52 protein-coding genes and 1 other annotated feature (1 of these 53 cut by a window edge) are annotated in these 57671 nt (G+C 50.1%); of the genes, 29 read left to right on the top strand and 23 right to left on the bottom strand.

What is annotated here, in order from left to right:
• Positions 1–86: 86 nt before the first annotated feature.
• The 5 genes from ihfB to C9I99_RS14005 form a co-directional block, all read right to left on the bottom strand.
• The gene (ihfB, locus tag C9I99_RS14025; RefSeq protein ID WP_107349510.1) at positions 87–377 is read right to left on the bottom strand and encodes an integration host factor subunit beta; all 291 of its coding nucleotides are present in this window, start codon (positions 375–377) and stop codon (positions 87–89) included.
• Positions 378–449: 72 nt separating this feature from the next.
• A complete protein-coding gene (gene rpsA / locus C9I99_RS14020; protein ID WP_107349509.1) occupies positions 450–2120 on the bottom strand; it encodes a 30S ribosomal protein S1 in 1671 nt (556 codons plus the stop codon).
• 99 nt (positions 2121–2219) lie between these two features.
• Positions 2220–2903, bottom strand: coding sequence for a (d)CMP kinase (cmk, locus tag C9I99_RS14015; RefSeq protein WP_107349508.1), 684 nt, complete (start codon positions 2901–2903; stop codon positions 2220–2222).
• Positions 2904–3121: 218 nt separating this feature from the next.
• Positions 3122–4402: a 3-phosphoshikimate 1-carboxyvinyltransferase gene (gene aroA / locus C9I99_RS14010; RefSeq protein ID WP_107349507.1), complete on the bottom strand. Its 1281-nt coding sequence runs from the start codon at positions 4400–4402 to the stop codon at positions 3122–3124.
• Between the two features lie 156 nt (positions 4403–4558).
• The gene (locus tag C9I99_RS14005) at positions 4559–5827 is read right to left on the bottom strand and encodes a DUF5666 domain-containing protein (protein ID WP_107349506.1); all 1269 of its coding nucleotides are present in this window, start codon (positions 5825–5827) and stop codon (positions 4559–4561) included.
• A 106-nt stretch (positions 5828–5933) separates the two neighbouring features.
• Here C9I99_RS14005 and C9I99_RS14000 point away from each other — a divergent pair, with 106 nt between their 5' ends.
• Genes C9I99_RS14000 through C9I99_RS13990 form a run of 3 tightly spaced genes read left to right on the top strand, consistent with a single transcriptional unit; the run spans position 5934 to position 8389 of the window.
• Positions 5934–6602, top strand: coding sequence for a response regulator transcription factor (locus tag C9I99_RS14000; protein ID WP_107349505.1), 669 nt, complete (start codon positions 5934–5936; stop codon positions 6600–6602).
• Positions 6574–7848 carry a sensor histidine kinase gene (locus C9I99_RS13995; RefSeq protein ID WP_107349504.1) on the top strand — a complete coding sequence of 425 codons (1275 nt, stop codon included), beginning with the start codon at positions 6574–6576 and terminating at the stop codon, positions 7846–7848. Before C9I99_RS14000 ends, C9I99_RS13995 begins: the two co-directional genes overlap by 29 nt.
• A complete protein-coding gene (locus C9I99_RS13990; RefSeq protein WP_208113402.1) occupies positions 7838–8389 on the top strand; it encodes a lipocalin family protein in 552 nt (183 codons plus the stop codon). Before C9I99_RS13995 ends, C9I99_RS13990 begins: the two co-directional genes overlap by 11 nt.
• Positions 8390–8464: 75 nt before the next feature.
• Here C9I99_RS13990 and serC read toward each other — a convergent pair whose 3' ends face one another.
• Positions 8465–9547 carry a 3-phosphoserine/phosphohydroxythreonine transaminase gene (serC, locus tag C9I99_RS13985; protein ID WP_107349503.1) on the bottom strand — a complete coding sequence of 361 codons (1083 nt, stop codon included), beginning with the start codon at positions 9545–9547 and terminating at the stop codon, positions 8465–8467.
• A gap of 197 nt (positions 9548–9744) precedes the next feature.
• Positions 9745–12378, bottom strand: coding sequence for a DNA topoisomerase (ATP-hydrolyzing) subunit A (gyrA, locus tag C9I99_RS13980; protein ID WP_107349502.1), 2634 nt, complete (start codon positions 12376–12378; stop codon positions 9745–9747).
• A 483-nt stretch (positions 12379–12861) separates the two neighbouring features.
• Between gyrA and C9I99_RS27220 the strand changes: the two genes are divergently transcribed.
• Together C9I99_RS27220 and ubiG are read left to right on the top strand one after the other, a co-directional pair.
• Entirely contained in the window at positions 12862–13008 is a 147-nt protein-coding gene (locus C9I99_RS27220; protein WP_166645435.1) for a hypothetical protein, read from the top strand.
• A 302-nt stretch (positions 13009–13310) separates the two neighbouring features.
• Positions 13311–14018, top strand: a complete 708-nt coding sequence (ubiG, locus tag C9I99_RS13975; RefSeq protein WP_107349501.1) for a bifunctional 2-polyprenyl-6-hydroxyphenol methylase/3-demethylubiquinol 3-O-methyltransferase UbiG — start codon at positions 13311–13313, stop codon at positions 14016–14018.
• Between the two features lie 41 nt (positions 14019–14059).
• Here the strand turns inward: ubiG and C9I99_RS27560 are convergent, their stop codons facing one another.
• Positions 14060–14188, bottom strand: a complete 129-nt coding sequence (locus C9I99_RS27560; RefSeq protein WP_275937923.1) for a hypothetical protein — start codon at positions 14186–14188, stop codon at positions 14060–14062.
• A gap of 45 nt (positions 14189–14233) precedes the next feature.
• On the opposite strand from C9I99_RS27560, the gene C9I99_RS13970 reads away from it, so the two are divergent.
• The 4 genes from C9I99_RS13970 to yfaE all read left to right on the top strand — a co-directional run bounded on the left by C9I99_RS13970 (position 14234) and on the right by yfaE (position 19036).
• Positions 14234–14905, top strand: coding sequence for an HAD family hydrolase (locus C9I99_RS13970; RefSeq protein ID WP_107349500.1), 672 nt, complete (start codon positions 14234–14236; stop codon positions 14903–14905).
• 397 nt (positions 14906–15302) lie between these two features.
• On the top strand, positions 15303–17570 hold the full coding sequence (gene nrdA, locus C9I99_RS13965; protein WP_107349499.1) for a class 1a ribonucleoside-diphosphate reductase subunit alpha: 2268 nt from the start codon (positions 15303–15305) through the stop codon (positions 17568–17570).
• Positions 17571–17618: 48 nt separating this feature from the next.
• Positions 17619–18752 (top strand): class Ia ribonucleoside-diphosphate reductase subunit beta, encoded by a 1134-nt coding sequence (gene nrdB, locus C9I99_RS13960; protein ID WP_107349634.1) that lies wholly within the window; start codon positions 17619–17621, stop codon positions 18750–18752.
• The gene (gene yfaE / locus C9I99_RS13955; RefSeq protein ID WP_107349498.1) at positions 18749–19036 is read left to right on the top strand and encodes a class I ribonucleotide reductase maintenance protein YfaE; all 288 of its coding nucleotides are present in this window, start codon (positions 18749–18751) and stop codon (positions 19034–19036) included. The genes nrdB and yfaE overlap by 4 nt, the downstream gene beginning before the upstream one ends.
• 48 nt (positions 19037–19084) lie before the next feature.
• Here the strand turns inward: yfaE and C9I99_RS13950 are convergent, their stop codons facing one another.
• A complete protein-coding gene (locus C9I99_RS13950; RefSeq protein ID WP_107349497.1) occupies positions 19085–20308 on the bottom strand; it encodes a CinA family nicotinamide mononucleotide deamidase-related protein in 1224 nt (407 codons plus the stop codon).
• A 463-nt stretch (positions 20309–20771) separates the two neighbouring features.
• On the opposite strand from C9I99_RS13950, the gene C9I99_RS13945 reads away from it, so the two are divergent.
• The 3 genes from C9I99_RS13945 (at position 20772) to C9I99_RS13935 (ending at position 25324) form a co-directional block, all read left to right on the top strand.
• Entirely contained in the window at positions 20772–22007 is a 1236-nt protein-coding gene (locus C9I99_RS13945) for an aromatic amino acid transport family protein (RefSeq protein WP_107349496.1), read from the top strand.
• Between the two features lie 249 nt (positions 22008–22256).
• Positions 22257–23165, top strand: a complete 909-nt coding sequence (locus tag C9I99_RS13940; RefSeq protein WP_208113403.1) for a DUF3943 domain-containing protein — start codon at positions 22257–22259, stop codon at positions 23163–23165.
• 182 nt (positions 23166–23347) lie between these two features.
• Complete coding sequence (locus tag C9I99_RS13935; protein WP_107349495.1) at positions 23348–25324, top strand: putative bifunctional diguanylate cyclase/phosphodiesterase; 1977 nt, start codon at positions 23348–23350, stop codon at positions 25322–25324.
• Positions 25325–25451: 127 nt separating this feature from the next.
• Here the strand turns inward: C9I99_RS13935 and C9I99_RS13930 are convergent, their stop codons facing one another.
• Both C9I99_RS13930 and cysB read right to left on the bottom strand, forming a co-directional pair.
• Complete coding sequence (locus tag C9I99_RS13930; RefSeq protein ID WP_208113404.1) at positions 25452–26639, bottom strand: methyltransferase; 1188 nt, start codon at positions 26637–26639, stop codon at positions 25452–25454.
• A gap of 124 nt (positions 26640–26763) precedes the next feature.
• On the bottom strand, positions 26764–27738 hold the full coding sequence (gene cysB / locus C9I99_RS13925; RefSeq protein WP_107349493.1) for an HTH-type transcriptional regulator CysB: 975 nt from the start codon (positions 27736–27738) through the stop codon (positions 26764–26766).
• Between the two features lie 305 nt (positions 27739–28043).
• On the opposite strand from cysB, the gene C9I99_RS13920 reads away from it, so the two are divergent.
• Positions 28044–28805 carry a DNA repair protein gene (locus C9I99_RS13920; protein ID WP_107349492.1) on the top strand — a complete coding sequence of 254 codons (762 nt, stop codon included), beginning with the start codon at positions 28044–28046 and terminating at the stop codon, positions 28803–28805.
• A gap of 131 nt (positions 28806–28936) precedes the next feature.
• Complete coding sequence (gene miaE, locus C9I99_RS13915; protein WP_107349491.1) at positions 28937–29725, top strand: tRNA isopentenyl-2-thiomethyl-A-37 hydroxylase MiaE; 789 nt, start codon at positions 28937–28939, stop codon at positions 29723–29725.
• A 151-nt stretch (positions 29726–29876) separates the two neighbouring features.
• Here miaE and topA read toward each other — a convergent pair whose 3' ends face one another.
• A complete protein-coding gene (gene topA, locus C9I99_RS13910) occupies positions 29877–32519 on the bottom strand; it encodes a type I DNA topoisomerase (RefSeq protein ID WP_107349490.1) in 2643 nt (880 codons plus the stop codon).
• Positions 32520–33207: 688 nt separating this feature from the next.
• Here topA and C9I99_RS13905 point away from each other — a divergent pair.
• Positions 33208–33456: a YciN family protein gene (locus tag C9I99_RS13905; RefSeq protein ID WP_107349489.1), complete on the top strand. Its 249-nt coding sequence runs from the start codon at positions 33208–33210 to the stop codon at positions 33454–33456.
• Between the two features lie 90 nt (positions 33457–33546).
• Here the strand turns inward: C9I99_RS13905 and C9I99_RS13900 are convergent, their stop codons facing one another.
• Together C9I99_RS13900 and sohB are read right to left on the bottom strand one after the other, a co-directional pair.
• Positions 33547–33969: a DUF805 domain-containing protein gene (locus C9I99_RS13900; protein WP_107349488.1), complete on the bottom strand. Its 423-nt coding sequence runs from the start codon at positions 33967–33969 to the stop codon at positions 33547–33549.
• A gap of 26 nt (positions 33970–33995) precedes the next feature.
• Complete coding sequence (gene sohB / locus C9I99_RS13895) at positions 33996–35057, bottom strand: protease SohB (protein ID WP_107349487.1); 1062 nt, start codon at positions 35055–35057, stop codon at positions 33996–33998.
• Positions 35058–35200: 143 nt separating this feature from the next.
• On the opposite strand from sohB, the gene C9I99_RS13890 reads away from it, so the two are divergent.
• Positions 35201–35962, top strand: coding sequence for a YciK family oxidoreductase (locus C9I99_RS13890; protein ID WP_107349486.1), 762 nt, complete (start codon positions 35201–35203; stop codon positions 35960–35962).
• Positions 35963–36057: 95 nt separating this feature from the next.
• Here C9I99_RS13890 and rluB read toward each other — a convergent pair whose 3' ends face one another.
• The 3 genes from rluB to rnm all read right to left on the bottom strand — a co-directional run bounded on the left by rluB (position 36058) and on the right by rnm (position 38883).
• The gene (rluB, locus tag C9I99_RS13885) at positions 36058–37185 is read right to left on the bottom strand and encodes a 23S rRNA pseudouridine(2605) synthase RluB (protein WP_107349485.1); all 1128 of its coding nucleotides are present in this window, start codon (positions 37183–37185) and stop codon (positions 36058–36060) included.
• Between the two features lie 187 nt (positions 37186–37372).
• Positions 37373–37993, bottom strand: a complete 621-nt coding sequence (locus tag C9I99_RS13880) for an L-threonylcarbamoyladenylate synthase (RefSeq protein WP_107349484.1) — start codon at positions 37991–37993, stop codon at positions 37373–37375.
• A gap of 23 nt (positions 37994–38016) precedes the next feature.
• On the bottom strand, positions 38017–38883 hold the full coding sequence (gene rnm, locus C9I99_RS13875) for an RNase RNM (RefSeq protein WP_107349483.1): 867 nt from the start codon (positions 38881–38883) through the stop codon (positions 38017–38019).
• Positions 38884–38999: 116 nt separating this feature from the next.
• Positions 39000–39092, top strand: a sequence feature (Trp leader region).
• A gap of 69 nt (positions 39093–39161) precedes the next feature.
• Here rnm and C9I99_RS13870 point away from each other — a divergent pair.
• From C9I99_RS13870 to gspS2, 12 genes are all read left to right on the top strand, one after another.
• Positions 39162–40175, top strand: coding sequence for a bifunctional 3-deoxy-7-phosphoheptulonate synthase/chorismate mutase (locus C9I99_RS13870; RefSeq protein ID WP_107349482.1), 1014 nt, complete (start codon positions 39162–39164; stop codon positions 40173–40175).
• Positions 40172–41788 carry an anthranilate synthase component 1 gene (locus C9I99_RS13865; protein ID WP_107349481.1) on the top strand — a complete coding sequence of 539 codons (1617 nt, stop codon included), beginning with the start codon at positions 40172–40174 and terminating at the stop codon, positions 41786–41788. The genes C9I99_RS13870 and C9I99_RS13865 overlap by 4 nt, the downstream gene beginning before the upstream one ends.
• A gap of 10 nt (positions 41789–41798) precedes the next feature.
• Positions 41799–42401 carry an aminodeoxychorismate/anthranilate synthase component II gene (locus tag C9I99_RS13860; protein ID WP_107349480.1) on the top strand — a complete coding sequence of 201 codons (603 nt, stop codon included), beginning with the start codon at positions 41799–41801 and terminating at the stop codon, positions 42399–42401.
• A gap of 47 nt (positions 42402–42448) precedes the next feature.
• Entirely contained in the window at positions 42449–43459 is a 1011-nt protein-coding gene (gene trpD / locus C9I99_RS13855; protein WP_107349479.1) for an anthranilate phosphoribosyltransferase, read from the top strand.
• A gap of 2 nt (positions 43460–43461) precedes the next feature.
• On the top strand, positions 43462–44832 hold the full coding sequence (gene trpCF / locus C9I99_RS13850; protein WP_107349478.1) for a bifunctional indole-3-glycerol-phosphate synthase TrpC/phosphoribosylanthranilate isomerase TrpF: 1371 nt from the start codon (positions 43462–43464) through the stop codon (positions 44830–44832).
• Positions 44833–44844: 12 nt separating this feature from the next.
• Positions 44845–46035 carry a tryptophan synthase subunit beta gene (gene trpB / locus C9I99_RS13845; protein WP_107349477.1) on the top strand — a complete coding sequence of 397 codons (1191 nt, stop codon included), beginning with the start codon at positions 44845–44847 and terminating at the stop codon, positions 46033–46035.
• A complete protein-coding gene (trpA, locus tag C9I99_RS13840; RefSeq protein ID WP_107349476.1) occupies positions 46035–46844 on the top strand; it encodes a tryptophan synthase subunit alpha in 810 nt (269 codons plus the stop codon). Before trpB ends, trpA begins: the two co-directional genes overlap by 1 nt.
• A gap of 341 nt (positions 46845–47185) precedes the next feature.
• Complete coding sequence (locus tag C9I99_RS13835) at positions 47186–48460, top strand: dicarboxylate/amino acid:cation symporter (RefSeq protein ID WP_107349475.1); 1275 nt, start codon at positions 47186–47188, stop codon at positions 48458–48460.
• Positions 48461–48587: 127 nt separating this feature from the next.
• Complete coding sequence (locus tag C9I99_RS13830; RefSeq protein ID WP_107349474.1) at positions 48588–49127, top strand: septation protein A; 540 nt, start codon at positions 48588–48590, stop codon at positions 49125–49127.
• Positions 49128–49141: 14 nt separating this feature from the next.
• Positions 49142–49537 (top strand): acyl-CoA thioester hydrolase YciA, encoded by a 396-nt coding sequence (gene yciA, locus C9I99_RS13825; RefSeq protein ID WP_107349473.1) that lies wholly within the window; start codon positions 49142–49144, stop codon positions 49535–49537.
• 228 nt (positions 49538–49765) lie between these two features.
• Positions 49766–50065 carry a YciI family protein gene (locus tag C9I99_RS13820; protein ID WP_107349472.1) on the top strand — a complete coding sequence of 100 codons (300 nt, stop codon included), beginning with the start codon at positions 49766–49768 and terminating at the stop codon, positions 50063–50065.
• A gap of 24 nt (positions 50066–50089) precedes the next feature.
• Positions 50090–50479, top strand: coding sequence for a type II secretion system pilot lipoprotein GspS-beta (gspS2, locus tag C9I99_RS13815; RefSeq protein ID WP_107349471.1), 390 nt, complete (start codon positions 50090–50092; stop codon positions 50477–50479).
• A 127-nt stretch (positions 50480–50606) separates the two neighbouring features.
• Here gspS2 and C9I99_RS13810 read toward each other — a convergent pair whose 3' ends face one another.
• From C9I99_RS13810 to C9I99_RS13795, 4 genes are all read right to left on the bottom strand, one after another.
• On the bottom strand, positions 50607–51545 hold the full coding sequence (locus tag C9I99_RS13810; RefSeq protein ID WP_107349470.1) for a class I SAM-dependent methyltransferase: 939 nt from the start codon (positions 51543–51545) through the stop codon (positions 50607–50609).
• Between the two features lie 79 nt (positions 51546–51624).
• On the bottom strand, positions 51625–51834 hold the full coding sequence (locus C9I99_RS13805; RefSeq protein WP_107349469.1) for a hypothetical protein: 210 nt from the start codon (positions 51832–51834) through the stop codon (positions 51625–51627).
• Between the two features lie 223 nt (positions 51835–52057).
• A complete protein-coding gene (locus tag C9I99_RS13800; protein ID WP_107349468.1) occupies positions 52058–52744 on the bottom strand; it encodes a TIGR01621 family pseudouridine synthase in 687 nt (228 codons plus the stop codon).
• Positions 52745–52910: 166 nt separating this feature from the next.
• Entirely contained in the window at positions 52911–54344 is a 1434-nt protein-coding gene (locus tag C9I99_RS13795; RefSeq protein WP_107349467.1) for a sodium-dependent transporter, read from the bottom strand.
• 379 nt (positions 54345–54723) lie between these two features.
• Here C9I99_RS13795 and cls point away from each other — a divergent pair, with 379 nt between their 5' ends.
• Complete coding sequence (cls, locus tag C9I99_RS13790; RefSeq protein ID WP_107349466.1) at positions 54724–56181, top strand: cardiolipin synthase; 1458 nt, start codon at positions 54724–54726, stop codon at positions 56179–56181.
• Positions 56182–56245: 64 nt separating this feature from the next.
• Here cls and C9I99_RS13785 read toward each other — a convergent pair whose 3' ends face one another.
• Positions 56246–57091, bottom strand: a complete 846-nt coding sequence (locus tag C9I99_RS13785; RefSeq protein WP_107349465.1) for a nitrilase-related carbon-nitrogen hydrolase — start codon at positions 57089–57091, stop codon at positions 56246–56248.
• 75 nt (positions 57092–57166) lie between these two features.
• A protein-coding gene (locus C9I99_RS13780; protein ID WP_107349464.1) for a glycine betaine ABC transporter substrate-binding protein crosses the window boundary here: on the bottom strand, positions 57167–57671 show its 3' portion. Its footprint extends 383 nt past the window's final position; the window shows 505 of its 888 coding nt (coding positions 384–888); its start codon lies off the right edge, out of view; the stop codon is at positions 57167–57169.

Below are 57671 nucleotides of genomic sequence, written 5' to 3'. Positions count from 1 at the left end.
CAAGATTTTGCCTCGTCAGACCATGATCAATACGCATAAAAAAACGGCATACTTAACAGCATGCCGTTTTTTTGTTCTATACGTGGTTAACTAGCAATCGACAAGTTAACACGGTCACGTAATTCCTTACCTGGCTTGAAGTGAGGAACGTACTTGCCGTCCAGCTCAACTTTGTCGCCTGTTTTCGGATTGCGACCTACACGTGGAGCGCGGTAATGCAACGAGAAGCTACCAAAGCCACGGATTTCTATCCGGTCACCCTCGGCAAGTGTCGTAGCCATATGCTCAAGGATTTCCTTAATTGCATCTTCTACCTGTTTGGCAGAAAGATGTGTTTGTTGACTACATAGCCTTTCAATTAATTCAGACTTTGTCATAAACACTCCGTTTTTAGTATGTTTCTCAATAGTATAACCGCTTGGGAGGAAAAGTGATCCCCCCTCGCTCAATTATTCGCCTTTAGCCGCTTTGAAAGCGTCAGCCATTGCGCTACCGAAAGAAGCATCGTCTTGCTTGTTCAGGTTAGCCATAGCTTCTTGCTCTTCAGCAACGTCTTTAGCGCGTACAGATAGGTTGATTACGCGGTTCTTACGGTCAACGCCTGTGAATTTAGCTTCAACAGAATCGCCAACAGAAAGAACTAGAGTTGCGTCTTCAACACGGTCAACAGATGCTTCAGAAGCACGTAGGTAACCTTCAACACCTTCGATTAGCTCAACAGTTGCGCCTTTAGCATCAACTGCAGTAACTGTACCAGTTACTAGTGCGCCTTTCTTGTTAACAGCAACGTAGCCGTTGAACGGGTCTTCTTCGATCTGCTTAACACCTAGAGAGATACGCTCACGCTCAGCGTCAACCGCTAGAACTACAGCAGAGATCTCGTCGCCTTTCTTGAAGTCGCGAACTGCGTCTTCACCAGCAACATTCCAAGAAATGTCAGATAGGTGAACTAGACCGTCGATGCCGCCTTCAAGACCGATGAAGATACCGAAGTCAGTGATAGACTTGATCTTACCAGTTACGCGATCGCCCTTAGCTTGCATTTCTGCGAATGACTGCCATGGGTTAGCTTTACACTGCTTAAGACCTAGGCTGATACGACGACGTTCTTCGTCGATATCAAGAACCATAACTTCAACTTCGTCGCCCACGTTAACAACTTTAGATGGGTGGATGTTCTTGTTAGTCCAATCCATCTCAGAAACGTGTACAAGACCTTCAACGCCTTCTTCGATTTCAACGAAGCAGCCGTAATCAGTTAGGTTAGTTACGCGGCCAGAAAGCTTAGTGCCTTCTGGGTAACGCTTAGCGATAGCTACCCATGGATCTTCGCCTAGCTGCTTAAGACCTAGTGATACGCGAGTACGCTCACGGTCGAACTTAAGAACTTTAACGTTGATCTCGTCGCCAACATTAACGATTTCAGATGGGTGCTTAACGCGCTTCCAAGCCATGTCAGTGATGTGTAGAAGACCATCAACACCGCCAAGGTCAACGAATGCACCGTAGTCAGTAAGGTTCTTAACGATACCTTTAACTTCCATGCCTTCTTGTAGAGAAGCAAGAAGCTCATCACGCTCAACGCTGTTTTCAGATTCGATAACTGCGCGACGAGAAACAACTACGTTGTTACGCTTCTGGTCTAGCTTGATTACTTTGAACTCTAGCTCTTTGTTTTCTAGGTGAGCAGTGTCACGAACTGGACGTACGTCTACTAGAGAACCTGGTAGGAACGCACGGATGCCGTTAAGTTCAACTGTGAAGCCGCCTTTAACTTTACCGTTGATGATACCAACAACAGTTTCAGCGTCTTCATAAGCTTTCTCAAGAACGATCCAAGCTTCGTGGCGCTTAGCTTTCTCACGAGATAGCTTAGTCTCACCAAAGCCGTCTTCTACTGCATCTAGTGCAACGTCAACTTCAGCACCAACTTCGATTTCAAGTTCGCCAGCAGCGTTCTTGAATTCTTCAGCAGGGATAGAAGACTCAGACTTAAGGCCTGCGTCAACTAGTACGTAACCGTTTTCGATAGCTACAACAGTACCTTTAACGATCGCGCCTGGACGTGTTTCTAGTTCGTTTAGAGACTCTTCAAAAAGTAGAGCAAAAGATTCAGTCATTATTTAATCTTCAATGTGATTAACAACCATGGGTATCCTACCGCATGGGGTTGGTAGTAATGTCAGTTATCATCCGTGACACCGACGCCATCTGCCGAATTATTCGGCTGATAATTTCGTTTCAATATGGGCCAATGCCAGTTCAATGACTTGGTCGATAGACATCTCTGTAGAGTCTAGCACCAAAGCATCAGCCGCGGGACGTAACGGTGCGACCGCACGATTGCGATCTCGGTAGTCACGTTCCTGAATTTCTTTCAAAAGGTGGTCAAAGTTAACATCTAACCCTTTCTGTTGCAACTGCTTCATGCGACGACTCGCACGTTCTTCAGCACTGGCATCGAGAAAGAACTTGACTTCTGCCTGAGGGAACACAACGGTTCCCATATCACGACCATCCGCCACCAAACCCGGCGCCTCACTGAAGGCTCGCTGGCGACGAAGCAACGCTTCGCGAACGCGTGGCAGTGCGGCCACCTTAGAGGCTGCCATGCCGGTTTCTTCCTTACGAAGTTCACCCGACACGTCTTCCCCTTCAAGAATCACCTTTACCAACTCACCTTCAGCCACGAACTGTACATCCAAGTGGGCAGCCAATGGGACAAGTGCGTCTTCAGACTCAAGATCAACCCCGTGGTGCAGTGCCGCAAGGGCTAGCACGCGGTAGATGGCACCAGAGTCCAATAGCTTCCAGCCCAGTTTTTCTGCCAACAGCATACATAGCGTGCCTTTACCGGCACCGCTTGGTCCATCGACAGTGATCACTGGCGCATGAGTAGACATAGGTAATCTCCAAACTTGTTTAAATCTAAGCAGTAATACCCATCGACACGCATTCCGTACATATCGATACTTATTACCGCTCTCAAACGGGGGCATATTATACGAGAAAAAAGTTGTGATACCAATCAGTAATCGGGCTTAAAACCAAATCCCCTCCCGGAAAAACAAAAAACCCGCCAGCCAGCGGGTTTTCTTTAATATATTGACAGCTTAGACAATTAGCTGCTCAACATTGCCAATTTATCGAAGTAATCGGGGAAGGTTTTAGAGGTACACTTTGGATCGTTGATGGTCACCGGCGTATCGCTCAGGGCCACCAGCGAGAAGCACATCGCCATGCGGTGATCGTCGTAGGTATCGATCGCAGCATGCGTAAGCTGTGCAGGCGGGGTGATTGTAATAAAGTCCTCACCTTCGACAACATCAGCACCAACTTTTCGCAATTCGGTCGCCATGGCTGCCAAGCGGTCTGTTTCCTTCACGCGCCAGTTGTAGACATTACGGATTGATGTCGTACCGTCGGCAAACAAGGCCGCTGTAGCAATCGTCATTGCCGCATCAGGAATATGGTTAAAGTCCAGATCAACGGCTTTTAGTTCACCGCGGCGGGCAATCACATAGTCATCGCCCCACTCAATATCAGCCCCCATCGCGGCCAGTGCGTCGGCAAATTGAACATCCCCCTGAATACTCTTTTTGCCAATACCGGTCACTTTCACTTCACCGCCTTTAATCGCCGCTGCGGCAAGAAAATATGACGCTGACGAGGCATCGCCCTCAACCAAAAAATCACCCGGAGCCTGATAGGTCTGGCCGCCTTTTACCACAAACTCCTGGTAATCGCGGTTCTCCACCTCGACACCGAACTGGGCCATGATGTGCAAGGTAATATCGATGTAGGGTTTTGACACCAGGTCGCCTTTAATGCGGATCACCGTCTGTGCCGCAGCCAACGGTGCAGACATCAAAAAGGCGGTTAGAAACTGGCTAGAGATTGAACCATCGATGTCTACTTCACCCCCTCTAAGGCCCGTGCCTTTGATCTTGAGCGGTGGGTAATTGTCATTTTCGAGATAGGTGATATCAGCACCCGCGGTGCGCAGGGCATCAACCAAGTGGCCAATTGGACGCTCTTTCATCCGAGGCTCGCCGGTCAGAACAAACTCGCCCTCGCCAAGGCACAGTGCCGCTGCCAGCGGGCGCATCGCAGTACCGGCATTGCCCAAAAACAACTCCATGGCTTGAGCAGGCTTGAACGCACCACCTAGGCCAGTGACTTCACAAACGGTTTTGTCTTCAGACAGTTGATAGCTCACTCCCAGCTTGGTCAAGGCTGTTAGCATATGACGGATATCATCACTATCAAGGAGGTTAGTCAGTCGGGTCTTACCGCTTGCTAACGCTGCCAATAGCAAAGCTCGGTTCGAGACGCTCTTGGAACCAGGCAAATTCACGGTGCCATTAATTTTACTGATCGGCTGTAACGTTAAACTTTCCATCTGTTATTTCATCAATCCTGTTTGGTCGCAGTCATTGCAGATTAACCAATAATGCCTCAGTTCGCTAGTACTGAATTTACACGCCTTGTTTAGCCTTTATCGCGACCAATAAAAAAGCGCCCACAGGCGCTTTTTTCAGACTAATCAAGATGCAGCTTAATCATCACAGCGTGATAAATAGGTACCATTGAAGTCACAATCAAGGTCGACCCAACGTCCTTCGTACTTGATCAGCGAGCTATCTGTTGCCTCATAGCCCCAGATTGTCCCATTAATTACTGGGCCTTCTAGCTCGATGTCGTCATCAAAACGATCCTCGCGCTCGATTTCGATCGCCACGTAACGGCCGGTGCCGCTGGCATCTTTCAGGTAGCGCCCTTCGACTTCTACCCAGCTTGTATCAAGGTTATCGTGATTCAAGCCATCGTCGAATTCCGTCTGGCCATTGAGTTCAATTTCAATGTCATTGATGGTGAATACGCCGTCTTGGTATTTGGCTTCACCGACAGCCTGGAACTCTTTGCCCTTGATGCTATCACCACCGTCCTCGAATTCGATTTCTGTCGCCACCAAACGCCCTGAGCGCAGCACCATCTCGACCTCGACCCAGCGGCCCGAAGCCAAATCCTCGCGGCGGCCATCGTCAAACTCAGTATTGTTGTTCACCTCGATACGCAAACGGCCGTTGAGCTCGATTTGGGTCAGGCTGTTGTTGACCCAGGAAATCACACCTTCGATTTCGGTATCGTCGTAGTCATGATCATCTTCGACATCCACCTCAGTGGCAAGCAAGGTCTTGGTATCGGTATTATATGCACCATAGACTTCGACCCACGCGCCGTTGCCCAGCTCATCGCGATCATCCACATCGGCATTGCTGTAATCGACTGTCACCATGCCAACCTTGAAAGTGTGGGTATCGAGCTGTGATACCGGCCCTTCGATTTCAACAAAACCCAGTGCAGGTACTTTCTGCACCGCAACCACTTCCACCGAGCCATCAGCCAGTGGGTAGGTGGTCACCATTACCCAATCACCCACATTGATACCGGTCAAACCAGCAAAGGTCATGGTGATGCCGTTAACCGTAAATGTATCGCCGTTGATTGCGCTGACCATACCGGTCAGTGAAGGGTCCAGCTTCATTGTTTCGATCTGGTTGTTGTCGGCGTCGATCTGAACACGCATACCATTGACCAGCTGATCAAAAGGCAATTCCACCCCATCCCTGTACATCACCGGCGCACCGTCACTGCGCAGTGCATACCCGTTCACGTTCAGGGTCTTGCTGCTGTGCGAGATGTTGGCTACCTGACCGTCGAGACGGCCCGTTTTTGTGTCCGCGGCTGAGCCACCCGAACCAGAACTTCCACCACAGCCAACCATCGCCACTGCAACTAGAGAAGCTAGTGCCATTTTTTTCATAATTTTCCTATGATTAATTGTGCGTAATTGAAAACTGGCGGTATCTTATAGCCGACGCCGTGAAGCAATCGTGAAGAAATCCGAGTGAGAAAAAATAAGCTGCCGTATGAAAGTGTTGATAGTCGAAGATAACCATCATGTCGCTGAAACCCTGGCTGACTATCTTGAGCTAGAGGGCTATACCATAGATTGTGCCTACCATGGTCTAAGCGCAATCCAGTTGGTCAAGGATAATCACTATGATGTGATCATCATGGATATTATGATGCCCAAGGTTGACGGGATTTCTGCCGTGAAAAAAATGCGCGAAGAGATAATGTGCGATATCCCTATTCTATTTTTGTCCGCAAAAGACAGCCTTGAAGACAAGATTGCGGCCTTTCAGGCTGGGGGGGACGATTACCTTATCAAACCCTTTGCCATGGAGGAGCTCTGTCTCCGGCTCCAGGCGCTTGCCTGCCGGGGGGCGCGTAAAGATATCGGCTTACTCTGTTTTGCCGATATCACCATTAATCAAGCAACCGGTGAGGTTCTACGTGCCGACCGACCGATTAAGCTAAGCCGGATCCAACTCAAAATCCTGTCGCTTCTCATGAAAAGAGCGCCCGCTATCGTATCCCGACAAGAAGTCATCGACACGGTCTGGGGAGAGGATGCGCCAGGCAGCGATGCATTGCGTAGCCATGTTTATGGCCTTAGAAATGCCATCGATAAAGACTTTGTAGAAACACGACTAGAGACTATTCATGGCCAAGGATACCGACTCAAAGCCTAAATCCTATCCCAGCATTTACCGCAAGATCCGCTGGAGCTTCGGTATACCCACGTTGATCATGTTCACACTATTCTGGTCGATGATCTATTTGGCCGAGAATGAATTAGAGATCATCAGCCTCCACCACTGGCTGGATACCGAGGCCAGTCGCTACAGCCGAGATTATCAACGCTTTGGTGATCAAGCCCAGCTCCCTAACGAAAAGGAGTTTTATAGCTACTGGAGCAAAGAAGCCCCCCCCTCATGGTTGAGCAGTTATCAAGAGCCAGGATTTTATGAACACCTACTAGACAAAGAAGACAAGCACTTTATTGTTACTGAGCACCCATCCGGTGATGGGCTCTTCTATATCGTGTTCCAAGATGATGCGGATGATTATCTCGATGAGTACGAGGCTCGCCTGCACGTCATGACATTCAGCTTGGGAGGCTTAGTCTCCCTCGCCGTGCTGATCTACAGCTGGTATTTTGTCAAAAGTGTCTCACGCCCGCTGGAAACCATCGAGCACAAAATCCGTAACATGCCACCCAATCAACCCGACTTCATGGTCGAGACCGACTACAAGGAGACGCGAGAGATCGAGCAAGCACTGCACGAAAGCAAAGTTGACATCGCCCGCTATTTTCAACGCGAACATGACTTCAGCCGCTTCGCATCGCACGAGCTCCGTACTCCGATCATGGTCATTCAAGGCTCGGCTGAACTTCTCAGCAAAGTACCTGACCAGCCACCGGTGGCAATCAAGGCCATCAATCGCTTACAAAAAGCCAGCGAAGAAATGCGCGAGTTGACCGAAGCCTTTTTATTGCTGGGCAAGGAGAGCGTTGACCAGCACCATTTCGGGACCTATCAACTTGAACATAATCTCCGCCAGCAACTCGATATCATGTCCCCCATCTTTGCCAAGCAAGATGCCAGCTACGTTCTGGAGATAATGTCACCAAGCACCATCTCCGCTCCTGAAAGCTTCATCAATATCGTGATGAACAATTTGATCAAAAACGCTTTCAGCTACAGTATTGGAGATATAGAAATCCAACTCTTTGGCAATGAGCTCACTATCATTAACCGCCATGATGGCAATGAAACCTTCAATGCAGGCTACGGCTGCGGGCTGGTCATCGTTGAGCGCATATGCGAAAAAATGGGGTGGCAATTTGCCACAGAGGATAATAATACCCACTTTAAAACCACCGTTGTGTTTCGCCAGCTCGACAATTCAAGGAATGGAGAAAATGCTAATTAAATGGCAGTCCAGCAACCTTATTACATGGCTGTGTACCATGTTGAGCGCAACACTATTGGCGGGCTGTACCGGCATGCCGCAATCTGTCGAGCCAGTCTCCCCCTTCAATATCGATAGGTACCTTGGTACCTGGTACGAAATCGCTCGGCTCGATCACAGCTTCGAGCGTGGTCTGAGTGATGTCAGTGCGGTCTATAGCCGCAATGATGACGGCTCCATCACAGTGATCAACCGTGGCTATCACACAGAAAACCAGCAATGGCAGCAAGCTGAGGGACGGGCGGTCTTGGTTGATGAACCCGACGAAGCCCACCTGAAGGTCTCTTTCTTCGGACCGTTCTACAGCAGTTACGTGGTTTTTTATCTCGAACCGGACTATTCGGTTGCCCTCGTCAGCGGCTACAACACCGATTACTTATGGCTGCTCGCCAGAGAACCCATCATGGACAAGGCAAAAATCGCTCGCTATGTTGCCATTGCTGAGCAGGCAGGTTTCGCAACAAACAGGTTGCTATACCCTGCTCAGTCACAGCATCCGTAACGAGCATCCCCATTTCCCAGATGTAAAAAAAGCCGCAGATAGCGGCTTTTAGTATTTCGATGCCAAAACGGCTATTTACGCATTTTCCTGCTCGAATTTAGCCATGAAATCGACCAGGGCCTGCACGCCTTCAACCGGCATCGCATTGTAAATCGACGCACGCATGCCACCGACTGCACGGTGCCCCTTGAGCGCTTTCAGCCCGGCCGCATCGGCTTGCTCTAGGAACAAACCATCTAGCTCAGGGTTTTTTAGCTGGAAAGGGACATTCATCAATGAACGGTTATCAGCGTGAACGTCGTTGCGGTAGAAATCTGATTGGTCAATGTAGTCATACAACACATTGGCTTTGACTACATTACGTTGTTCCATCGTTTCCACACCACCCAGCTCCTTCAGCCACTTGAATACTTCGCCGGCAAGGTACCAGGCAAAGGTTGGCGGGGTATTGAACATCGACTCTTTATCGACCTGGACGGTATAGTCAAGAATGCTTGGCAGAATCGACTTGGCCTTGCCCAGCAGATCATCGCGAACAATGACAATAGTCAGACCGGCTGGGCCGATATTTTTCTGGGCACCGGCATAAATCACACCGTATTTAGATACGTCAATCGGACGAGAAAGGATCGTCGATGACAAATCAGCCACAATCGGCTTGTCGGTTTGTGGCAAATCACGGATTTCCAGTCCATCAATGGTTTCATTGGGACAGAAATGAACAAACGCCGCCTCATCCGACAACGGCCACTCTGCAGCAGGTAGGATCGCTTTCTTGCCATCTCGCTCACAGGTGATATCGACCACATTCGGCTGGCAATACTTCGATGCTTCCTGAGCTGCGCTATGGGCCCAGTAGCCCCCGTCCATATAATCGGCGCTATCAGCGTCTCCCAACAAATTCATCGGCACGGCGGCAAACTGGGCACGTGCCCCACCATGGCAAAACAGAACGTGGTAGTTATCAGGAATAGAAAGCAGGTCGCGTAAATCTTGCTCGGACTGTTTGGCCACTGCAATGAATTCTTTGCCACGGTGACTGACTTCCATCACCGAAGTGCCTAATTCATTCCAATTAATCAGTTCTTGTTGGGCCTTTTTCAATACGTCTGCCGGGATCATCGCTGGGCCGGCGCAAAAGTTATAAACGTTGTCCATGGTGAAAGACTTGCTCCTGCTGGGAAAACATAAGGTTGTGACTAGAGATTGTGACTCATGTCTGTTTTTACACCTTTATGACGGTGCTGAAAAGGGGCAAGGCGAAAATAGTGGTCGCATCCTATTTGGCATCGCCTTCGGGCATAAAAAAACGCAGCCTGATGGCTGCGTTTTTATCAGACTAACTAACTGGTTAGTTATTCTTGCTCAGAAGAGTCGTCTGCTGGAGTGTCCGCAGCTGGCGTTTCGCCCTCTGCCGGCGCTTCTCCTTCGACCAGTTCCGCGTCTTCGATCAGCTCGTCTTCTTCCGGCTCATCGATACGCTGTAGGCCAACAACCAACTCGCCTTCAGCAGTACGGATCAAGGTAACACCCTGGGTATTACGGCCAACACGGCTCACTTCGGCCACACGGGTACGAACCAGCGTACCGCCATTGGTGATCATCATGAACTCGTCGCCGTCTTCAACCTGGACAGCACCGACAACGCTACCGTTACGGTCAGACACTTTAATCGACACAACACCTTGAGTCGCACGGCTCTTCGACGGGTACTCAGCAAGCTCTGTACGCTTACCGTAACCATTTTCAGTTACCGTCAGGATATCACCGTCGTTGTGAGGCACGATTAGCGAGACAACTTTATCGCCTTCCGCCAGCTTCATACCACGAACACCGGCAGCCGTTCGGCCCATACCACGTACTTGCTCTTCCGAGAAGCGAACCACTTTACCCGCTTCAGAGAACAGCATGATTTGGTCTGTGCTGTTGGTAACGTCAACGCCAATCAGCGAATCACCCTCTCGTAGGTTAACGGCAATAATACCGGCACTACGCGGACGGCTAAAGTCCGTCAAAGGTGTCTTCTTAACAGTACCATCAGCGGTTGCCATGAAGACAAACTTGTCAGCTTCATATTCTTTCACTGGCAGGATAGCGGTAATTCGCTCACCTTCTTCCAGCGGAAGGATATTAACAATCGGCTTACCACGGGCAGTACGGCTAGCCAGCGGCAACTGGTACACTTTCAGCCAGTACATACGGCCACGGCTTGAGAAGCACAGAATGGTATCGTGGGTATTGGCCACCAGCAGACGCTCAATGAAGTCTTCATCCTTCATACGCGTTGCAGCTTTACCTTTACCACCACGACGCTGTGCTTCGTAGTCGCTCAGTATCTGGTACTTGACGTAACCTTCGTGAGAAAGCGTCACAACAACGTCTTCCTGGTTGATCAGATCTTCCAGGTCGATATCGTGGCTAGCTGCGGTGATTTCAGTACGACGTACATCGTTGAACTGCTCTTTAACCGCTTCTAGCTCTTCGCGAATCACTTCCATCAGACGTTCTGAGCTACCAAGGATGTATAGCAGTTCAGCAATTTCTTCAAGCAGCGTTTTGTATTCGCCAAGGATCTTCTCGTGCTCTAGCCCGGTCAGCTTGTGCAGACGAAGATCGAGAATGGCTTGTGCCTGCTGTTCGGTCAGGTAGTACTGACCATCACGGATACCGTATTGCTCTTCCAGCCATTCTGGGCGAGCAGCATCGGTACCAGCACGCTCAAGCATTGCTGCAACGTTACCAAGATCCCAGCCACGAGCAACAAGGCCAGCTTTTGCTTCTGCAGGTGTCGGCGCGTTTTTAATCAGTTCGATGATCTCATCGATATTGGCCAGTGCCAGTGCCAAGCCTTCAAGAAGGTGGGCACGTTCACGGGCTTTGCGTAGCTCATAGATAGTACGGCGAGTTACCACTTCACGACGGTGGTTGACGAAGCACTTCAACATGTCTTTCAGGTTGAATGTCTTCGGCTGGCCGTTGTCCAGTGCCACCATGTTGATACCGAATGTGGTCTGCAGCTGAGTTTGCGCGTAGAGGTTATTTAGAACCACTTCGCCCACAGCATCACGCTTACATTCGATAACAATGCGCATACCGTCTTTGTCAGACTCGTCACGCAGGGCACTGATGCCTTCAATCTTCTTGTCTTTAACCAGCTCGGCGATTTTTTCGATCAAACGAGCCTTGTTAACCTGGTAAGGGATCTCGGTGACAATAATGGTTTCTTTACCATTCTTCTCAACTTCGATATTCGCTTTTGAGCGCAGGTAGATTTTGCCACGACCTGTCTTATAGGCGTCGACAATACCTTTACGACCACTGATCATCGCTGCAGTCGGGAAATCCGGACCTGGGATATACTCCATCAGCTGATCAATGGTGAGACTCTCATCATTGATATAAGCCAAACAGCCATCAATGACCTCACCAAGGTTATGAGGCGGGATATTCGTCGCCATACCAACCGCGATACCCGATGAGCCGTTAACCAGCAAGTTCGGGACCCGAGTTGGCAGTACCGCAGGGATCTGCTCGGTACCATCATAGTTAGGAACGTAATCTACCGTCTCTTTGTCAAGATCCGCCAACAATTCATGGGCGATCTTGGACATGCGCACTTCGGTATAACGCATTGCAGCAGCAGAGTCGCCGTCAATCGAACCGAAGTTACCCTGACCATCTACCAGCATGTAGCGAAGAGAGAAAGGTTGCGCCATACGTACGATGGTATCGTAAACCGCGCTATCACCGTGCGGGTGATATTTACCGATTACGTCACCGACCACACGGGCAGATTTTTTATATGCTTTATTCCAGTCATTGCCCAGCACGTTCATCGCGAATAAAACGCGACGGTGTACCGGCTTAAGGCCATCACGCACATCAGGAAGAGCACGACCCACGATAACTGACATCGCGTAGTCGAGGTATGAGCCTTTCAGCTCCTCTTCAATGTTTACGGGCGTGATCTCTTTTGCAAGATCGCTCATGGAGCCAATATCCCTCAGGTAATTTCTGTCGTATACGTATACTAAACGGCATAGCTAGCGCTAAAACGGGCTGAGAGCCAATTTAAGACGATATCTATAACGTCTAGTACCATACGTGCAAGGTGCGAGAATATAGCATATTTCAGCCCAGATAGGCACACCTTTCACTACTATGTTGTGAGTAATTTAGCGGATTGAAAAAAAATCGAAAGCACTAATCTAAGTATTACCTCGCTGACAGCCTGTTTTTTATTCAAAGCTTGTTTTTTATTACTTTTCGTCGTTTTGATTCTGGCACGATTAAATTGCAACCAATTGTAAATTATTGACCAAGATCGGAATTACACCACTTCTTCGCCGAGCTGACTGAAAGCTGAACAGAAAACTGATCATTATCAATTTTGCTTTCAGGCAGATCGGTACAATTGACCACGTAAGAACAAAATCTAAGATTTCAAAAATAACCCATAAGCGAGGTCAATTATGTTAGGCAGAGTAATCACAACACTAGGTATGTGTGTCATTGGTGGCAAATATCTTCTAATGCTCATTATTGCAGGTATTGCGATGACAACCGGCAGTGGACAGGCTGATATGATGCAGCTAGCCATGCTAGAACCAGCTGAGTAAAACCTATGCAAACACGGAATGTTTATCAGGCTTAGAAGTCACAGTGCGAACATAACGCATCACCGCTTTTGAGCCTGAATTGTTTATAAGGGCAGCGAGACACATTTTACTTCTCCTTTTTCGAAGCTGTTCGCCTCTCTTGTGACCGCATATGGCTAATTCTGTCGCTCTTCTTCCTTTCAGAGCGACAGCCATCCCCCTCTTAATTTTCTTTACATGCCAATAATTTCTCTCTAACACCTGCACCTTCAATAAGCTTGGGTATATAATGCCGCTATCAAAAAGGAATATGGCAAAGGTTCATGACCAAGCAGTTGAATGTAGACCCAGCAGAAATCAGTAAATTTGAAGACATGGCGTCCCGTTGGTGGGATTTGGAAGGTGAGTTCAAGCCTTTGCACCAAATCAACCCTCTACGCCTCAACTACGTGCTTGATCGTGCCGAAGGGCTCTTTGGCAAAAAGGTACTCGACGTCGGATGCGGCGGTGGTATCTTGGCCGAGAGTATGGCCGTCGAAGGCGCAGAGGTAACGGGGCTGGATATGGGTAAGGAGCCGTTGACCGTGGCTCGCCTGCACGCTCTGGAAACAGGCACCAAACTTGAGTATGTCCAGCGGACGGCAGAAGAGCACGCCGAGCTTTTTCCAGCCACCTACGATGTGGTGACCTGCATGGAAATGCTGGAACACGTCCCTGATCCCGCATCGGTCATCGCTGCTTGCGCCAAAATGGTCAAGCCTGGCGGCCACGTGTTTTTCTCAACACTCAACCGCAACTTCAAATCATATCTGTTTGCCATTGTCGGCGCCGAACAGCTATTGAAGTTGGTTCCCAAAGGGACCCATGACCACGAGAAATTTATCCGCCCGTCGGAATTGCTGGAAATGATTGACGCCACACCGCTGCAAGACCGTCATATAACCGGCCTGCACTACAACCCTCTGACCGACCGTTACTGGCTGGGCAACAATGTCGATGTCAACTACATCGTGCATACCACGCTGCTGTAGCCCCCCTTTTCGCTAGGGTGGATCCACCCTAGCGACTTTGATCAGCCACGCTTTACTTCATTAAGCACTTCTCCTTTGCATCCGCTTTTCACCGCTTCGCAGTCTGCAGCGAATTTCTTGCAATAGATCGCACTGATCGCTTTTTCCTCTACCGCCACGTATATACTCATTGATATACACAGTAATGCTCCCTTTCTCGATACAAGGACATGTATATGGCGATGAAAAAAAAAGCGGTATTGTTCGATCTGGATGGCACCCTGCTAGATACCGCTCCTGATATGGCACATGCGGCTAACCGGGTACTGGCCGATCACAACCAACCACCGCTGACCCATAAACAAATCCAGGCCAATACCAGCATGGGCGCCAAGGGGTTGCTGACAGCCGGGTTTGGTACCATTCCCGCACACCTTGATATCATGGCGCTGAGGGACGATTTTTTGCGCTATTACCAAGATAATATTTGTGTCAACACATCGCTCTACCACGGCGTGGTTGCCCTGCTTGAACAACTGGATGACAAAGGGATAGATTGGGGGATCATGACCAACAAGCCTGGCTTCCTGACCGATATGCTACTCCCCTTCTTCCCCGAATTGCTCCGTGCCAAAACGGTTGTCTGCGGCGATACCCTTGCTGTCGCCAAACCCCATCCCGAGCCGTTACTCCATGCCAGTAAACAGATGGGCGTCGATCATCGCGACTGCATTTATATCGGTGATATCGAAAAAGACATGATTGCCGCAAAAGCCGCCAATATGGCTGGCTATGTCGCTGGTTGGGGATATATTGGCGACGAGCACACGCCCTCGGACTGGCATGCACTCGGTGTACTCACTCACCCGAGTGAAATTTTAGCGGTTATCAGCAGCTCGAACTACTAGGACGTGCTACTAACTAACCAAGAAATAACCAAAAAATATGACGTTTATCAGTACGTATAATGCCTGCAAAAAATCAAGATTTTTTTTTTTGCAGGTGCTTTTTTTTACCTCAAAAAGTTTTGATTTTTCCTATGATATTGTCATACCTGCGCAAATCAGTCAGTGGGCACTAACTTAATTTTATGAATCCCCATGTTATCCACAGCCGGTTAAAAATTACCGCCTTGCATTACCCCCCTCTCACCACTATCTTGTAACACCATAAGCTCAACACCCCCATATATAGTGTTTTAACCGGCAATCATAAATCCAACAAAGATCACAATCTTTGCTAACATTATTGCTGAAAGTTACAAAAAGCACTGCTATTGATGGAAATCTGGGAAAACTACCAAAAATGAATCAACAGCTCACTGTTACCAAGCGTGATGGACGCACAGAAAGTATCGACCTCGACAAAATCCACCGAGTCATCACTTGGGCCGCCGAAGGCTTAGAGAATGTCTCGGTTTCACAGGTCGAACTCAAATCTCATATTCAGTTCTATGAAGGGATCAAAACTGAAGACATTCACGAGACCATCATTAAAGCTGCAGCTGATCTGATCTCTGAAGAAACACCCGATTACCAATATCTGGCTGCTCGCCTGGCTATTTTCCACCTGCGTAAGAAAGCCTATGGTCAATTCGAGCCACCAAAGCTGTTTGACCATGTGACGACGCTTGTCTATAAAGGTAAGTACGACAAGCACTTGCTTGAAGATTACAGCCGCGAAGAATTTGATCTGATGGAAGACTACATCGATCACTGGCGTGATATGAACTTCTCTTATGCTGCTGTTAAGCAGCTGGAAGGTAAGTATCTGGTTCAGAACCGTGTTAGCGGTGAAATTTTCGAAAGCGCCCAGTTCCTGTACATGATGATCGCCGCTTGCCTATTTGGCAAATACCCACGCGATACCCGCATGGCTTACATTAAGCGCTTCTACGATGCCGTGTCTCAATTTAAGATCTCACTGCCGACGCCAATTATGTCGGGTGTGCGTACACCAACTCGCCAGTTCAGCTCATGTGTACTGATCGAGTGTGATGACAGCCTGGATTCAATCAACGCAACAGCAAGCGCGATTGTTCGTTATGTGTCTCAGCGTGCCGGTATCGGTATCAACGCTGGCCGTATCCGTGCCCTAGGTTCGGAAATTCGTGGCGGTGAAGCTTTCCACACCGGCTGTATCCCATTCTATAAATACTTCCAAACAGCCGTTAAGTGTTGTTCACAAGGTGGTGTTCGTGGTGGTGCGGCGACCTTGTTCTACCCAATCTGGCACGGTGAAGTAGAGTCACTGCTTGTACTTAAGAACAACCGCGGCGTTGAAGAAAACCGTGTTCGCCACATGGACTACGGCGTGCAGATCAACAAACTCATGTACACCCGCCTGATCAAAGGCGAAAACATCAGCTTGTTCTCACCGTCTGATGTTCCAGGGCTGTACGACGCATTCTTTGCCGATCAAGTAGAATTCGAGCGCCTGTACGTGAAATACGAACAGGACAGCAGCATCAAGCGTAAAACGATTAAAGCCATCGAGCTATTCTCACTGCTGATGCAAGAACGTGCATCAACTGGCCGTATCTATATTCAGAACGTCGACCACTGTAATACACACAGCCCGTTCGACCCAAGTGTTGCGCCAATCCGCCAGTCTAACCTATGTCTGGAAATCGCACTGCCAACCAAACCACTGAACAACGTGGAAGACGAAAACGGTGAAATCGCCCTGTGTACGCTATCAGCGTTCAACCTTGGCGCCATTGATACACTGGACGATCTGGAAGAGCTGGCTGACCTAACGGTCCGTGCCCTAGATGCACTTCTAGATTACCAAGACTACCCATTGCCAGCGGCTTATCGTTCAACTATGAACCGCCGAACTCTGGGTGTGGGTGTGATTAACTTCGCTTACTACCTAGCGAAGCACGGCGTACGCTACTCTGACGGCAGCGCAAACAACCTGACTCACGAAGCATTCGAAGCCATTCAGTACTACTTGCTTAAAGCCTCTGTTGGCTTGGCGAAAGAGCAAGGTGCATGCCCGCTATTCAACGAAACGACTTACGCACAGGGCATTCTCCCTATCGATACCTACAAGAAAGATATCGATAAAGTGTGTAGCGCCGAATTGCGTTATGACTGGGAAGCACTGCGTGAAGAAATCAAGACTCACGGCTTACGCAACTCTACCTTGTCTGCCTTGATGCCATCAGAAACCTCGTCGCAGATTTCAAACGCGACTAACGGTATTGAGCCGCCACGTGGCTTTGTCTCTGTCAAAGCATCGAAAGACGGTATTTTGAAGCAGGTTGTGCCGGAGTACAGCAAGTACAAAGACAACTATGAGCTGCTTTGGAACATCGGTAGCAACGACGGTTACCTACAGCTAGTGGGTATTATGCAGAAATTCATCGATCAGGCGATTTCAGCAAACACCAATTACGACCCGAACCGACAGCAAGGCGGAAAAGTGCCTATGAAACTGTTGCTAAAAGACCTGCTTACAGCGTATAAACTCGGTGTGAAAACCTTGTACTACCACAACACCCGTGACGGCGCATCTGATAGCCAGGGTGATGTAGGCGCAGACGACTGCACAAGCTGCAAGATTTAATGATTTGAAACGGTGGGAGCTTCGGCTCCCATCGATGTTGAGGATAAGATGGCATATAGCACTTTCTGTCAAACAAATAACGACCAACTTAAAGAGCCTATGTTCTTTGGCCAGCCAGTCAACGTTGCGCGTTATGACCAACAAAAATTTGAGATTTTCGAAAAGCTGATTGAAAAGCAGCTTTCTTTCTTCTGGCGTCCAGAAGAAGTGGATGTGTCTGGTGACCGTATTGATTACAACAACCTGCCAGATCACGAGCGCCACATTTTCATCAGCAATCTGAAATACCAGACGCTGCTTGATTCAATCCAAGGTCGCAGCCCGAACGTTGCCCTGCTTCCGATCGTATCGATCCCTGAGCTGGAAACCTGGATTGAGACGTGGTCGTTCTCCGAAACGATCCACTCGCGCTCGTACACCCACATTATCCGTAATATCACCAATGATCCTGCCGTTGTGTTTGACGATATCGTCGATAACCAGCAGATCATCAAACGTGCCGGTGACATCTCCAAGTACTACGATGACCTGATCGCTGCGACCAGCGATTACCACCGCCTTGGTGAAGGTACTCACACTATCAACGGCAGCACCGTGTCGGTGAACTTGCGTGATATCAAGAAAAAGCTCTTCCTGTGCATGATGTCAGTGAACGCATTGGAAGCAATCCGCTTCTATGTCAGCTTCGCTTGTTCATTTGCCTTTGCCGAGCGTGAGCTGATGGAAGGCAACGCCAAAATCATCAAGCTGATCGCCCGTGATGAAGCCTTGCACCTGACCGGTACCCAGCACATCCTGAACCTGCTACGCACCGGCCAAGACGACCCTGAAATGGCTGAAATTGCTGAAGAGTGCAAAGAAGAATGCTTTGCTATTTTCCGTGATGCCGCCGAGCAGGAAAAAGAATGGGCAGAGTATCTGTTCAAGGACGGTTCGATGATCGGCCTGAACAAAGACATCCTGTGCCAGTACGTTGAGTACATCACCAACCTACGTATGGCAGCTGTGGGCCTTGAGCATGCCTATCCGGGGGCGACTCAGAACCCAATCCCATGGATCAACTCTTGGTTGTCATCTGACAACGTTCAAGTTGCGCCTCAGGAAGCGGAGATCAGCTCCTACCTCGTTGGCCAGATCGACAACGATGTCAGCGCCGATGACTTGGGTGACTTCGAACTATGAGTCGAGTCGCCATTCGCGTCAATGGTATCGAGGTTCACGGCAATAGCCGTGAGCCTCTGCTCAACCAGCTGGAAAACGCCGGCCTTCAACCTGAGTACCAGTGTCGCAACGGTATGTGTGGCGCTTGCCGCTGTAAGCTAAAAGCCGGAGCGGTCGACCAACAAGACTCAATGGCATTCATCGGCCCAAACGAAGTGTTGCCATGTTGCGCTATCCCCAAGAGCAATATCGACGTCGAGTTCGAATACCAACTTCAACAACACGATCAGCAAGCGAGTCTCTGAATCCACCCATTGGCCACTTTGGCCGATCCCATACCAACATTGGAATATCTACTCTTTACTCCCCGCCTGGGCGATACATTGAAGCGACTCTGAGTGGCCGAACACGGGTTTTCCTTCGAGCCAGCGACGGAGCATATCGAGCCCTAACGTTGCCAGTACATAGCGATAGTCACGCGATCCATAACGGCGTTTGGTCGACACGTGCTGCGACCACACCCCTTCTTGCGTCACCAATGCTACTGCCACACGGCCATCTTGTTCTGCCCCTATCGCTAAACCAATATCTGCTTGGTTCTTATCCCGCGCGATCTGAGCCATCGACAATGTCGCCTCTACCGGTGCCTTGTCATGATCCTCAGGGACACTGCCGTTACCCAGAATCCATGATTGAGCAACACATCCAGCCAAGTACTCGTCATCATATAGCCAGCTGGTTAGAAAGCCGCCGGTAAAATGTTCAGCAATTGCCAATGAATAGCCTTTGTCCGCAATAAGCTGGCTAACAGCCTTGAGCAATGGTTGATTGTACCCGACTAGGTTGTCACCAAGTTGGTCGGCAATCGCCTCGACCAAAGCAGGCGCTTGCAAATGTCCCGGCGGACAAAAGACTTTGACCTCGATGAAGGGGATTTCTGAGCGATAGCCGATCTCAAAGCCGGCCGGTAGGCGAATAGACTGCAGTGACTGGCCAATCCCCGACTCCGATAGCCCAAACGTGTAAAGGCGGATACATTCCCGTGCGCTGTCATTGGTATAGTTTTTATCCAGTCGCGGCAAAATTTGCTCATGGGTCATTTTTTTGAATTCACTCGGTACACCCGGCGTAAAGAAAACCCAGGCCCTGTTTATCCGCATCGCAAACCCACAAGCAGTCCCGATCGGATTATCCAGTACTTCTGCACCTTCCGGCAGCATCGCTTGTTTGAGGTTGGTTTCGGGCATGACACGGCCAAGCCGAGTATATTTATCTTCCATTGCCACAACCCACTCATCGACCAACTCCAACCCGACGTCGGCCGCTATCGCAGCAGCCTGCGCGGTCAAATCATCGGTTGTCGGCCCCAGGCCACCGTTAACGATCACCACATCGGCAGTCAGGCTACAGTGCTCGATTTCCTTGGCGAGCACATCGAGCTGATCACCGACTGTCGTCCGCCGCGACAGAGGAAAGCCCCGCTGAAAGAACAGTGACGACATCCACGCAGCGTTGGTGTCAGTAATGTCCCCGTGAAGCACTTCTTCACCCGTACTAATCATTGCGACTTTCAGCATATCTTTCCCCTGTTATGTCGACCTGCGACATCCTTTCTCTTTATCTATTTGCCTATTCAAGCATATCTCTAGCTATTTCAGTACGTTATTTTTCATTTATTCCATCATTGTCAATCCGTTATTGCCCTACGACATACCTCACCCAAAACACTGTAAAGCAAGGTTTACACCAACAAACACGAAAGTTGACAGTTAAATACAATCCCTATATTGTTCACAACCAGTGGCAAGCGTTAGAAAAAGATCGAAAACCACCATTAATCACTACAAGAAATGGATTAAACCATGAAAAACCATCATGCCAACACTGACTATCGATAGCCGCAATGGCTATATGAAGTGTAAATAAATACTGACACTTAATTGCCATTGTGGCCCTCTTTATCCAGAAAAGGGAGTGACCACAGGTGCAGACACCGCCTCCCGAGCACCAATACATCGAATACTCGGAGCAAAGAACCCCATGTCTATGAACAAGACTTTCGGCAGTATGCTGATCATCGCCGGTACTACCATTGGCGCTGGCATGCTTGCCCTTCCACTGGCCTCAGCCGGGCTTGGCTTTACCACAGCCACTTTGATAATGTTTGCGATCTGGTCGTTGATGACCTATACCGCGCTTCTGATGCTTGAAGTTCACCAATATGCCGATCACCAGGCAACACTGAACTCATTGGCTCGGGATTTATTAGGCAAAAGAGGTCAGTACCTAGCGAATTTTGCAGTCTGCTTTCTGATGTATTCACTGTGTGCAGCCTACATCGCGGGCGGGGGCGATCAGCTCAACGACAAGTTGACGAATTGGATTGGTTTGGACATCTCAGCTCAAACCAGTACGGTACTGTTTACGCTCTGTATTGCCAGTGTCGTTGCTATCGGTACCCACTCGGTAGACATGGTTAACCGGGTGCTGTTTACCCTAAAAACCATTGCCTTGGTTATCATGCTCGGCTTGCTGGCACCAAACGTGGAAGGGGGCTACCTGGTAAACATGCCGGTAGAAAAAGGTCTGATCATTTCAGCCTTACCCGTTATTTTCACGTCATTTGGCTTCCACGGCAGTATCCCATCCATCGTTCGCTACATCGGTTTGGATATCAAAGCCCTGAAAAAGGTCATGATCATCGGCTCTTCCCTGCCGCTAGTGCTCTACATTTTCTGGCAATTGACAAGCCAAGGTGTACTTAGCCAACAAGATCTGATGGCAAGCAACAGTCTGGGAGCATTTATCAGCTCACTGAGCGAGTTACTGCATAACCCAATGGTGAGTCAGTCCGTTTCTATTTTTGCTGACTTGGCATTGGCAACCTCATTCTTGGGTGTAAGCCTCGGTTTGTTCGACTTCGTTGCAGACAGCTTCAAACAGCACGATAAAAAACATGGCCGTCTGCAGACTGCAGCCATGACATTCGTGCCACCACTGGCTTTTGCTTTGTTCTACCCGCAAGGCTTCATCATGGCACTGGGCTTTGCGGCCATCGCTTTGGTTATTCTCGCTATTTTCCTTCCCGTTGCCATGGTCAGCGCCCAACGTAAGCAACTTGAAGTAAACAGCGTCCAACGAAACACTGGCGATCAAAGCATTGGCTACCAAGTCGCCGGCGGCAAACCCGCAATGATCGCTGCGACTGGTGCCGGTGTACTGATCATTACCGCTCAATTCCTGCAAATGGCGGGATTAATCCCTGCCGTTGGCTGACCCAAACCAAAGCGGCAAGTGTCATACACTTGCCGCTTTACGCTTCCCTACACTCCGACACACCACCCCACAAAAATTTGAGCAAGGCTACTAACACCAGCAATCATTCATAAAAATCGCTAATATTTACAAAAATTTTGCACAAAATTACCGAATAATAATAAATGACTACTAGGAATTTTGTGTTATTTCAGTGATACTTCCCGCACTTTTTTATCCTATCCACCTTGATCTATTGCGGAGCGTATCTTGCGCACTTCACTTCTGTCACCACTTGTTCTGGGGCTTGCTGCCAGCGCCCCTGCATTCGCATGGAATGAGAATGCCAATGTTGGTTCATACCAACAACCAACGTTTCTAAACAGCTACGCTAGCCAGCAACTTGCTGTCGCTAACGGGTACCAGTACACAGCCATGGATCAAGGCCTTTCACTGCAACCAGTCGCTACAGAACCAACTAGCAACAGACTACCCAAGCACTTGTCAGTCGCACCGGAGAAAGACTGGGATTATCTCATGGAGCAGTCATACACCATTCTCGGTTTAAGCGTGGCAACCGTTGGTTTGATGACTTTACTGCCAGAGAGTGTGACCAACTGGGACCCTGAGGATACAAACCTGAAAGGTCTGGGTAAAAAATGGTGGAATAACGTTAAGGAAGGCCCGGTCTGGGATAAAGACGACCACTACCTTAACTATATAATGCACCCCTATTTCGGTGGTGTTTACTACACCGCAGCCCGCCATTCGGGATTTAACGAATGGGAGTCATTTTTATACTCCGCGACAATGTCGACATTCTTCTGGGAATACGGTGTAGAGGCCTTCGCCGAAGTCCCTTCGATTCAAGACATTATCGTTACACCGCTGTTTGGTGCAGCCGTTGGTGAATGGATGTTCCAAACCGAGATGGACATCACTGCCAACCGCGGTAAGGTCATGGGTTCGCAAACAATGGGCGATGTCAGCCTGTTTCTGCTCAACCCTGTTGGACATATACACTACTGGGTTACAGACTGGTGGCGTGATGATGCCGATGTGAGTTTTACTTACACACCATGGTTCGGCAATACCGAAGCAGCCAACTTTGCATTGGATGCGGGTGCTGCCTACGATCCGATATTCATCGGCCTAGAAGTGAAACTGGCTTTACAATAAAACCAACAGCAATAGCAAAAAAGCGCGATCGTTATCGCCTTTTTTGCTAAATTTCAAGATGTTACATACATTATTTCACGTTTCGTGAATAAAGCTCACGATTTTATCCCGTATGCATATTTCGAACGCCGTTTTTGATATAGCATCTGACAAATATCACAATAAATAACAAAGCCTTGGTGATGAAGCAAAATTATTCTCTCTTTGAGTTCTTACAGACCCCTGTTTGGATTTTCGATATTCACCAAAAACGTATTCTGTGGGCCAACGCTGCCTCACTCTCTTTATGGGAAGCGGAATCAACCAGCGAGCTTACTGCTCGTGATCTCAGCCTAGATATGTCAGAGGCCGTCGTTGCCATCTTAGACGGCTACCTCAGCCGCTTCCATCAAGGCGAAAAGATCAAAACCTGGTGGTACTTCTCCCCCAATAATATGATCAAAAAAGCATTATGTTATTTTTCGGGTATGCCCGGCCCTGATGGCTCGACCGTCATGTTGGTTGAAATGATTGCAGAAGAAGCCAGCCTGCGCCGCGAATTAGCTTTCTCTGGCAGTTCAAACCTCGCGTTGTTGTTTGAAGAAGACGGTCACCTGATCAGTGCCAACAATTCTTTTACCCACTCTTTCGGTGAAGATCTAGACGATCTCGCCAGTTTTCTTGGTGATGCCCAATTAGCTGAAAAATGGCTATCCACCGCCAGAACGGAAGGGGTGTTGAAAACCAAACGACTGTGCTGGACAGGCAAAAGCCACAACTGGCTAAATATCGACGGTAAATGGCTGTCTGATAAACATCAGCTGCTACTGAGCCTCATTAACATCAGCCAGGAAAAAGAGCAGCTCCACAAAGCCAAATACAATGCCGAGCATGACTTCCTGACCGGGTTACTAAACCGCCGCGGTATTACCAATGCCATCATCGAAAACCAACACAGCCAGCGCCCTTATAGCTTGTTGTTCCTCGATATCGACGGCTTTAAACTGGTCAATGACACCTATGGCCATGCGATTGGCGACAAATTGCTGCGGGCTATCGCAATTCGGCTGCAGGAAGAAGTCAAATTCAAAGGGCTTCTCGCGCGCTTTGGCGGTGATGAGTTTATTGTCCAAGCCGAACACCGAAACATCGATAGTTCGCCACTGTTCGCCAAGCAGATCATCAAGGCCCTAAACCGCCCCTTCCACCTAAAAGAAGTGGGCGAGCTGTCGATTGGCTGTAGTATCGGTACATCGGATTACCCGACCGACGCAAAAGATATCGAAACCTTAGTGACTCAAGCCGATATGGCAATGCACCGTGCTAAGTTACGAGGCCGTAACCGCAGTCATCATTTCTCGCCAGACATGGCCGATGCCCTGTATCGCAAAATGACACTACGCCATCACCTGACTTTGGCCTTGGAAGCCGAAGCATTCGAGCTTTACTACCAACCGATTGTTGATATGAACTCGAAGTCACTCAAAGGCTTTGAGGCGTTAATCCGCTGGCATGATGAAGAGCTGGGACAGGTTTCACCGGGGGAGTTCATCCCATTGGCTGAGGAGACCGGTCAAATCGTACCGCTCGGTAAGTGGATCCTAAAAACGGCCTGCAAGCAACTTGCCCAGTGGCGGGTAAAGTACGGCAAGGCGTTCATCATGAGTGTAAACCTATCGCGCGCCCAGTTACAATCAAGCTTGGCACCAACCATCGAAGGACTTCTGAAACAGTACCAGATCCCGTCTTCACAACTTGCACTCGAGCTCACCGAGTCCACCATGCTGCAAGAATACGATGAAGCGAAACAATGCCTTGATGATCTCGCCTCGCTGGGCCTCGAACTCTATCTGGATGATTTTGGTACCGGTTACTCATCGCTGTCACAGCTGCAAGACTTACCGATCAGTACCGTCAAGCTTGATCAAAGCTTTGTGCAAGGTGAGCACAAAGGAAGCCAGGCCATTATCGAGGCGACACAGGCTATTTGCGAAAAGCTTGCGCTGAAAGTCGTTGCCGAAGGCGTCGAAACCGAAACCCAACTGCGCTACTTGCAGCAATGCGGTTTTGACTTCTGCCAAGGGTATTACCTCGGCCGGCCTCTGCCAGCCCACGAGCATGAGGAGCGCAACTTCTCCCTGCTCAATGATATCCCGGAAGTAAGCCACGCTGCGGGGTAAACCGCCCTCTCAGGGAACCGCTTTTGCTCGCGAACAACAAAGGCCAGTCACAACACATGACTGGCCTTTGTATTAAAGCTTGGCGGTAAACGTACGCCTCTAGATAAACATCGATGCTGATTTACATTTATCCCTTCAGCTCCGCATGAATCATAATATTGCGTGGGGTGATCGGCTTGTCACAAAATGTTCCGACCGTGACATCATAGCCAGCCTCTTCCATAAAACATGCCCGATCATAAACCAGCCACATCTCCAACGGTCGACGGAATAACTGGCGCAGCAACTCTAACCGCTCCACCCAATCAAACCGCTGTTCACCGGTATACTGCCAGTGGGCAAAATCGATATTATCCGGTAATTCCAATCCCTTTTGCTCTGCCGCCCAACGGCAGAAAGCCTCAAAACCGTCGTTGAACAACGCCTTTTGGACATTCGGTACCGGCAGGTACACATCCTCTCCGGTCACACTGCGCTGCAGGCTGTCAAAACCAAGCCGGAAACTCACCTCGACAAAACGTAAGTTGCGCACCCGGTTACCTGCCGTCACCGTCTCCTGCAACGGCAAGCGAAGATCATGCTTACTGAGCTTCAACACACTGTTTTTCGCTAGCGACGACATCGGCTGATACGCCTTGTCCCTGATCAGGTGATAGCAGCATGGTGAGACACTCACCGCTTGCCCCTTGCGCTCGGCAACACGCTGCAACAGTGAGACATGAAGATCACCACAGGCATGTAAAGCGACGGCATGCTGCTGCGATAGGATAAACTTGCCACTGTCTGGCGAAAACGCATCGCCATGGACAAATGTCATCGGCAAAGCCAGTTTGCGGGCGGCCGCTTCACCACTGTCACACAGCACCTGTTGCCACTCCAGGCTTGTCACCGGCGTATTGTGGGTAGCGGCAAGCACCCGGCCGAGGAAGCCTTTCCCGGCGCACCACTCCAGCCAGGGCAATGATAAGGCCGGTAGTACGCCGTTAAAGGCCTGCAACTGCTGCCATTTACGACCGGGAATACCACTCTCGAGACCACGCGGTGTAGTCCGCTCGATCTGCGGCAAAGCGTCTAGGGCAGCCAAAGCCTGCATCGCTCCGGCCTGCGGGATCCAATGACTTAATGCCGCGGCTAACTGTTCGGGGTTTTCCCGAAAACTCGCCAGTTGCGGTTCGTCCAAGCCAAGTAGCCAGTGTGTCAGCTCAGGGTGGCGCAGTTCCCATTCCGCCGGTGAAGAGGAGAATGGCATGAATTGCCACCACTCACGGGTATCCGTCAGTAAGCGATCGAGTTGGGAAAAGCGCGGGGCGTGCATGGTGTACTCTTGAGTTATTCAGAAAAAATCCGCGATATTGTAAACGGAAATAAGACAAATGGGCAGAAAGAGACAATTTCTTATCGTGAAAAAGACAGGCTGCCAAATGGCAGCCTGAACAGGATCATTTTACCGGTAGCGGTATCTTGGCAAACATGGCTTCTATTTCCGCATTGGTTTTCAGTGTCACCGCCTGATCAACGACCTCGCGGGTAAGGTGAGGGGCAAAGCGTTTGATGAAGTCATACATATAACTGCGCAGGAATGTTCCTTTCTTGAAACCAATCTTGGTGGTACTGGCTTCGAAAATGTGGCTGGCATCAATTGCGACCAAATCACTGTCAGTGGCCGGATCCATCGCCATGCTGGCAATCACCCCAACCCCGATGCCAAGCCGGACATATGTCTTGATCACATCCGCATCGGTAGCCGTGAACACAATTCTCGGGGTCAGGCCCGAGCGGTTAAAGGCGCTGTCGAGCTCAGAGCGGCCGGTAAAGCCAAACACATAGGTAACTAACGGGTAAGCCGCCAAATCGTGGATGGTGATCTCTGATTTCTGGGCCAATGGATGATCCGCTTTCACCACTATCGAACGGTTCCAGTGGTAACAAGGCAGCATGATCATATCCTGATACAAGTGCAATGCTTCCGTGGCAATGGCAAAGTCAGTCGTCCCCTTGGACACCGCATCAGCAAGCTGATTCGGCGTTCCTTGGTGCATATGCAGTGTGACTCTTGGATAGCGGGCAGTAAAGCCCTGGATCACAGGAGGGAGTGCATATCTTGCTTGGGTATGGGTCGTCGCAATGTTCAGGTTTCCCATTTCAGGGTGGGTATGCTCACCCGCCACCGACTTAATGCTTTCAGCCCGTGATAAGATGTCCCGCGCAATCTTGACGATTGACTCACCTGCTGGCGTCACCTTCGTCAAGTGCTTACCGCTTCGCTCGAAAATCTGCACTCCAAGCTCATCTTCAAGCAGCCTGACTTGTTTACTGATCCCGGGCTGAGACGTATACAAGCTCTCTGCCGTTGCAGAAACATTCAGGTTGTGATTGACGACCTCGACGATATACCTTAATTGCTGTAGTTTCATGGTTCCGCCTAGTGATAGTCCATTATCATCTTTGCCCTCTCTCAGAGCTTCCCCCGAGCTATTTTTTGCAGGGCGTTATAACATAATGTTATATAACTTATAGACCCTGTTTCCCAGCATTGTGAGCCTAATTTCCGACAGCGAAGTGATATTAACCTCAAAAAATCACTTATTGCTCTCATTGTTAGCGTTTTCATGCTACTGCGCAGCATCGATATGATAGAAAGCGATCTCGCGGCTATGACCTATTATCGATATGGTGTATCTTATAAGGCTTCACGTTAGCACGGATGGTCCTCTACCCCATGAGCATGCCTCTAATTATTGGCCTGGTAAGCCTGTTGCTGATCTTGATTGTTGGCTACAACATCATTATTCAGTACCGACATAAACTGGAAAGCGCAAAGCAGCAGGAATTAGCAAAATTCATCGCGATTATTGATGCAACCGAAGAACTGATCAGTAACGCCCACCACCTTCCCTACAGCAAAGACTTACTGGTTTGCCTAAACAAACGGGTATTGTTCTCTTTGGAGTCGATGAGGGAAACGGATCAAACGGATAAGTCTTTGGCGCAGCGTATTAGCAATGTCGCCGAACAAATCAACCAGCTCCAAGCCAATTATTCGCAATCTGACGTCGCCAGCTTCAAGGTGCCGAGTACCGACAAGCAAGCGCTTGGCATGCTGCAGCTTGTCAAACGCCTGAAGAACGTCATCAAAAGTGAACATAGCAAAGGGCGTATGCCAACCCAGGCCTTTGTGACCGAGAATGCCCGACTCGAGGGTATCCAACTTCGGATCAACATCGAGAACGTGATCAAGCGAGCCAATGAGGCCCGCATCAAAAGGCAGTTAGGAACCGCCAAGCAGTTGCTGAAAAAAGGGATTGATGTCCTATCCAGCAAAAATGATGACTATGCCAATCAGGCCCGTGACAAACTGCAGAAAATGCTGAAAGACATCGATAGCAGCCAAAACACGACCAATGAGCAGCAGCGTCAACAAATGCTGGAAAAAGATCAAGACGAGCTCGATGTGCTGTTCCAGCCCAAACGGAAATGGTAACCGCCTTTCTACTGTGTATCTTCGACCAAGGCCACCATCCGGTGGCCTTTGTTTTGCCCGCCTTTCCCCATTTACCTCAAGCATTGATATACTGGACGAAAATCAACAACAAGACTCAACAAACCTAACCCATGAATACAACCCAGCACATGATCGACACCTTGCTTGAGCCAATCAAACAATTCCTGCAGTGCGAGACACCTGACGCTTGGATCAACGAAGCCAGAAAACCAGAAAATTTGACTGCGCTGCTGGTTGACCACTGTAACTGCGAGCTAAAAGCCAGCCAGACCGCGATGTTTCTGATCCGTAAATATGCAGTAGACGCGGAAAGCGGCAAGGCACTGCTTGCATGGGCCAAGCCTTATGAAGAGTTCGTCTATGGTATTGAGCGTGATGCACGTGGCTTCCATGGCAAGAAAAACGGCCTTGCCGCCGAGCTAACACCCAAAGCCGGTTTTGCCCATGGCGAAGAGCTGATAGACAAGATGGTTTGCCTTATCAAAGAAGAGTTCCACCACTTCGAGCAGGTACTAGAGATCATGGAAAGCCGGGAGATCCCCTACTCCAACCTTCATGCGGGACGTTATGCCAAAGGCTTGATGAAGATTGTTCGCACCCATGAGCCGAGTACCTTAATCGACAAGCTGATCATCGGCGCTTATATCGAAGCGCGATCGTGCGAGCGATTCGCTAAGCTTGCCCCTTTCCTCGATACTGAGCTGAAGAAATTCTATATATCTCTATTACGCTCCGAAGCCCGCCATTACCAAGACTACCTCAAGCTGGCCGAGCAAATCGCAGGGAAAGATATCAGCGATCGCATCCGTGCAATCGGTGCCCGCGAAGCTGAGCTCATCAACAGCCCTGATGATACCTTCCGCTTCCACAGTGGCGTTCCGGCATTCGCTACCGCTTAAGGCGATAGGCGATAGGCGATAGGCGATAGGCGATCCAGAATTGTGTACAGGCTTAGCCATACCAAACTCTTGCTTCTTTAGCTCTTGGCTTTTCCACTAGCCTCTAGCCAGAAAACAAAAAACCGCCTTTCGGCGGTTTTTTTTATCTCAGCTATTCAGCCTTTTCTTTCTTCGGCTTCTTGCGCTTGTCGGTAATTTCCCACTTACCGTCAATGAACAGCCCCGTCCAGCCTGATGGTTTACCATCAATTTCCGAGCGGATGTAGTTTTCTTTCGTCTTACGGCTAAAGCGAACCACTGTCGGACGGCCATCCGGATCTTCTGTCGGTGCATCAGCCAAATACGTGAACTTCGGCGACAGGCGATCTTTGAAGCGAACCAGCTCTTCGACCAGTGGCGCACGGGTTTCACGCGATTTAGGGAAAGTACTTGCCGCCATAAACAGGCCAGAAGCACCATCTCGCAATACGAAGTAAGCATCTGGATCCTGAGAGCAAGGCAACTCAGGTAGATGCACCGGATCTTCCTTCGGTGGTGCAATCTCACCGTTCTTCAAGATCTTGCGGGTATTCTTACAGGTTTCACTGGTACAACCCATGTACTTACCAAAGCGACCGTTCTTTAGCTCCATATCAGAACCACACTTGTCACATTCGATAACCGGACCGTCGTAGCCTTTCAGCTGGAACTCACCTTTCTCAACCACATAGCCATCACAGCTTGGGTTGTTACCACACACGTGCAATTTACGCTCGGCATCAATCAGGTACGCATCCATCGCCGTGCTACATTTCGGACAACGCTTCTTGGCACGCAGGGCAGCCGTTTCAACGTCCTCTTCCAGCACGTTGATGATACCGTCCTCATCACCCAGATTGATCGTTGTCTTGCAACGTTCCTTAGGCGGTAGTGCATAACCTGAACAACCGAGGAATACACCTGTCGACGCAGTACGGATCCCCATCGGGCGTTCACAGGTCGGACACTTGATATCAGTCAATACGATATTATTCGGCTTCATGCCGCCTTCCGCTTCATCCAGCTCCGCTTTCTCAAGCTCACCAGTGAAGTCACTGAAGAATTTATCGAGCACTGATTTCCAGCCCGCATCACCATCGGCGATTTTGTCGAGATTACCTTCCATACGGGCAGTAAAATCGTAGTCCATCAGATCGGCAAAACTCTCATCAAGACGATCCGAGACAATTTCACCCATCTTCTCGGCATAGAAGCGGCGCTGATCAACACGCACATAACCGCGGTCTTGAATCGTCGAGATGATCGATGCGTAAGTTGAAGGACGACCAATGCCTCGCTTTTCCAGCTCTTTGACCAACGCAGCTTCAGTAAAGCGTGCAGGTGGCTTGGTAAAGTGCTGTTTCGGCTCCAACGATTCAACCTTGAGCGTATCGCCCACATGAACCATTGGCAGCGTAGTATCTTCATTTTTACCAGACGGGCGCTGAACTTGTGTCCAACCCGCAAAGCGTAGGGTACGGCCCTTGGCTTTCAGGGTAAAGTCACCCGCTTCCACGGTAATCGTGGTGGAGTCGTATTTCGCCGGAACCATCTGACAGGACACAAACTGGCGCCAGATCAAATCGTATAGCTTGATGGCATCTTGCTCCATGCCTTCAAGGTTTTCCGCTTTCACGTCAACACTCGAAGGGCGGATCGCTTCGTGCGCTTCCTGAGCATTGCCCTTGCTACCGTACACATTCGGTGATGACGGTAGGTAGTTATCGCCGTACTCGCCAGCAATAAACTCACGTGCCGCTTCAACCGCTTCCTTAGACAGGTTGGTCGAGTCGGTACGCATATAGGTAATGTAACCAGCCTCATATAAGCGCTGAGCCAAGCCCATGGTGCGCTTAACACCGTAGCCTAGACGGGTACTGGCCGCCTGCTGCAGCGTTGAGGTGATGTACGGCGCTGACGGCTTGCTGCTGGTTGGTCGGTCTTCGCGGTCTTTAACCGTGAAGGCAGCCTTCTCCAGCAAAGATTTTGCCGCCATGGTATCGGCTTCATTTTCTGGGCGGAACGCCTTGCCGGCCTGCTGTGCCACCATCAAACGCAGTGCATCGTTGCCCGCAGTTTGGGTATTGGCATGCATATCCCAATATTCTTCTGGGTCAAACGCCTTGATTTCGCGCTCACGCTCAACAATCAGCTTAACCGCTACCGATTGTACACGGCCCGCAGAAAGGCCACGTGCGACTTTCTTCCACAACAGAGGGGAGACCATAAATCCGACCACACGGTCGAGGAATCGGCGTGCCTGCTGGGCATTAACGCCATCCATGTTCAGCTCACCCGGCTGCTCAAAAGCCTGCTGGATAGCGTTTTTGGTGATTTCGTTGAAAACCACTCGCTTGTAACGTGCATCATCGCCGCCGATGATCTCACGAAGGTGCCACGCAATAGCTTCCCCTTCGCGGTCCAAATCGGTTGCGAGATAAACAAAGTCAGCATCTTCGGCTAGCTTCTGCAGTTCGTTGACCACTTTTTCCTTGCCAGGAAGCACTTCATATTGGGCAGCCCAGTCATTATATGGGTCCACGCCCATCTTATTGATCAACGATTTGCGATCTTTATCTTTTTTGATGCGCGCTTTTTCTTCGGCGCTCAAGCCCTTAGTTGAAGTAGCCGCAGCTTTCTTACCAGTGCTACGTGCACCAGTTGGCAAGTCACGAACGTGACCGACGCTTGACTTAACAACAAAGTCCTTGCCCAAGTACTTATTGATCGTCTTCGCCTTGGCTGGGGACTCCACAATAACGAGTGATTTACCCATAATAATTCTATTACGTCCTCGTGCTTACAAAACTTAAAATTAAAACAACTAGTTGCACGCTAAAAACTAGAACTAGCACGGCAACGCTGGTACGCCAAACTGATTAAGTAACTATTTAAATCGCGAAATCCAACCGGTTGAGGACAGCTCCGGATAACTAGTTACGTAATGTGATTGGTATTTACATATTGGGCTACAATCGGAGAAGGTCAACTGCTTTTTGACAAATCAAGACCGTTTGGTTGTCCCTTCCCCACTTGTTAACAGCTAGTTACGTCATTCGATGAACAGGAAAAAAACGTGCCGACAAGCTAGGTTGCCACGCGATATTCCTCTCATTTATGCCGCTACACAGGAAAACATCTCCCCCAATGGGCGCTAATCATTACCACCTCAGCACCGGTTTGACTATAAAAAACCACTATTTTTTGCCATCGCTCACAATTTTTCGGCAATTCATGAGGTTAATGCCTAATCTTTATACCCTCCAGATTTACCCTTTGACCACACACAAACCATCACGGCCTTTATTTCAACATATAGCCAGTCATCGCGAAAAATCAACAACGCCACGAAAATGGCATCCGATATAGTCTTCATAATTTGTCATCCCGAATCAACTCAAATACACTTAGCCACCTTGGCCGGAGACCCAACCGGCGAACTGCTGTGAGATGAGAGAGACACAATGAACACCAAAGAATCCATTGCAAATGATGAGCTGCTGATGATTGCCAACCAGCTAATCCAAGATCATGAAGCCTACATCGACGGTATGCGGGCCAACTCCGTTGAAGAACGTGGCGGGGTATTGATTTTCAAAGGCGAGTATTTCCTCGATGACAACGGTCTGCCGACGGAAAAGACCACGGCAGTGTTCAACATGTTCAAATACCTTGCCCATCAGCTCTCGCCGAAATTCACCCTCGGCAAGTGATTTTTATTCTGGTCTAAGGCAAAAAAAACAGCCCCGTCAAACGGGGCTGATTACTTCTAGCAATACAACGTTTCTAGTGATGTAAAACGATTACATATCAATGGTCATCGTATCTTTGTCATCCTTAGATTCGTTGTCCGCACTCGGCCCCGACGGCGGTGCACCGCGCCCCTTTGGATCGGCACCAAACTGATTATCACCTACTGTGCCATCTAAGATACCCAGTTCAACAATCACAAAGATCGGCCCGATCAACGGCAAGAAGGTCAGTATTATCCACCAAGCACTTTTATTACGATCATGCAGCCGTTTTATATTCAGCGCCACTGACGCCCAAAACACAAAAATCAACACCATGATCGATAGAATATTAAGCAGCGGATTCCCCGCGTTTTCCGGCGTGGTATAGAGAAACACCGGCAACGATACCAGCAGCACGGGTATGCTATACAACCAGTAATCCCGGCGACGCATCCGTCCCCGAAATGAAAACAAGGCCCACTTTTGATCCATCGTAACCTCTTTATACAATTGGACGTTTAAACAATTGGACGCTGACCGCGACTGATCCATTTCAGCAATACATTATCAGCGGCGTCGCCTGTTACACCGGCCAACTTTTCCGCCAGCTTCTTGCGCTGGACATAACGTACCTGCAGCACTTCGCGATCTTTACACGATAGGCTGATGTAATCATCACTGGTACCAATCTCATCCACCAAGCCCAGCTCAAGTGCCTGCTTGCCGAACCAGTGCTCACCGGTAGCCACTTTGGCCAAATCTAACTCAGGGCGATGCGCAGACACAAACTCTTTAAACAGACCATGGGTCTCTTCGATCTCGCTCTGGAACTTTTCACGCGCCTTGTCGGTGTTTTCTCCAAACATCGTCAGGGTACGCTTGAACTCGCCGGCGGTGATCTGCTCGAATTCAATATCGTGTTTCTTCAAGACTTTGTTGAAGTTTGGCAACTGGGCAATCACCCCGATAGAGCCAACAACCGCAAACGGTGCCGAAATAATTTTATCGGCAATACACGCCATCATATAGCCACCGCTGGCAGCGACTTTATCGACCGAGATCGTCAGCTTGATCCCGGCCGCTTTTAGGCGGTCAAGTTGTGAAGAGGCAAGGCCGTAACCATGTACCATACCGCCCCCGGTCTCTAGGCGAAGTAAGACTTCATCGCCTTCCATTGCCACAGCCAGAATAGCGGTCACCTCTTCACGCAATGAGGCCACTTCGCGGGCATCAATGCTGCCATGGAAATCCAGAACGAACAGGCGAGGCTCACGCGAGTGCGACAAATCGCCTTCTTTGGCCGCTTTCTTCACTTCATTCTGTCTTGCCTTGTGCTTTTCCTTGTCCGCTTTCTTTTCAGCCTTGTCGCGTGCTTTGAGCAACGGCTTATCAAATAAGTGAGACTCCAGTTGATGCACAGTGTGCTTGTACTGCTCGGTCAGATCAGTGACCTCTAGCTCACCTTTCTGGCTACCATGGTGGCCTTTCACACTTTTAGCCACCACCAGAATCGCGATGAATGCGACAACCACCGTGGCAATCTTGGCTAGAAACAATCCATAATCAAACAAAAAATCCAATGTCGAGTCCTCATTTATTGGCATTAAGCCATTGTAACCAAGTTGTCACCCATACCGCTATCGCAATATAGCCAAACCACTTCAAGATGAGAATAGTTTGGGTATACAATGAGCTGACGAAAAAACCAATAAGGAAGTACACAGTGGATTATCAAATCGCTGAAAACTCACTGAAAGATAGAGTTATTCTGGTAACCGGAGCGGGTGATGGAATTGGCCGCCAGGCTGCCATCAGCTATGCCGCCCATGGGGCGACCGTTATCTTGCTAGGACGCACCGTCGCCAAATTAGAAGCCGTTTACGATGAAATCGAATCGCAGGGCTATCCGCAACCCGCGATTATCCCTATGGATATGATGGGTGCCACCAAGCAGAACTATCTGGATATGGTTGAAACCATCGAGGGCCAGTTCGGCCGCTTGGACGGAGTGCTGCACAATGCCTCCCTGCTGGGTGTGCTCAGCCCATTCGACCAGCTTGGCGAAGATACTTTTGATGATGTCATGCAGGTTAACGTCAAAGCCCAGTTCCTGCTGACCCAGGCCATTATGCCGCTGGTCAAAAAAGCCGAAGACGGCCGCATTGTATTCACCTCATCCACCGTTGGTCACCAGGGACGCTCCTTCTGGGGAGCCTACTCGATCTCCAAGTTCGCCACCGAGGGAATGATGCAAATTTTGGCCGACGAAATGGCCAATACCCCTGTGCGCGTCAATGCCATCAATCCGGGCGGTACCCGTACCGGTATGCGTGCCAAGGCTTTCCCGGCAGAAGACCCGTCATTGCTGAAAACGCCGGAAGAGATCATGCCACTGTACCTTTACCTGATGGGCCCTGAAAGCAAGGACGTCAACGGACAGTGTATTGATGCCCAACCCAAACGCAAGCCGGGTGCAGCAAGTTAATAGCTTGCTCCTAAACGGATGTGTTCCAAAACAACAGGCAACAAAAAAAGCAGCCATTGGCTGCTTTTTAAATTTATCGGCTGTTATCGCTGGTCTTACTTGCGTGAACGCGGTTTAGCCGGCTTATTTTTCAGCGGATTACGACGGTTAGCTGCATTACCTGACGGCTTGCGGCGTGAACCGTTGTTCTCTTCACCTTGGTTACGGCGGTTCGCTGTATTGCCTGACGGCTTACGGCGTGACTCACTGCTATCTTCACCACGACGGTTAGATACATTTCCTGAAGGCTTACGACGCGACTCGTTGCTGCTCTCTTCACCTTGGTTACGGTTTGTCGATCGACGCTGGTCTTGACGCCCACCACGGCGACCGCGGCCGCTATCATCGTTCAAACGTTCTTCATGACGGCGTACTGCACGACGGATCTGGCGAACGCCACGCTTGCGCTTCTGACCTTCAACCGTCAGCATAGTTTCCGTTTCAGGTGGTAGCTCGACTTTCTCACGCAGGTAGTTGACATCTTTGAGCTCAAGCTCCATCCAACCACCACGCGGCAGATCTTTAGTCAGGAAGATATCACCGTAGCGAACACGCTTCAAACGGCTTACTGTCACGCCTTGTGAATCCCACAAACGACGAACCTCACGGTTACGACCTTCGGTGATCACTACGTAGAAAGTATGATTCATACCTTCACCGCCAGCGTAAACCACGTCTTCAAAACGTGCCATACCATCTTCAAGTTTCACACCCTTAACCAGGTTGCGAACCATATCTTCTGTTACTTCGCCAAATACACGCACCATGTATTCACGCTCAACACTGCGGCTTGGGTGCATCAGGCGGTTAGCCAATTCACCATCAGTCGTGAACAGCAACAGACCTGCCGTATTGGCATCAAGACGACCTACTGATACCCAGCGGCCACCGTTAAGACGCGGCAGACGATCAAATACTGTACGGCGACCTTCTGGGTCATGACGAGTACACAACTCACCTTCCGGCTTGTTGTAAGCCATCACACGGCACACTTCTTCTGAAGAAGACACCAATTGGATGTTATGGCCATCAATGCGAACACTGACTGACAGATCATCCAGTCGGTCGCCGAGTTTGGCTACCTTACCGTCGATACTTACTCGACCGTTCTGGATCATTAATTCGATTTCTCGGCGAGAACCCTGGCCAGAACGCGCCAGTACCTTCTGTAATTTTTCACTCATTAGACAAACCTTTGTCGCCTTCACAGGCGTCGAAATATCATCATGCTTTAAGCCATCTTAAAGCGATGGCGGATTATGCCAAAAGCTTAGCTGAGATACCACAGAAAACACCGTAAACATGCGGTATTTCCTGTCATATCTCACCCACTGCACAATTAGATGCATAGCAATAGGTAAACCGAGATGCTTACTCAAATGGAGTTGGGTCACCGGCGCCAACCCGAGCCACTTCCATACCATCATTGCTGAAATCAATCACCGTGGTCGGTTGCTCACCGAGATACCCACCATTGATGATTAAATCCACCGCGTGCTCTAGCTTGTCGCGGATATCTTCAGGATCCGCTTCGGTGGTTTCGTTACCCGGCAAAATCAATGATGTCGACATCATCGGTTCACCCAGCGCATCAAGCAAGGCCAATGCAATCGCGTTATCGGGCACACGGATACCGATGGTTTTTCGCTTCGGATTCATCAAACGGCGCGGTACTTCCTTGGTTCCCTTAAAGATAAAGGTGTAGGCACCCGGTGTATTGTTACGCAGCAAGCGGAATGCAGCATTATCAACGCGGGCATACAGGGACAACTCGGAAAGATCACGGCATAGCAGGGTAAAATTATGCTTGTCGTTCAAACGGCGGATCTGGCAGATCCGCTCCAATGCTGATTTATTTTCCAGCTGACAACCAAGGGCATAGCCAGAATCGGTAGGATAAACGATCACCCCACCATTGCGGATGATCGCCACGGCCTGGTTGATCAGACGTACTTGTGGCGTTTCAGGGTGAACATAAAAAAACTGACTCATTCTTCCTCCATAGGAAATGCAGCCTAATCGCGCACTTCCTCATCTATGCGTTTCTTCTCAACGCTCCAGTCCAGCCAGACTTCAGTCACCCCCTTGGGCAACCACAGATTGCGACCAAGTTCGGTCCATGGCGAGGCATAATGGAAATCAGAGCCTTGTGAAGCTAATAGCTTGTAATCAATTGAATAATCCCCGAGCAGGCGTCGCTCCTGAGGTGACTGTTGAGGCTGCGACACTTCCATGGCATCCCCTTTGGCTTCAACAAACGCGGTTAGCATGCGTTTTTGCCATTTCGCGGTCATGTTGTAACGGCCGGGATGGGCCAGCACCGCCTGTCCACCCGATTGATGAATGGCCTCAACGGCCTCGGCCATCGAACACCAATTCGGCGGCACATAACCCGGGTTATTGCGGGTCAGGAACTTTTTGAAAACAGCCTGCATCGTTTTGGCGTAACCCTGCTCGACAATCCACTGGGCAAAATGGGACCGGGTTAAGGTTGCACCATTAGCAATCGCCTTGGCCCCTTCCAGTGCCCCCGGCATCCGGTTTTTCTCCAAGCGCTCTCCCATCATGGCAGCACGCTCTGCACGGCGCTGGGCCTGCTCTTCAATCAAGCGAACCATTGCTGGGTGTTCAGGGTCAATATTTAAGCCGACAATGTGAATATCAAAATTCTGCCAAAGTGTCGATATTTCAATTCCTTTGATGAGAGTCAGAGGCAGATTTTTAGCTTCTATCGCCTGCTCGGCAGCGGCGAGGCCAGCCACGGTATCATGATCGGTAATGGCCAAAACATCGACGCGGCGTTCAACCGCACGCGAAACAAGTTCTTCCGGTGACAGCCGCCCGTCTGATGCGGTGGTATGGCTGTGTAAATCAAACAACATAAATTATCTTCTTGACTTTACATTTACGAACTAGTTTACTAGTACGCAGTTACCCAGTATTACACTGAAAGGATATGTACATGGTACAGCAAATTCATCATCAGCTCCGTGCTTTCTCATCTTGGTGGTGGCACTTCCCAACGCGGGTGGTGTGATTAGCTGTGCCTTAAACAGATTACACAAACCCGCCATGACGCGGGTTTTTTTATAACCAAATTCAGCCAAACAAGAATTTTACCAGTGCGCCAACAGAGAAAGCGCCCTGAGAGGAAGAGAATATGATCATCGTACTAAAGCCAAATGCAACCGAACAACAAGCCAAAGAAATCCTAGCCCGCATCGAAGAAGCCGGCCTCAAGCCTCTCTACATGCCGGGTGTTGAGCGGATTGTGCTGGGTGCTCTAGGCGATGAACGTGTTCTCCAGCAACTTCATCTTGATGCCTATCCGTGCGTCGAGAACGTCAAGCCGATCCTGACCAAGTACAAAATGGTCAGCCGTGAAGTCCAGGCCCACGACACCGTGGTACGGTTTGGCAATGCCGCTGTTGGCGGTGACAAGTTTGCCGTTATCGCCGGTCCTTGCTCTGTTGAGTCAGAAGAGCAGTTACTGAGCGTGGCAGAAATGGTGAAAAAACACGGTGCTGTTGCTCTTCGCGGCGGAGCCTACAAGCCACGTACCAGTCCATATGATTTCCAGGGGATGGGCGTGGAAGGACTGAAGCTACTGAAGATGGCCAATGAACAGCTGGGGATCCCGACCGTATCGGAAGTGATGGAAGTCAGCCAGATGGATTCGATGTGTGAATATATCGACTGCCTCCAGATTGGCGCACGCAATATGCAGAACTATGCCCTGTTAAAAGCGGTTGGTGAAAGCAAAAAACCGGTCTTGCTCAAACGCGGACTTTCAGCCACTATCGAGGAGCTGTTACTCGCGGCGGAATATATCTACGATGCAGGCAACCCGAATATCATCCTGTGTGAACGTGGAATCCGCACCTACGAGACAGCAACACGGAACACATTGGATTTGAACGCTGTGGCTTACCTGAAGCAACGCACTCACCTACCGGTGGTCGTTGACCCAAGCCACGGTACCGGCGTCCGTGAACTGGTGATCCCACTATCACGTGCCGCTGCAGCCGTTGGTGCCGATGGCATTATCGTCGAATCACACCTTAACCCGTGTGAAGCCTTGTCGGACGGCCACCAGGCACTGACCGGTCCAATGTTTGAACAGTTGATGCAAGAGTTGAAACCGTTTGTAGAAGCGGCAGGGAGAACGCTGTGAATACTACCCCACTAGGCGTCGGCGAGCTGGAACTGCTCAGCCTCGATGTACCCTATGTTGCGGATCCGACTGAGTTGTATTACTCCGTCTGTGGCGACCGTCCACACAACCTATTGCTGGAGTCGGCTGAAATCGACTCCAAGCAAGATCTCAAGAGCTTGATGCTCATTGACGCGGCAGTCCGGATTGTCTGCCGCGGCAAGGTCGTCACCCTTGAGGCCTTAACCGATAACGGCTTGAATGTGCTGCAAACATTGGAAGGCAAGATGCCTTCCGATATCCATGCAACACGTCAGGGACGCCAATTGGAACTGACCTTCTCGTCAGCAGAACGCACCTTGGATGAAGACAGCCGCCTGCGCCAAACCTCATCGTTTGACGCGCTGCGAATGATCCAGCACGCCTTTAATATTGCCGGTCATCCTCGCGAAGCACTATTTCTCGGCGGATTGTTTGCCTATGACGTGGTTGACGGCTTCGAGCCACTCCCTGACGTCAAGCAAGACAACCGCTGCCCGGATTACCTGTTCTACATTGCCGAAACCCTGTTGGTCATCGACCACCAGCGCCGCAAAGGCAAGCTTCAGGCGACCCTGTTCGGTGGTGATGAGTACACCTCTAGCTATTTCGAACTGAGCCGCCGCCTGCAGCACATCAAAGAAGCCTGCCTGGAGCCAATGCCGCTACCAGCAGCCGAACTACTGGAGGAATGCGAGCCGGTCGCCAGTGTGAGCGATGAAGACTTCTGCCAGCAGGTTGTTGATCTAAAAGAGCATGTTGTGAATGGCGATGTATTCCAAGTGGTACCGTCGCGTCAGTTTACTATGCCGTGCCCGTCACCGCTCAATGCCTACAAAGAGCTGAAGGTCGGTAACCCTAGCCCGTACATGTTCTATCTGCAAGACGCTGATTTCACCGTTTTTGGTGCCTCTCCGGAAAGTGCACTCAAATACTGCACCGAGAGCAACCAGATTGAGATCTACCCGATTGCCGGTACCCGACACCGCGGTAAAAATCCTGATGGCTCGATCAATCTCGATCTTGATGGCCGGATTGAACTTGAACTGCGCTGCGACATGAAAGAAAACGCCGAGCACATGATGCTGGTTGACTTGGCCCGTAACGATGTCGCCCGTATCAGCGAGCCGGGTAGCCGCTATGTCGCCGATTTGCTCGCGGTAGACCGCTACAGCCACGTCATGCACTTGGTTTCGCGTGTTGTCGGTCAGCTACGTGGCGATCTTGATGCCCTACACGCTTACCAAGCCTGCATGAACATGGGCACCCTGACCGGTGCACCGAAAATCCGTGCCATGCAGCTTATCCGTGATGTCGAACAGCGTCGTCGTGGTAGCTATGGCGGCGCCGTCGGTTACCTGACCGGCCACGGTGATATGGATACCTGTATCGTGATCCGCTCAGCCTATGTCGAAGATGGCCAAGCCAGTGTGCAGGCCGGTGCCGGTGTCGTTTATGACTCCGTTCCGCAAGCAGAAGCTGATGAGACCCGGGGGAAAGCGCAGGCTGTGATCACCGCGATTCGCAAAGCACACAGTGCACCAATTGCCAGTGAGCACAGTGCCAGTACCACCAACACAAGCAAATCGCGCTAAGGAGCCACCGATGTCCCAACCCCATATTGTACTGCTTGATAACTTTGACTCCTTTACCTACAACCTAGTTGATCAATTCCGCTCGCTGGGCTGCGAAGTCACGATTTACCGCAATAGCCTGACGGTCGAGCAAGTCGAGCAGGCGCTGGCTGAAAAAAACAACCCGGTACTGGTATTGTCACCGGGCCCTGGTGCACCAGCTGATGCGGGCTGTATGCCAGAGCTGATCAAACAGGTTCGCGGCAAAGTGCCGATGATCGGCATCTGTCTTGGCCATCAAGCCATTGTTGAAGCTTACGGTGGTAAGGTTTCGGGTGCAGGCGATATCGTTCATGGCAAATCTGCCATGATGAGCCACACCGGCCACGCTGTCTTCGGTGAACTGCCGAGCCCACTGTCCATTGCCCGCTATCACTCGCTGGTTGCCGAGACCGTACCAGAGAGCCTGAATATCATTGCCGATGTCAACGGCTTGGTCATGGCAGTGACCAACGATGAGGATCGCGTGTGTGGCTACCAATTCCACCCAGAATCAATCCTCACCACCCAAGGTGCCCAACTACTGACCAATACGCTGGACTGGGTCACGTCGTCACCAAACAACGACCAATAATCTGCCGACCGATGAATCAGCTAGCATAGACAACAAGGATTTTAATTATGGATGCGACCATCTACACCATTGCCGACAAGCTTTACGACCAGCAGGCACTGACCCAAGAAGAAAGCCAGACCCTGTTCGATGCCATCATCAACGGCGAAGTCGAACCTGTATTGCTGTCGGCAGTATTGACGGCACTGAAAATCAAAGGCGAAACACCGGCAGAAATCGCCGGTGCGGCCAAGGCATTGCTTGCCAACGCCACCCCGTTCCCAAGCCCTGAATACGACTTTGCCGATATCGTCGGTACCGGCGGTGACGGCGCCAACACCATCAATATCTCAACCACAGCGGCTTTTGTGGCAGCAGCGTGTGGCGTTAAGGTCGCTAAGCACGGCAACCGCGGCGTATCGAGCAAGTCGGGTTCCTCGGACCTACTGGATAAGTTCGGCATTAACCTTGCGATGAAACCTGAAACAGCCCGTGAAGCCCTTGACGATCTGGGGGTGTGCTTCCTGTTTGCCCCTGAGTACCACGGCGGTGTTCGCCACGCGATGCCGGTACGCCAGACGCTGAAAACCCGCACTATCTTCAATGTGCTCGGCCCATTGATTAACCCAGCCCGCCCTAACATCGAGCTGATGGGGGTGTATGATGCAGCGCTGGTTCGCCCGATTGCCGAAACCATGGCCGCCATGGGCATGAAACGCGCCGCCGTTGTTCACGGTAGCGGCTTGGATGAAGTAGCGATCCATGGCGAGACCACGGTCGCTGAAATCATCAATGGCGAAATCACCGAATATACCTTGACCCCGGCGGATTTCGGCCTTGAAAGCCATCCACTTGAAGCAATCAAGGGTGGAGAGCCTGACGAGAACCGTGCCATTATTACCCATATCCTGACCGGTAAAGGTACCGATGCCCAAATGGGAGCGGTTGCAGTCAACGTCGCCCTGCTGCTGCGCCTGTTCGGCCACGAAGATCTCAAAGCCAATACCGAGAAGGCCATCAATGTCATGAAATCCGGCAAAGCCTTTGAGCTTGTCGGCCAACTAGCAGCACGAGGTTAAGCATGGAAACGGTTCTAGCAAAAATTGTCGCCGACAAACGCCTCTGGGTCGATGCGCGCAAAGCCGAGCAACCGCTTGAAACTTTCAAAGATAGCTTGGTACCTAGCGATCGCAGCTTCTACGACGCCCTATCCGGTGAGCAGGCGGCGTTTATTCTGGAGTGTAAAAAAGCCTCACCGTCAAAAGGCTTGATCCGCCAAGATTTCGACCTCGATATGATTGCCAGGGTGTACAACGGCCATGCCAGTGCCATCTCGGTACTGACCGACGAAAAATATTTTCAGGGTAACTTTGACTTCCTACCAGTGGTACGGAACCAGGTTCGCCAACCCGTGCTGTGCAAAGACTTCATGATTGATACCTATCAGGTCTACCTGGCCCGCCACTACAATGCCGATGCCATTTTGCTAATGCTGTCAGTATTGAACGACGATGAGTACCGTGAGCTGGCCGCGGTTGCCGAGCAGCTTAGCCTGGGGATCCTGACCGAAGTCAGCAACGAAGAAGAGCTGGAGCGTGCCATTGCCCTCAAGGCCAAGGTCGTGGGGATCAACAACCGCAACCTGCGTGACCTCAGCATCGACCTAAACCGCACCAAAGCGCTGGCCCCTCGCCTACCGGAAGAGACGATTGTGATTTCCGAGTCGGGGATCTACACCCACCAGCAGGTACGTGAACTGTCCGCTTACGCCAACGGCTTTTTGATCGGCAGCTCGCTGATGGCAGAAGACAACATCGAGATGGCAGTCCGTCGTGTGCTACTTGGCGAGAACAAGGTCTGCGGCCTGACCCATGCCGACGATGCGGCAGCTGCTTACCAAAACGGTGCCGTCTACGGCGGCCTGATTTTTGTCTCCGGCTCACCACGCCAGATCGATATCGAACAAGCCCGCATGGTGATGAGCGGCGCACCACTGAAATATGTCGGCGTATTCCGTAATACCGATCCACAAGCGGTGGCCAAGGCCGCAAAAGCCTTGTCACTATCAGCGGTTCAGCTCCATGGCGATGAAGACCATGACTATATTGCGGCTTTGAAGGGCCAGCTGCCAGCTGAGTGTGAAATCTGGAAAGCACACGGGGTGACCGATCATGCCCCTGTACTGGATGAATGGCAGGTAGACCGCCACTTGCTCGACAGCAAGGTCGGTAGCCAGTCTGGCGGAACCGGTATTGCCTTTGACTGGAACCTGATCCCCGATGAGCAAAAACAAATCACCATGCTCGCCGGAGGCCTTAATCCGGACAACGTCTGTGAAGCGGCAAGCCTTGGTTGCCAAGGACTCGATTTAAACTCCGGGGTAGAAAGCGAGCCCGGCAAAAAAGACCCAACGAAATTGAAAGCGGCTTTCGCGGCTATCAGAAAGTATTAAGGAAAATAAACCATGAGTAAGATAAGTGCCTACTTCGGCGAGTTTGGTGGTCAGTACGTACCGCAAATCCTCGTCCCAGCATTGGACCAACTGGAAGCCGCTTTTACCGAAGCCCAGCAAGATCCTGAGTTCCAGAAAGAGTTTATCGACCTGCTAAAAGATTACGCAGGCCGCCCTACCGCTCTGACGTTATGCCAGAACCTCACCAAGGGTACGAAAACCAAGCTTTACCTAAAGCGTGAAGATTTACTGCACGGCGGTGCTCACAAAACCAACCAGGTACTTGGTCAGGCACTGCTGGCTAAGCGCATGGGCAAAGACGAGATCATTGCCGAAACCGGTGCTGGTCAGCACGGTGTAGCAACCGCCCTAGCCTGTGCACTGCTAGGCCTTAAGTGTCGCGTTTATATGGGCGCCAAAGACGTTGAACGCCAAAGTCCGAACGTGTTCCGCATGAAGTTGATGGGCGCAGAAGTGATCCCTGTGCACTCGGGATCCGCGACCTTGAAAGATGCCTGTAACGAAGCGATGCGTGACTGGACCGCGACGTATGACAAGGCGCACTACCTGCTGGGCACCGCTGCAGGCCCTCACCCATTCCCGACCATTGTACGTGAATTCCAGCACATCATCGGCGAAGAAACTAAAGCTCAGATCCTTGAAAAAGAAGGTCGACTGCCTGATGCGGTTATCGCCTGTGTCGGCGGTGGCTCTAACGCTATCGGTATGTTCTCTGATTTCATCCAAGAGGAGAATGTTGGCCTGATCGGCGTAGAGCCTGCAGGTAAAGGTCTGGATACCAACATGCACGGCGCACCGCTTAAACACGGTAAACTGGGTATCTTCTTTGGCATGAAAGCGCCACTGATGCAGGACGAGCACGGCCAGGTTGAAGAGTCTTACTCGGTATCAGCAGGTCTGGATTTCCCATCGGTTGGCCCACAACATGCCCACCTTAATGCGATTGGCCGCGCAACATACGAAGCGGTTACCGATGACGAAGCGCTGGATGCTTTCCAAGAGCTCGCACGCAGCGAAGGGATCATCCCTGCGCTTGAATCCGCTCACGCGCTGGCTCACGCCTTGAAGATGATCAAAGAAAACCCAGAAAAAGAACAGCTACTGGTCGTTAACCTGTCAGGCCGTGGCGATAAAGATATTTTCACTGTACACGATATTTTAGATGCAAAAGGAGTGCTGTAATGGATCGTTACCAAGCCCAATTTGAACGCCTGGCGGCAAAAAGCGAAGGCGCATTTGTTCCTTTTGTCACTATCGGTGATCCGACCCCGGCACAGTCACTGAAAGTCATCGAGACCTTAGTCGAAGCGGGCGCTGATGCCCTTGAACTTGGGATCCCGTTCTCCGATCCTCTGGCTGATGGCCCAACGATTCAAGGGGCAACGATCCGTGCCCTTGAATCTGGCACCACCCCAGCGGTCTGTTTTGATCTGCTGAGCCAAATCCGAGCCAAGTACCCAGACATGCCAATCGGCCTGCTGATGTACGCCAACTTGGTGTTTGCTAATGGCATCGAAAACTTCTACCAGCAATGTGCCAAAGCGGGCGTTGATTCGGTATTGGTTGCCGATGTGCCGGTAAAAGAATCGGAAGAATTCCGCGTTGCTGCGGCCAAGTACGGCATCCACCCGATCTTCATCGCCCCACCAAATGCCGATGAGGCGACGCTGAAAACCGTGTCTGAGTTCGGCGGCGGTTACACCTACTTACTGTCACGAGCAGGCGTTACCGGTACCGAAACCAAAGCGGGCGCACCAATCAACCATCTGCTTGATAGCCTCAAGGCGCACAATGCGCCTCCGGCCCTGCTTGGTTTTGGCATTTCCGAACCACAGCAAGTTGCCGAAGCAATTGCATCTGGCGCAGCGGGGGCAATCTCTGGCTCTGCGGTCGTAAAAGTGATTGAGAACAACCTCGATGACCATGATGCCATGCTGGGCAATATGCACAGTTTCATCAGCAATATGAAGGCTGCGACGCGTAAGCGTTAATTGCCCCCGGGCAGCATGCCGACCTATATAAAACCGCCCCAAGTAACCTTGTGGGCGGTTTTTCTATGATACCGAGAATGAATACCTAACTGATTTATGCTCTGTTCGGTAATATTAATCGAGATCAAAGATCTCTTTTCCCTCCCCCCATACAGTAACCAACTTGTTAACGCCAGGTATCAATAATGACTAGATTGAAAGCCAATAACGCCAATCTGGTAAAAGAAGGATTGATTAACCTGATAATTCCGTGTAAAAACACACGCGCGAACTATTGAATTAACAATTACTACAATTACAGAACAAATCGCCAATAGATTTGCGAACAATATTGAACACAACTGAGGTATCTAACCGTGTTAAAAGAAAAAGGACTGTTTGGCAATATCGGCGTACAAGTCGTCATAGCCATGTGTGTGGGGACCCTGGTCGGTGCGATGATGGGTCAATCTGCCAGTATGTTTGCCCCGCTGGGCAGCATCTTCATCCATCTGATCAAAATGTTGGTGATCCCATTGGTTGCCGTGGCGATTATCTCCGGTGCAGCCGGCCTTGGCAGTAGCCAATCGGCAGGAAAAGTCGGCCTGTCGACGCTGGGCTTTTTCGGCCTGACTTCCGCGGTCGCTGTTGCGCTTGCCCTATTTATGGGGGTGGTCTTCCAGCCGGGTGTGGGTGTCGACATGACTGGCGTCGAAGGCATGTTCTCCAACGTCTATGCCGATAAAGGTGAAATGCCGACGTTCTGGGCAACCGTACTGGGTATGATCCCAACCAATGTTTTCCAATCTCTGAACGAAGCGAATATCCTCCAAATCTTGGTTTTCTGCCTTTTCTTCGGTATCGCTGTTTCAAAGTTGGAAAAAGAGCGCCGTGACCCTCTTATCAACGGTGTTAATGCCATTGTCGACGCCATGGTATGGATGATCAACGTCGTAATGAAAGTCGCTCCGTTGGGGGTATTCGGCCTGATGGCTGATGCTGTCGGTACTTTTGGCTTTGGTGCCCTGATGGTGGTGTTCAAGCTATTTGTGGTCTACATCATCGCGATTCTGATCTATGGCTTTATCTTCTATCCTGCCATGATCAAGGTCTTTAGCAAAACCTCACCGCGTAAGTTCTTATCGGCAATGAAAAAGCCACAGGCCGTCGCACTATCTACGGCTTCTTCAATGGCAACCCTCCCGGTGACCATGGAAGTATGTGAAGAAGAGCTTGGTGTGAAGAACTCTACTGCCTCGTTCGTTCTTCCACTTGGCGCAACTATTAACATGAGCGGCAATGCCATCTATTACGGCTTGGTCGCAATCTTCTTTGCCCAGATGTTCAATATTGAGTTGGGTATGGGTGCCTACATGGCCATTATCATCACCTCAACCCTAGGTGCTGTTGGTCAGGCCGGTGTACCGGGACCATCATTCTTGGTGGTAGCCGTATTGCTTGCCGCCGGTATCCCAATTGAAGGCCTGCCGCTGCTGTTTGCCCTTGACCGCATCTTCGATATGATCCGTACCGCCCTGAACATCACCGGTGATGCCGCATGTGCCGTGATTGTCGATAATATGATCAACGACGCACCGCAGGACACGCCAGAGCCGGAATCAAGCCACCGCAGCTAACTAAACGCGGTACTGAGCTCGGCTCACTGAGATAAAAAACAATAAGCTGTAGGTTTAAACCTGCAGCTTTTTGCTTACTGAGGTACTATGTACCCAGAAACCCTCAGAATGGTTAACAACACTTAACATGAAGCAACTGATTGATTTTATTCCTCTTGTTATATTTTTTATTCTCTATAAAACCCATGACATCTATGTAGCGACCGGGGCGTTAATTATCGCTACCGCTATTCAACTCGCTGTAACCTTGATGCTGTACAAAAAAGTAGAGAAAATGCAACTGGTGACGTTTGTCATCGTTGCCGTGTTTGGCGGGCTAACGATTTTCATGCACGATGACAACTTCATCAAATGGAAAGTCACCATTGTATACGGCATTTTTGCTGTTGGGCTGGCTATCAGTCAATTGCTAGGTAAACCGCTGATAAAAGGTATGTTAGGCAAAGAAATCAGCCTGCCGGATCCGGTCTGGAACCGAATCAATGGCGCTTGGGCACTGTTTTTCGTTGTATGTGCCGTCGTGAATGTCTATATTGCTTTTCGTTTACCGCTGGATGTGTGGGTTAATTTCAAAGTCTTCGGTCTATTAATCCTGACTTTGATCTTTACCCTTGCCACCGGCGGCTATATTTACCACCATATGCCAAAAGAACCTGATTCAGAGTAATACAGAGCCGCATCATGACATCAGAAAATAATATTCCTCGCGGGCAATTGCTGCTTCGCACCCTTGCAATGCCAGCCGACACCAACGCCAACGGTGATATCTTTGGTGGCTGGATTATGTCTCAACTTGATTTAGCCGGTGCTATCTTAGCAAAAGAGATCTCAGGTGGCCGCGTTGTTACCGTGTCTGTCGATAGCATCGCCTTCAAAGCCCCTGTCAGCGTGGGTGATGTTGTCTGTTGCTATGGCGAATGCAGCCGCATCGGTAACTCATCAATGAGTGTCGCGCTTGAGGTATGGGTTAAGCCTGTGGCAATTGATGGTGTTGGTGAACGCTACCGTGTCTGTGAAGCCACATTTAACTATGTTGCTATTGACAGCAACGGTCGCCCACGCCCAGTAAAAAAGTAACCGTTTCGTGCCAATCTCTATAAGTCATTGAGCGTTGCCATTTGCTATGTTAACGGCGGTCACAGACTTATGCAGACTGGTATAGAACAGTGCAGAAAGCCGCAAAAAAGTCCTAACATAATGCTAGGGCTTTTTTTTTCATTTATGATAAGAAAAATTTGTCACATATTGCCACCTCACTGAGTCTCACCCATATATAGAGGTCGGCAGTTACAAGGAGCGAGTTACATGTGGTACGTTATTTTTTCCCAAGATGTCGAAAATAGCCTTGAGCGCCGCCTGAGCGTCCGCGAGAAACATTTGGCTCGACTGAAAAACCTCCAAGAACAAGGCCGCCTACTGGTTGCCGGTCCGATGCCCGCCATCGATAGTGACAATCCGGGTGAAGCGGGCTTTACTGGCTCGACCGTGATTGCCGAATTCAACTCCTTGGACGACGCCCAAACCTGGGCCGATGCCGATCCGTACATCGAAGCCGGTGTTTACGAGAAGGTTATCGTCAAACCGTTCAAGAAAGTACTTCCATAACCCGTAATTTGAGATAACAACGTTATGCTAAAACGCACCCTCGTTTTATTAGGCGCTGTCTTGTTGGCTGGCTGTTCTTCAAATGCTGAGCAACAGGCCGTTTTGGATCTGGCGAAAGCCCGAGCCATGGCAATCAACAACAAAGCCCCATACGAGAAAATTGATCAATACCAGATCATGAAAGCCCAGGCGCGAGAAAATATTGTCGAGATCACCATCTTGTACGGTGGTGGCGGTAATACACCACCGACGAAGGCAGCCCAAAGTGCTGTAATCAACTACTGCAACAGCGTAGAGCTGAGTCCGATGGTTAACGAGGGGGTTAATTACAACATCGTCATTATGGATATGCGTGGCCGCCCGATGGTGACCCAGCCGATCACGGCTGAGATCTGTAGCCAAATCGTGAATTAGCATTAGGCTTTATAGACTAGAGCTAACCAACCAAAAGTGAAGCTTCAATCATCGCGGTTCCGGTGATTAGAAGTCAGATACAAAAAACGCCAGTCTTGCTGGCGTTTTTGCTTTTGCATCAATACGGCTACGACCGTTCAAACAACAACACTTTTAACCCACCTTCCGGATCGATATCTTTGAACTCCGGTGGATTTTCCAAGCGATGCTGATAAACAAGTTCAGGCGCTTCCGCAGCCATCCCCTCAATCAAGAAAGACGACGACACACCCGGATCGTTGACACAAGCCAACACCTGACCGTTCTCTGTCAGCAGATCAGGCAAGCGACGTAGGATTTTTTGGTAATCCTTGGTCAGGGCGAAACTGCCTTTTTGGAACGAGGGCGGGTCGATGATGATCAGATCATACTCGCCAAGTTTGCGCACCTTGCCCCATGATTTGAACAACTCATGACCAAGGAAGCTGACTTTGGACAAGTCATGCTGGTTCAAGTGGTGATTATCGCGGCCTCGACTCAGAGCGGCTCTGGCCATATCAAGGTTGACCACATGCTCAGCTCCACCGGCAATAGCAGCCACAGAGAAACCACAGGTATAAGCGAACAGGTTCAGCACCCGCTTGCCTTCGGCATGGCGCATGACCCAATCGCGGCCGTAGCGCATATCCAAAAACAAGCCATTGTTCTGCTTACGGCCAAGATCCAACTTGAACTTGAGGCCATTCTCCATCACATCCTGGTATTCGCGGCTCTCGCCCCACAGCACATCCATCGGTGAGCCCTGACGGTCACGGTGCTGAAGCAATAATGATGTTGCCCCGGACTGCTTCCATATCGGAGTGTCAACCAACGCCTCAAGCATGCGCTGCAATTGTGCCAAGAATTCTTCAGACGGCTCTTTAAAGAGCGAAACAAGCACTTGTCCGCTTAACCAGTCGACCGTCAATTGCTCAAGACCCGGCCAGCAGCGGCCACGGCCATGGAATAACCGGCGCACTTCATTTGGCGGTGTCGCCAGCTCAGCCATAAGATGTTGCTCAAGGTTTATTAATGCACTCGGTTCCATATTTCTACTGCGTTGGTCAATTCAGGGGCGGTAGTATAACAGAGCTGAATCAATCCATTCAGCCCAAAACGGCATAGCATCAAGCAACCAGCTTGAGGTTTTCATGTTCTGGTTGGCGGCAGCTAGCGAGGTGAACATATTCTGCCTGAAGGCGGGTTTGGCGTTGGCGGCGGGTACGATTTTTGACTATTTTACGTTGTCGACGAAATGACGCCAGCCCCCAAAAACGTGATTGGTTCTTTTTTTTCTTCAATCGCATACGAAGCGATACGGAGCGGGTAAGGCGCATATTGAATCTCGGTCTAGGTAAGTCCTAGACCGGTATTATAAGTGAAACCACACGGTAATGTAATTTGTGAAAGGTCAAAATAGCAGCAGTTGGTCGCCGTTCAGCAAGGAAAAATACGGGGTTTAAACAATTTATTATCATTAAGCCCTATTTTTCCACATCAATTTGACGATTAGTGGTTAAAGAGCAACCAACTCCCCCATTAACTCTGCCCGGGCGCTTCTTACTTCTTTCCAGGCAAAAGCGGCCAAGCCAGTTCCCAAGGCGCGGTCCATTCTGTCAACACTTGCTGAGTTTCAGCTACTTGCCACAGCTCCCCCTGGGTTGGCTGACAGATAAATTGCCATTGCTGCTCGGCATAGGGAAAGCGCAGCGCATAGGCATGAAGGTAGCCGCGGTCCGCCGATTCATTGCCGTAAATATTATCACCGGTGATCCCTGAGCCGACACTGCGCAGTGCAACACGGATCTGGTGGGTTTTACCAGTATACGGTTTACACAAAAACAACCGCCGGCCCTGGCCTGCGGCGGCTGAGAAAAACTGGGTGACCGCCGGGTTCTCGCGACTGCTTTCCAGCTTCCAGCTACTGCGTCGCGAACGGGTCATGTCACCGATGACAACACCTTGCTTTTTCTTTGGCTTCTTAGTGCCAATAGCCAAATAGAATTTCTCGACGTTGCGATCAGCAAAACACTGGGATAACGCGGCGGCAGCCTCACGGTTGCGACCGAGCAATAGCAATCCCGACGTCATCTTATCCAAACGGTGGATGAGATAAAGCTGCTTATCCCCACTCAACTTTGCCACTTCCTGCAACAGCATCACATCGCCATCATCTTTATGGACAGAAACGTTAGGGTGCTTATTAATCACAAGAAAGTCTGGGTGGGTATGAAGAATATCGAACATGTTGATTGGCTCTTGGCTGAGGGCTCCGGCGTTGGAGTGCGAAGTATACCGCTTATCGCTAATATTTCCACAGGGCCAGCAGCACCCAATAAAAAACGGGAGCCACTGGCTCCCGTTATGAGGTCCTAAGCTGTGTCCCTGCTGCTAGGTCCACAGCATAGTGAACTTACAGCTTTTTGGAAATCAAACCACCAAGACCAATAATAACAAGGCCCAGTACCATGATTTCACCTTTTCCGATATCAAAGCCAGCTTTCACACCAGCAATCGCCACAATCGCGATAGCGAATGGGATAACGTACTTCACTAAGTTGTACCATAGACCGAACAATGGGAACTTGAACTCACCATCATTCGTGATTTCTTTTTCAAGCTCGCTACGGCTCAGGCGCCAGCCAGCAAAGATACAGACCAGCATGCCGCCAACGGCCAAGAAGATCTTATCCGTTAGCAGGTCAAAAATATCGAACGCACCGGTCTCGAACAATGTTGGACCTAAGCCACCAAGAGAAAGCGATGCAAAGATACACAACACAGCCATGACAGCACTTGCCGAGAAAACAGCGGTTGAGCGCTTCAAGCCTTTTTCATCAATCAGGTATGACACGACCACTTCAAGCAGTGATACCGACGAGGTCAATGCCGCGACACTCAGGCCAATGAAGAACAGCAGTGCAAGCAGTAGACCCACGATGCCGCCCATTTCAGCAAATAGCTGAGGAACAACCACGAAGATCAAACCAGGGCCCGCTGCCGGCTCCATGCTGAATGCAAACATTGCAGGGAACATCGCCACACCCGCAAGAATTGCAACAGCGGTATCCATTGCCGTTACCATTGCCGTGGTTTGCACCAAGTTCTCTTTCTTCTTCAGGTAGCTACCGTATGTGATCATACAACCCATACCCAAGCTCAGGGAGAAGAAAGCCTGCCCCAGTGCTGCCAGTACAACGGTACTGTCAACTTTAGAAAAATCAGGTTTGAACAGGAACTCAAGACCAGCCGATGCACCAGGAAGACTTAGCCCCTTAACGGCAACCAAGATAAGGATAGCGAACAGTAGAGGCATCAGGATCTTACCTGCTTTCTCAATACCGCCTGAAATCCCTTTGATCACAACCAAGATGTTGAAGATAAGGTACAGCCCCATCCAGAACAGAGGTTGAATTGGGTTAGAGATAAAACTACCAAAGCTATCACCAATCGCTTCTGGTGTGCTCAGTAGACCTGTCGCAATTTTGTAGATGTACGCAATAGCCCAGCCACCGACGACCGGATAAAAGCCCATGATAAGTAGGCCACTCACTACGCCGATCACGCCGACAAACGACCAGCGGCGATCAGTTGATTTAAATGCACCTACAGCGGATAGCCCTGTCTTACGGCCCACGGCAAATTCAGTCAGCATAACGCTGAAACCGATAAAGATAACGAACAATAGGTAAATAGCTACGAAAGCACCACCACCACTTTCACCAGCTGTGTATGGGAACTTCCAGATGTTACCAAGACCTACTGCGGATCCTGCCGCGGCCATAACGAAGCCTAATTTTGACCCCCAGCTATCGCGGGGTTGTGTGGTTGTATTACTAGTAGCCACGTTCTCTCCAAGGTTTTGTTGTGTTTGCTAGAGTTTGCTAGTCATAGGCGTCGAGAATATGTTGTGTAAAGTTGGGTGTAAACTTATGTACACACTTATAAGGTTGTTATTAACGCTCTATATATGGCAAGTAAAACAGGTTGCGATTAGAATGTGAAGCCCGCGCTTCTAAATTTTGATCATTTACTGCTTTTCTACATCATTTCTTCGCGTTTTGCTTATATTTTGCACGAATGACGCGTGCTAATTTCACATTCCTCCTACAATTCAGTGATTTCCTCTTATCAAACTTAGCACATATTTCGCGTAAAATTTCGCTGGTATTCCTCTAGTTTCAATGCAAAATAGAGTAAAACTTCAAACGCATAAAAAAATACGTATGGAACAGTTCTATCAAGTTCTAGCTTGGGCCGGTGTCTTCTTCTATTGGTTGATGATCGCAGCCGTAACCATGCGCATTGTATTCAAGCGCAGGGTGGTCGGTGTCTCCCTCGCTTGGCTCATGATCATCTATATCATTCCAATCGGCGGGGTGATCGCCTACCTCTTGTTCGGTGAGCTCAATTTAGGTAAAAAGCGCGCCCAGCGAGCCAAAGTCATGTTCGAACCTTTCGCTGACTGGTTCCAACGATTAAATGACTGCCCCGGCCACCAGCCAGAACTCATGAGCGAGCATGCCCGTCCTCTTAGCGATCTGTGTGAAAACCGGCTTGGGATTCCAGCCTTGAGTGGTAATAGCCTTTCACTGCAAGACTCTCCGCAAACGATACTGCGCTCCTTGATCGAAGATATTCACCAAGCCGAAGCTTCTATCCATATGGAGTTTTATATCTGGCATCCAGGTGGGTTAGCCGATGAAGTGGCCACAGCGTTGGTTATGGCCGCTAAACGTGGCGTGCAGGTCAGGATATTACTTGATGCCGCTGGCAGCATGCGGTTCTTCCGCTCCCATTGGCCAAAGCTGATGCGTCATTCGGGCATCGAAATTGTCGAAGCATTGGCAGTAACACCATTTAGGATGTTCCTACGCCGAATGGACTTGCGTCAGCACCGCAAGATCGTTGTCATTGATGAGAAGATCGGTTACACCGGGTCAATGAACTTGGTTGACCCGGCCTATTTCAAAACGGATGCCGGCGTCGGTCAGTGGATCGATGTCATGGTAAGAGTTACGGGACCGTCTGTTGCAGTGCTCAACGGTATCCAAGCGTGGGACTGGGAAGTGGAAACGGGTAACCGATTCTTACCACAACTTCCCGAGTGCTCGCTACCCAGTCAGGCAGAAGCCTCGGATATGATTCAGGTGATCCCATCTGGGCCGGGCATGCCTGATGAGATCATCCACCAAGCGCTGCTGCTAAGCATTTACCAAGCCAAAGAAAGTGTGGTGATCACCACGCCATATTTTGTCCCGAGTGAAAACTTGCTGCACGCGATGAAAGGCGCAGCACACCGCGGCGTCACTGTCGATATCATTATCCCGGATAAGAATGACTCAATCATGGTGGAATGGGCCAGCCGCTCCTTTTTCTCAGAACTGCTTGCTGCGGGGGTCCGCATTCACCGCTTCCATGGCGGCTTGCTACATACCAAGTCCGTGGTGATCGACAGTACCCACTGCCTGATTGGTACGGTTAACTTGGATATGCGCAGCCTGTGGCTGAACTTCGAGGTCACATTGGCGGTGGATAATCCCGAGTTCACCAAGCAGCTTAACTGGCTGCAGAAAGAATATATGAGCGATTCAAGCTTGGTCGACAGGTCCAAATGGGAGGAGCGGCATATCAGCAACAAGCTGATTGAACAGTTCTTCTATATGTTCAGCCCGCTGTTATAGATTGATTGTTTTAGGCTCGAACTACGCACAATAAAAAAGGCCATAACGGCCTTTTTTATTTTTGTTATTTACCAATTCGCTTCGCCAGCAAGTCCAGTACCAAGCGGCTGTCAGCATCGCGGATAGTCGGCAGCTGGAATCGCGCCTCGCGGGTATCTTTGATTGATACCGTAGCACTGATCAACGCTTCCTCACCGCCGGCTTCTACCAAGCAGTGACCGAAAGCATCCAGGATACGAGAGCCCCCCCAGAATCGACTGTTGCCTTCCAAGGCACAGCTGTTTGCCATCATCACAGGCACACCATAGGTCATCGAGATAAAGTCGGTATTGGTTTTCCAGCCTTGCGGGTTAGAAAACTCATCAGACACAATATCAGCCGCTGAGTTAACCGGGGCCAGCATCAGTGCCGGTTTATCCAGCATTGCTAGGTGCGGCAAAGCCGGGTTCCATAGATCGGCACAAATTAGCGTGTGCATCGGCCAGCCGGCGATAGCCTCGCAAGGCTCGAGCGCTTGACCTTTGCTATACCACTTGGCTTCTTCCAGCCCACCGTAGTTAGGCAAGTTCATTTTACGATGTACATGCAGTACACGACCGTCTGTCACCATCGCCTGCGCATTGTAAAACTCACCAGCCTGAGCCTCTTCGATAAAACCGGCACTCACGATCATATCTCCGGCAGCATCAGCGAGCTGCTTAAGCAATGGATGATCGGTCCCCATCGCCACACCCAGCGTTTTTTCCCGCAAGCTATACCCGGTTAACGACAGCTCAGGAAACAGCAACACTTCAACACCTAGCTCGCGAGCCTGTTTGATATAGTTCAGGTGTTTTTGCAGATTGGCCTCGACATCGCCCAGTACAGGTGCGATCTGGGCAATACCGACATGTAATACTTCTTTAGTCATGATAAAAACCTTAAAAGGCCAGCGGACGCTGGCCTTTGGATAATTAAGGATGCGAGGTAACTGTATCGAGAATGATCACAGTAGACCGTTTTGCTCCAGGAACTGGCGCGAGACGCGCTCAATCGACAAACCGTCAACATCAACCAACGCATTCAGGCCCGACATCGTGTCATCGTTCATCAGCGCCGACAGCACGTTAAGCTGCGCAGCCAATTCAGGGTTGGCCGCTAGCGTATCTTGACGGACAACTGGCGTCAGGGCGTAGTTAGGAAAATGGTTGCGGTCATCTTTCAGCACATAGAAATCAAATGCCTTCACACGGCCATCGGTGGCAAACACCATTGTGATATCAACCACTTCCTGGGACAGCGCCTGATAAACCAAGCCTGAATTCATCTTGCGCAGGTTTCGACGCGGCATCTCGAATTCATAGGCAGCAAGCAATGACTTCAAGCCGTCCGGGCGCGCCGAGAACTCCACATTACTTGCCATCTGCGCATCTTTGCCATCTTCAGACTGCAGCCAGTTCATCATGTCGGTGATCGACTCGATCCCCTTCTCTTTGGCAAAATCCTTGCGC

Origin of the sequence: Photobacterium lutimaris, from assembly GCF_003025555.1 — a bacterium.
In the GTDB taxonomy this organism is placed as follows: Bacteria; Pseudomonadota; Gammaproteobacteria; order Enterobacterales; family Vibrionaceae; genus Photobacterium; species Photobacterium lutimaris.
This window is presented reverse-complemented; position numbering and strand designations above follow the sequence as displayed.

Excerpts from the sequence above, each read along its gene's own strand:
- ihfB (WP_107349510.1), bottom strand. The coding sequence starts at position 377 with ATGACAAAGTCTGAATTAATTGAAAGGCTATGTAGTCAACAAACACAT.
- rpsA (WP_107349509.1), bottom strand. The coding sequence starts at position 2,120 with ATGACTGAATCTTTTGCTCTACTTTTTGAAGAGTCTCTAAACGAACTA.
- cmk (WP_107349508.1), bottom strand. The coding sequence starts at position 2,903 with ATGTCTACTCATGCGCCAGTGATCACTGTCGATGGACCAAGCGGTGCC.
- aroA (WP_107349507.1), bottom strand. The coding sequence starts at position 4,402 with ATGGAAAGTTTAACGTTACAGCCGATCAGTAAAATTAATGGCACCGTG.
- C9I99_RS14005 (WP_107349506.1), bottom strand. The coding sequence starts at position 5,827 with ATGAAAAAAATGGCACTAGCTTCTCTAGTTGCAGTGGCGATGGTTGGC.
- C9I99_RS14000 (WP_107349505.1), top strand. The coding sequence starts at position 5,934 with ATGAAAGTGTTGATAGTCGAAGATAACCATCATGTCGCTGAAACCCTG.
- C9I99_RS13995 (WP_107349504.1), top strand. The coding sequence starts at position 6,574 with ATGGCCAAGGATACCGACTCAAAGCCTAAATCCTATCCCAGCATTTAC.
- C9I99_RS13990 (WP_208113402.1), top strand. The coding sequence starts at position 7,838 with ATGCTAATTAAATGGCAGTCCAGCAACCTTATTACATGGCTGTGTACC.
- serC (WP_107349503.1), bottom strand. The coding sequence starts at position 9,547 with ATGGACAACGTTTATAACTTTTGCGCCGGCCCAGCGATGATCCCGGCA.
- gyrA (WP_107349502.1), bottom strand. The coding sequence starts at position 12,378 with ATGAGCGATCTTGCAAAAGAGATCACGCCCGTAAACATTGAAGAGGAG.
- C9I99_RS27220 (WP_166645435.1), top strand. The coding sequence starts at position 12,862 with ATGTTAGGCAGAGTAATCACAACACTAGGTATGTGTGTCATTGGTGGC.
- ubiG (WP_107349501.1), top strand. The coding sequence starts at position 13,311 with ATGACCAAGCAGTTGAATGTAGACCCAGCAGAAATCAGTAAATTTGAA.
- C9I99_RS27560 (WP_275937923.1), bottom strand. The coding sequence starts at position 14,188 with ATGAGTATATACGTGGCGGTAGAGGAAAAAGCGATCAGTGCGATCTAT.
- C9I99_RS13970 (WP_107349500.1), top strand. The coding sequence starts at position 14,234 with ATGGCGATGAAAAAAAAAGCGGTATTGTTCGATCTGGATGGCACCCTG.
- nrdA (WP_107349499.1), top strand. The coding sequence starts at position 15,303 with ATGAATCAACAGCTCACTGTTACCAAGCGTGATGGACGCACAGAAAGT.
- nrdB (WP_107349634.1), top strand. The coding sequence starts at position 17,619 with ATGGCATATAGCACTTTCTGTCAAACAAATAACGACCAACTTAAAGAG.
- yfaE (WP_107349498.1), top strand. The coding sequence starts at position 18,749 with ATGAGTCGAGTCGCCATTCGCGTCAATGGTATCGAGGTTCACGGCAAT.
- C9I99_RS13950 (WP_107349497.1), bottom strand. The coding sequence starts at position 20,308 with ATGCTGAAAGTCGCAATGATTAGTACGGGTGAAGAAGTGCTTCACGGG.
- C9I99_RS13945 (WP_107349496.1), top strand. The coding sequence starts at position 20,772 with ATGTCTATGAACAAGACTTTCGGCAGTATGCTGATCATCGCCGGTACT.
- C9I99_RS13935 (WP_107349495.1), top strand. The coding sequence starts at position 23,348 with ATGAAGCAAAATTATTCTCTCTTTGAGTTCTTACAGACCCCTGTTTGG.
- C9I99_RS13930 (WP_208113404.1), bottom strand. The coding sequence starts at position 26,639 with ATGCACGCCCCGCGCTTTTCCCAACTCGATCGCTTACTGACGGATACC.
- cysB (WP_107349493.1), bottom strand. The coding sequence starts at position 27,738 with ATGAAACTACAGCAATTAAGGTATATCGTCGAGGTCGTCAATCACAAC.
- C9I99_RS13920 (WP_107349492.1), top strand. The coding sequence starts at position 28,044 with ATGAGCATGCCTCTAATTATTGGCCTGGTAAGCCTGTTGCTGATCTTG.
- miaE (WP_107349491.1), top strand. The coding sequence starts at position 28,937 with ATGAATACAACCCAGCACATGATCGACACCTTGCTTGAGCCAATCAAA.
- topA (WP_107349490.1), bottom strand. The coding sequence starts at position 32,519 with ATGGGTAAATCACTCGTTATTGTGGAGTCCCCAGCCAAGGCGAAGACG.
- C9I99_RS13905 (WP_107349489.1), top strand. The coding sequence starts at position 33,208 with ATGAACACCAAAGAATCCATTGCAAATGATGAGCTGCTGATGATTGCC.
- C9I99_RS13900 (WP_107349488.1), bottom strand. The coding sequence starts at position 33,969 with ATGGATCAAAAGTGGGCCTTGTTTTCATTTCGGGGACGGATGCGTCGC.
- rluB (WP_107349485.1), bottom strand. The coding sequence starts at position 37,185 with ATGAGTGAAAAATTACAGAAGGTACTGGCGCGTTCTGGCCAGGGTTCT.
- C9I99_RS13880 (WP_107349484.1), bottom strand. The coding sequence starts at position 37,993 with ATGAGTCAGTTTTTTTATGTTCACCCTGAAACGCCACAAGTACGTCTG.
- rnm (WP_107349483.1), bottom strand. The coding sequence starts at position 38,883 with ATGTTGTTTGATTTACACAGCCATACCACCGCATCAGACGGGCGGCTG.
- C9I99_RS13870 (WP_107349482.1), top strand. The coding sequence starts at position 39,162 with ATGATCATCGTACTAAAGCCAAATGCAACCGAACAACAAGCCAAAGAA.
- C9I99_RS13860 (WP_107349480.1), top strand. The coding sequence starts at position 41,799 with ATGTCCCAACCCCATATTGTACTGCTTGATAACTTTGACTCCTTTACC.
- trpD (WP_107349479.1), top strand. The coding sequence starts at position 42,449 with ATGGATGCGACCATCTACACCATTGCCGACAAGCTTTACGACCAGCAG.
- trpCF (WP_107349478.1), top strand. The coding sequence starts at position 43,462 with ATGGAAACGGTTCTAGCAAAAATTGTCGCCGACAAACGCCTCTGGGTC.
- trpB (WP_107349477.1), top strand. The coding sequence starts at position 44,845 with ATGAGTAAGATAAGTGCCTACTTCGGCGAGTTTGGTGGTCAGTACGTA.
- trpA (WP_107349476.1), top strand. The coding sequence starts at position 46,035 with ATGGATCGTTACCAAGCCCAATTTGAACGCCTGGCGGCAAAAAGCGAA.
- C9I99_RS13830 (WP_107349474.1), top strand. The coding sequence starts at position 48,588 with ATGAAGCAACTGATTGATTTTATTCCTCTTGTTATATTTTTTATTCTC.
- yciA (WP_107349473.1), top strand. The coding sequence starts at position 49,142 with ATGACATCAGAAAATAATATTCCTCGCGGGCAATTGCTGCTTCGCACC.
- C9I99_RS13820 (WP_107349472.1), top strand. The coding sequence starts at position 49,766 with ATGTGGTACGTTATTTTTTCCCAAGATGTCGAAAATAGCCTTGAGCGC.
- gspS2 (WP_107349471.1), top strand. The coding sequence starts at position 50,090 with ATGCTAAAACGCACCCTCGTTTTATTAGGCGCTGTCTTGTTGGCTGGC.
- C9I99_RS13810 (WP_107349470.1), bottom strand. The coding sequence starts at position 51,545 with ATGGAACCGAGTGCATTAATAAACCTTGAGCAACATCTTATGGCTGAG.
- C9I99_RS13805 (WP_107349469.1), bottom strand. The coding sequence starts at position 51,834 with ATGCGCCTTACCCGCTCCGTATCGCTTCGTATGCGATTGAAGAAAAAA.
- C9I99_RS13800 (WP_107349468.1), bottom strand. The coding sequence starts at position 52,744 with ATGTTCGATATTCTTCATACCCACCCAGACTTTCTTGTGATTAATAAG.
- cls (WP_107349466.1), top strand. The coding sequence starts at position 54,724 with ATGGAACAGTTCTATCAAGTTCTAGCTTGGGCCGGTGTCTTCTTCTAT.
- C9I99_RS13785 (WP_107349465.1), bottom strand. The coding sequence starts at position 57,091 with ATGACTAAAGAAGTATTACATGTCGGTATTGCCCAGATCGCACCTGTA.